Here is a 56,347-nt window from a genome sequence, read left to right as displayed (position 1 = left end):
GTCCGTCCTGACACCCTCGCCGAGGGCGTGCACTCGACCGACCGCCTCGTGCCCCAGGATGACCGGCACCGGAATGGGCAGGCGACCCTGCTGCAGGTGGATGTCCGTTCCACAGATTCCCGCGTGCGTCACGTCGACGACGACCGCGCCGGCGTCGGGATCCACGCGTGGGAACGTCCTCGAGGCCATGGCCTGCCCGAACCCTTCGAGCACCATCGCTGTGGCCGTGCCGGTAGTCGGGCCGGTGGCCGGGCTCGCCGGGTCCGTCTGCGTCGCATTACTCATCGGATTACTTCCTTGCTGCGCAATATCTGGACACGTGACTCGGATACTCCGAGCTCGTGAAGGATTTCGTCGGAATGTTCACCCACCGCGGGCACCCCTCGGCGTACCTGTGCGGGCGTTCGGGACAAAGTGACGGGACTGCCGATCAGGCGGGTCGTCCGCACGCCCTCGACATCGACGTCGACGAGTGTGGCGTTGTGGCGTGTCTGGGGATGATCGAGCGCCTCCTGCAGGGTGAGCAGCGGTGCGCACAGCAGGTCGACCCCGTCGAACAATTCCGCCGCCCCGGTGGTGCTCAGCCGCGCGATCAGTGGACGTAGGACCGCGTTGGCGGCCTCCTTGTTCTCGGCCTGGAGCTGTGGCGACGCGAAGGATGGCTGGACGGACAGATCGTCGATGCCGAGTGCTTTGCACGCCAGCTGCAGGGGGTTCTCGCGGAACAGGCCGAGCACCAGCAGCAAACCGTCTGTCGTCTCGAAGATGCCGCTGTACCAATCCGTCACCCAGTTGGTCTCACGCCGGTCCATCAGCAGCGAGGCACTTTCGAGGGTCTGCAGCGACAGTGCCGTATCGAAGAGGTTGACGCTGACCTTCTGGCCACGGCCGGAACGCTCGCGTTCGAACAGTGCGGCCAAAATCCCTTGCGCCAGAGCCATACCCGATGCATAATCGACCGTCGGTACCGGATGCACGTACGCCGAGATCGACGGGTCGCCGCACGACCTCGCCATCCCGCTGAGCGCCTGCGCGAGCATGTCCTGGCCGGCCTTGTGGGCATACGGCCCGGTTTCCCCGAATCCGGTCGCGGTACCGTAGACAAGCCTGGGGTAACGCTCCTGCAGGTCGTCGTATGTCAACCCGAGCCGTTCGACCGCCGCGGTCCGGTAGCTGTGGATGAGAACATCCGTCTCCGCGAGCAGCTGATGCAGAATGTCCTTTCCCTCAGCAGATTTCAGATTGAGTGCGATGCTGCGCTTGTTGCGGTTGACCGCGGCGAAGTAGGCGCCTGGGCGACCTGCCTCGAGTGAATCGCGATCCAGGCCCCTCAGCATGTCTCCATTGACACCTCGCTCGACCTTGATCACTTCGGCGCCAAGGTCGCCGAGAACCTGTGCCGCAACGGGGGCCTGCATGATCTCGCCGAGATCGAGTACTCGGATGCCGCTCAGCGCTTGCTGTTGAATGTGTTGCACAACGCCCTACTTTCCGTAAACCGATTTGGCGATGAGAAGTCGCTGAATCTGATTGGTGCCCTCATAGATCTGAGTGATCTTGGCGTCGCGCATCATCCGCTCCACCGGATAGTCACGCACATAGCCGTAACCGCCGTGCAGTTGTAGCGCATCGGTGGTCACCGACATGGCATTGTCGCTGCACAGCAGCTTCGCCATGGCCACCTTCGCACGCGCCGCTGGGTCCCCGTCCTGAATGAGATGGACCGCGTCGTAAAGCAGCGAACGAGCCGACTCGATCTTGACGGCCATATCGGCGACCATGCCTCGAAGAAGCTGGAAGCGCGAAATGGGCTGGCCGAACTGGTCGCGGTTCGTCGTGTACGAGACGGCGGCGTCGAAAGCGCCCTGCGCAATTCCGAGGGCCTGCGCCGCGATGAGTGCGCGGCTGCCGTTCAGTTCCGCGGAGATGTACTGGAACCCCTTATTGGGATCATTGACGACACGAACAGCGGGAAGCCGACATCCGTCGAGGACGACATCGGCCGTCGGACTGCCGCGCATTCCCATCTTCTTCTCGGGCGCGCCGAAGCTGACGCCGTCATCGTCCTTGTGCACGATGAAGACACCGAGCGACTTGTCGCCGGTCTTCGCCAGGACCACGTACCAGTCGGCCCACGGCGCATTACTGATAAATCGCTTCTGCCCATTCAGAATCCAGTCGGAACCATCCTGTATTGCGGTCGTCGCGATCGCCGACAGGTCCGATCCCACGCGCGGCTCGGTCATGCACCACGCAGCGCCGGCGGAGCCCGACGCGACACCTGGTACCACCAGTTGCTTCAACTCGTCGGAGCCCTGACTCAGCACTGTGGACGTGCCCGCCCAGTTGACCAGCATCACCAGCGCCGAGCTTGCGCACGATGCTGCGACTTCCTCCACTGCGATGACCTGGGAGAGGAGATCGGCTCCGCTCCCACCGAGGCTCTCGGGATGCGCAAGTCCGGGAAGGTCGTTGCTGCACAGGGCCGCCCACGATTCCGACGGGAATCGCTCCTTGTCATCCACGTCGGCGGCGTGCGGTGCGATCTTGGTCTGCGCGAGTTTGCGGACGCTCGCGCGGAACTCGCGGTGTTCGATACTCATGAATTGCTCCTGGTGTCTGCGGGGAATGTGATGATTCGGGAGTCGACGGTCACAGCGGTGGCCAGCTCAGACCCGTCACGGAGGGTGGGACGCCGTCGGCGGCGGCACGGCCGGCGACATCTTCGGGAAGTCCGGCGCGGCGCAGGACTTCTTCGGTCTTGACGCGGGTGTCGGTGACGCGCCGTTTCGGTCCGCCGGAGAACACGGGGACCACCGGGACCGAATCCAGTGCGAATCCCGGATCCCTGGCCACGATCTGGTCGAACGTGGACAGCTCATGCGGTTCGAGCACCGGTGTCACGCACGCATCCACGTCGGCGAACACCGCGGTCCACTCCACCATCGTCTTCTTCTCGAACTCGGCGGTCAGCGACTTCTCGATGAGGTCCCAGGTGGACTCGTCGAAATGATTCGGTACGGCTCCGAGGTCGAGGGTGGTCCACAATCGCTCGAAAAATGCCACCTCCAGGGCACCCACCGCGACGTATCGACCATCGGAACAGCGATAGCACCGATAGAACGGCATCGACCCGACCAGTACGCCACGTCCGCGGCCGGGCAGCGTCGGCGTCTGCCAATCGACGAAGTTCATTCCCATCATCGACAGGACGCCGTCGACCATGGCGGAATCGATATACCGGCCCTTGCCTGTTCGAGTCCTGTCGTACAACGCGCCCAGAATGCCGAAGGCCGACAGCAACCCACCTCCCGCGAAGTCGGCGACCAGGTTCAAAGGCGGGACCGGCGGTTGATCCGATGGGCCGAAGGTACCGAGGGCACCCCCGATCGCGAGGTAGTTGATGTCGTGACCGGCGCGTTGCGCCATCGGTCCGTCCTGGCCGTAGCCCGTCACGCTGCAGTAGACGAGTCCCGGATTGAGGGCCGACAGTTCCGCGTAGCCGGCGCCCAGCCTGTCCGCAACACCGGGCCGGAATCCCTCCATGAAAATGTCAGCTTCCGAGACGAGCGTTCGCAGCGCCTGGCGGCCGTCCTCGGTCTTGAGATCCAGCGATATGAATTCCTTGCCTCGAGACAGTGCCGGCACCGGAAGCCCGGAACGACCACCACCGATCGCGATCACGTCTGCACCGAGATCCGCGAGCAGCATGCTCGCGTACGGTCCGGGTGCCAGACGTGTCATATCCAGTACCCGAACCCCCGCAAGTGGGCCCGTCGTTGCGGTCATCGTCGTCCTCCAAAGTCATTCGGTACCTCGTGTGATGCCAATCCTGGCCTCGTGACTGCACTCACACCATCTCCATGTGGAGGTATGGCGTCACACTCGTTCTCCCGCACACTGAGGCCCACATCCTCAGCACGGGACGCTCCGAACTTGACAGGAATAGCAATGGAAACCACTGCGATAGAGACCCTTCCAGACACCAACACAGAGGATTACGAGCGGATTCTCTCGGCCGCGGAGACCGCCGCGACGTCACTCGCCCGAACAGACCCGAGCCGGCGGGCACAGATTCTGCGGTCGATGGCCGACGCACTCGACGCAAACGGCGCGGAACTGGTGCCGCTGGCGGCCGCCGACAGTTCGCTTCCCGAGGCGCGCCTTCGCGGCGAGGTCTCGCGGACCACGATGCAGCTTCGAATGTTCGCCGATGTCGTCGAGGAGGGCTCCTGGCTGGAGGCCATCATCGACACAGCAGATCCGGACGCGCTACCCGCTCCGCGCCCCGATCTGCGGCGGATGCTTGTACCCACGGGACCCGCCGCGGTGTTCGGTGCGAGTAACTTTCCGTTCGCGTTCGGGCTCGGCGGTGGAGATACCGCTTCGGCGTTGGCCGCCGGCTGTCCCGTCGTCGCGAAAGCACATCCCGCTCAGCCTCGATTGACCGCCGCCTACGCGCGGGCGATCGACGAGGGACTTCGTGCGGGCGGCGCCCCAGACGGCACGTTCGGGGTAGTGCGGGGCGCCGCCATCGGACGTCTGCTCGTTCAGGATCCGCGCATCACGGCCGTCGGGTTCACCGGTTCGACATCGGGTGGCCGGGCTCTGGCAGATCTGGCAGCCGGTCGGCCGCACCCTATCCCGTTCTACGGCGAGCTCGGCAGTATCAACCCGGTGTTCGTGACACCTGCTGCGGCTGCGGAACGGTCGGGAAAGATCGCGGGCCAATTCCTCGAATCACTACTCCTCGGCGCCGGTCAGTTCTGTACCAAACCGGGGATTCTGTTCGTCCCCGACCAGAGTTCGATCGAATGGCTCGTCCGAACCGCGATCGCAGAAGATTCATTCCGTCTGTTGCACAAAGGAATTCGCAAATCCTTCCTCGATGTGTCCCGGGAGATCCTCGAGCACCCGGACGTTCGGCCGGTGTCATCACCCGAGCAGAGCGATCTGGACGATCTGTCGGTCCGCCCGGTGATCGGCGTGACCGACGCTCGGGCGTTGCATCGAAGCCCAGAAGCCCTGCTCAAAGAGTGCTTCGGTCCGTTCGGATTGATCGTGACTTACACATCGATCGCGGAACTCGACGCGACGATGGCTGTCCTGCCGGGCACGCTGACGGCGACCGTCCACGGCACCGACGATGACCCCGATGCCGCAGCACTGCTCGACGCGCTTGCGCGCTACGCGGGGCGCGTCATCTCGAACGGATGGCCCACCGGTGTCGCCGTCAGTTGGGCCCAACACCACGGTGGCCCCTACCCGGCCACCAACTCCGTTCACACCTCAGTCGGAGCTACCGCGATTCGGCGGTTCCTGCGGCCGGTCGCATACCAATCGGTGCATGAAGCGCACCTGCCTCCCGCACTCGTCGACGCGAACCCGTGGGGTATCCCACGCCGGGTGGACGGCCATCTGTCTTAGGACCCACGGCCCGCGCGTTTTATGGGTGCACCCGCTAGCCCAAAAGAGAGCTTGACCGGCTCGCCGCTGCAATCTGACGTCCCGGCCACGGGGAGGAAGCCCCTTTCGGAATGCGAGGATGCTGCGGCGGGACTGGTCGGGTCCGAGCTCGGTGGGGCGCTGCTGTGGTGATACCTTCCGGCCGCTGGGTCCTCGAGGACCGCGTTGTGGCCTTCGATATCGTCTCCTGCGAAGACCCAATTCTAACGGGTCGATTCGAGGTAAAACAGAGTTAACGCAACTGATCTCGGTGACGACGATCATCGGCGCGCTGCCCGGGGGGCGACCTCACGGGCGGCAGGGTCGACTCGTGTGCAGCCAGGTGGGATGTCAACTCGGCGTCGAGACCGATCGAGCACGGCCTTGACGAGTTCGGGTCGAAGCTGCCCCCGCGTCGGTGAGGGCGACGCCGCGTTCGTGGTCCCGTGCCATCCACCGCCATGTCGATAAGGTCCTCCGGACCTGTCGAGCCGAACGCCACGCCTCGTCGGAGACACGCTGATCGGTGACGGTCGAATCATCATTCATGGGATTACCAGAACAGAGGGGGCGAACTCCTCTCTCATCCTTCGTCGAAGGATGTTGCCGCGACTGCTGTACACAGACAACGGGCACGCCCGTGTACCCGACACCGGCCCGCGCGCCCTGACACGCACGTCATCTCGCGGAGCAGGGCGACGCTGCGGGGCGGCGAACCCGACCCCACGTCACCAGTTGCTCCCACCACCGTTGACGCGGACACTGCGGGTTACCGTGCCTGCGGTCCCGCCGCACAACTGCTCGCCGCTGCATGCTGGGGACAGGTCACCGTCGACACCCAAGTGTCCTGGACGGCTACGGAGGCCGAGCGGTCGGCGGTGATGCGGCGTCTTCGTGGGTTTAGCCTCTCCGTGGTCATGCTCGGCGAGGACACCTGGCCTATCCGGTGCCGAGACGACTCCCGGCCGAGGTGGCCGCATGTCTGCGCACCGTCTCGGCCTGTGGCGTCCGGCCGATCGTGGGTTGAGGTAGGAGTGGGTGCCAGGCACCGTAGGCTCAGATTGGTGCTGTTCCGAGATCGATTCAGCGCTTGCCGCAGCAGCGGTGGAGAACCCGCCTGGTCGGCTCTCGTCCGGCACCGCGCCGCTGCGGCCCAGGTGTTCGCGCGCGTGGTCGAGCTATGGAACGACTACGTCGGTCGGTCTGCCGTGGCATTGTCCGCACTCGTTTGTTCGCGGCAGTTTGTTCGCGGCTTGACCATTGGGGGTGGTCGTTTGGTGATCTGGCGTGGTGCCAGCGCGCGATTCGTCGCCGACTGACCGGGTACGCTCATTTCCCTTGTTCAGAAGCGAGCGCTGTGCGTGAGTCGGCGTCAACCCTGGTGGGGGCGGGCCGCGAGCCGTGGTGGGATGGACCTGTTGCCCACTCGAATCTGGTGGCCACCTTCAACAGCATCAGGTCTGCATCGGTGATGGACTTGACGAGTTCCTTTCGCGTCCCGGCGATCTACTGATCTGCCGGACCGCCGGTCCGGGGTCAGAGCAGTAGGTGGAAGATGTCGAAGGCGACGTTCCATTCGGCGGTCCCGGGGTTCTTGCGGTCCGGCTCGACCGTGACGAAGGTATGCGCCAGCGCCACGCTCAAGCCTCCGGCGATCAGCGGCAGTCGCTGCTCGGTCTCCTCGGAGAGGGCCACGTCCAAGGGCGGCCGGGCCGTCAGTTGATCGAGCAGAGGCTGTAGTTCGATCTCCTCGTCCAGTTTCTCGAACCGGTGGATGCTCTCCTGCAGCCCTTTGGTGATCGGCAGGTCCCACGGTTCGATCACGTCCCGCAGGTTTGCCTTGGCCGAGGCTTTGCCGATGAGGATCACGTCGTAGATCTTGTCGTCGATGAAATCCGTATAGCGCTTGAGGTCGTTTCGGTCGACCTGCAGTCCAGCCGCTGCCCGGAAGAACCGCTGGAATTTCACGGTGCCCATCACTGGCATGTCGTCAGCTCCTTTCGAAGTATTCATGGATTTGGCGTACCGCCATCGCTCCTTCACCGACCGCGGATGCAACTCGTTTCACCGAGCCGCGGCGGACGTCGCCCGCCGCGAATAGGCCGGGCCGGCTGGTTTCGAGCGTCCTGGACAGCCCGGCGCTGATCGGCCGGTTGCCGTCTCCTCGGGCGTGGACCGCGTCCATGCCCGTGAGGACGAAGCCGTGGTCGTCGAGTGCGATCGCGTCGGCCAGCCACCCGGTGTGCGGCGTCGCCCCGATGAAGACGAACAGGGCGTGCACCCGGATCGTGTCCTGGTCGCCCGTGCGATTGTCCTCGACCACGATTTCGTCGAGGTATTTCTCGCCGTGGACCATACGAATCTCGGTGTTCCGGTGCACGGTAACGCGCGGGTGGTGCTCGATCTGGTCGACCAGGTATCGGGACATGCTCTTTCCGAGGTCATCGCCGCGGATGAGCAGGTGGACGTGGGAGACATGGCCGGCGAGGAAGACGGTGGCCTGGCCGGCGGAGTTTCCGCCGCCGACGATGGCCACCGGATCGGTGCCGCACATCCGCGCTTCCTGATAGGTCGCGGCGTAGTACACGCTCGTTCCCTCCAGTGCCTCGATTCCCGGAACTGCCAACTTGCGGTATCGCGCCCCGGTGGCGAGCACGACGGCCCGGCCGCGGACCGCGCCGCCGTCCGCCAGCCGGAGCACATGGTTCCCGGCCTCGGATCCCAAACCGGTCACCTCCGCCGACACCAGGATGCGGGCGCCGAACTTTCCGGCCTGGATCACGGCCCGCTCGGCCAATTCGGAGCCGGAGATCCCTGCCGGGAAGCCCAGGTAGTTCTCGATCCGGGAGGAGGTACTGGCTTGGCCGCCCGCGGCGATCGACTCCAGTGTCACCGTGTTCAACCCGTCCGAGGCACCGTACACGGACGCGGCCAGACCGGCCGGTCCGGCACCCACGACCACGAGGTTGCACACGTCCTGGGCTGCGTCCGCGACCGAGTCCGGGACCGGAAGCCCGACGATGCGGGCGAGTTCCGCATTCGTCGGATTGCGCAGCACCTTGTCGCCGTGCCAGATCACGACGGGAGTGTCCTCGGGGGCGACGTCCAGGCTGCGCAGCAGCTGCTCCGCCCGTTCGTCCCGCTCCAGATCGATCCACCGGTGGGGCAACCGGTTTCGGATGGCGAACTCGCGAAGCCGCAGCGTATCCGGGGAATAGCAGGAGCCGATGATCCGGAACCCCGAGCCGAGCCCGATCAGCAGGTGCCGGCGCACCAGGTAGGCGCGCAGGATCAGATCGCTGAGCACGGGATCGTGGGCAACCAGCCCGCGCACCCGCTCGGCGGGGAGGACGAGCATCTCGCCATCCTCGATCGCTTCGGCGGTGAAGAACGCCACCTGGCCTTCCAGCAGTCCGAGCTCGCCCAGGAAGCGGCCGGGACCGTGCACGCGCAGTATCCGGCGTTCGCCGTCCCCGTCGCCCTCGTCGAGGACCGCGACCTTGCCGGAAAGGATGACGAAGAAGTCGTTGCTGGGCGCGCCCTCTCGGATCAGCACCTCGCCGGCGCGAACCGATCGACGCGTGCCACCGACCTCGAGCGTCGCGACCTGGTCGTCCGTCAGCCGCGGGAAAGCACCTTCCTCGTCCGGAGTCTCGTCGACCGGCTGATTGACGCCGACGGGTGCGGCGTCCTCAGACGAAGTTCTGGTCGACATAACACCACCGCCAATCTTCACCTGGCTCCATCGACTGGACGATCGGATGGCCGATGGCGTGAGCGTGCGCGCTCGCGTGCTTGCCCGGCGAAGAGTCGCAGCAACCGACGTGTCCGCACGTCAGGCACAGCCTCAGATGCACCCACGGGGTGCCGAGGCGAAGACATTCCTCGCAACCCTGCGGGGTCCGGGGCACCACGGCCCGGATCGCGGCCACGTGTGGGTCCGCATGGACATAAGTCATGACTTCGCTTCCTTGCCTGCATTTTCCGAGAGCGCCTGATCGAGCCACGTGCGCAGCTGGGGTACCGGAGCTGCGCCCGCCTGACGAGCGAGGACCTCACCCCGGTCCATCACCAGCAGAGTTGGTACGGCGCGGACGGTGAACCGTTCGGCCGTCTGGGGAGCAGCATCCACGTCGACCTTGACCAGCTTGATCTGACCTGCGCGTTCTCTGGCGAGCTGCTCGAGCGCCGGGCTGACCATGCGGCACGGGCCGCACCATGTCGCCCAGAGATCGACCAGCACAGGCACCGAGGACTTGTCGGCGACCTCCGCGAAGTCGTCGTCCCCTGCCGCGGCGATCCACGGCAGCGGCTCGTGGCAGTTCCCGCAGCGGGGTTTTCCGTCCCCGGCCGCCGGCACCTTGTTGACCTTGCCGCAGTGCGGACACTTCACCTTGTCGGATCCCATGACGACACCTCTCCTCAGGCCGCCGCGACGGCGGGTTCCGCATACGCGACGGCGAGCTCGCCGCCGTCCACCGTGACACTGATGGTGCCACCCGGTTCGATTTCGCCCCGCAACAGCGCACGACCGATCTTGGTCTCTACCTCGTGGGCGATGTACCGTCGCAGCGGCCGCGCACCGTAGACCGGGTCGAAACCGTGTTCGGCGATGAGCCGGCGTGCTTCCGGCGTGATATCCAGGTGTATCTGGCGCTCCGACAACCTGTTCCGAAGATCGGTGAGCTGCAGCTCGACGATGTGCTCGATCTGGGGCAGCGTGAGCGGGGTGAACAACACGATGTCGTCGACCCGGTTGAGGAACTCGGGACGGAAGTGCCCGCGCAGTTCCGCCAGCACCCAGTCCCGGGCGTCCGGCTTGATCTCGCCGTCGGCTGTGACTCCCTCGAGGAGATGCTGGGATCCGATGTTGGAGGTCATGATGATCACGGTGTTCCGGAAATCGACTTGCCGGCCTTGAGAATCGGTGATCCGGCCGTCATCGAGCACCTGTAGCAGGGTGTTGAAGACGTCGGCGTGGGCCTTCTCGATCTCGTCGAAGAGCACCACGGAATACGGCTTGCGGCGCACCGCCTCGGTGAGCTGGCCACCCTCGTCGTACCCGACGTACCCGGGGGGCGCACCGATGAGCCTGCTCACCGTGTGCCGCTCCTGGTACTCGCTCATGTCCAGGCGCACCATGTTGTCTTCGCTGTCGAAGAGGGCACTGGCCAGCGTCTTTGCGAGCTCGGTCTTTCCCACGCCCGTCGGGCCCAGGAAGATGAACGAACCGATCGGCCGGCGCGGATCACGGATACCGGACCTCGCCCGGATCACCGCGTCTGCGACCAGTTGCACCGCCTCGTCCTGACCGACGACCCTCTCGTGCAGAATCTCGTCGAGCTTCAACAGCTTCTCCCGCTCGCCTTCCTGCAGCCGGGCGACCGGGATACCCGTCCATGCGGCCACGATCTCTGCGATCTCGTCTTCGGTGACCACTTCACGCAGCAACGGATTCCGGCCCTGCCTGGTGGCCAGCTGTTCCTCCGCCGCCTCGAGCCTGCGTTCCAGCGCGGTGATCTCGCCGTATCGCAACTCTGCGGCCCGATTGAGGTCGTAGTTGCGCTCCGCCTCCTCGGCCTCGTGGCGCAATCGTTCCAGCTCTCCCCGCAGCTCCTGCACCCGCCTGATCGCCTGCCGCTCCGCCTCCCACTGAGCGTGCCGGGCGTCGGCCTCGGCCCGCAGGTCGGCCAGCTCCTTACGCAGCTCTTCGAGGCGCGCCTTGCTGGCCGCGTCCGTTTCTTTGGACAGCGCGGCCTCTTCGATCTCCAGCCGGGTCACCTTCCGGGTGAGCTCGTCGAGTTCGGCGGGCATCGAATCGATTTCGGTGCGTAGCCGGGCGCACGCCTCGTCTACCAGATCGATCGCCTTGTCCGGAAGGAAGCGGTCGGTGATGTACCGGTGCGAGAGGGTCACGGCGGCCACCAGTGCGCCGTCTTGAATCTTCACGCCGTGAAACACCTCGAGGCGTTCTCGAAGTCCGCGCAGGATCGAGATCGCATCCTCGGCGCTGGGCTCGTCGACGAGAACGGTCTGGAAGCGTCGCTCCAGTGCTGCGTCGGATTCGATGTGCTTGCGATACTCGTCGAGAGTGGTGGCACCGATCATGTGCAGTTCGCCGCGAGCGAGCATCGGCTTGAGCATGTTGCCGGCGTCGAGAGACCCTTCGCCGCCGACTGATCCCGCACCGACCACTGTATGTAACTCGTCGACGAACAACAGGATCCGCCCCTCGGCCGCCTTCACCTCGGACAGCACCGCCTGCAGTCGCTCCTCGAACTCGCCGCGGTACTTCGCACCGGCCACCAGGGAACCCATGTCGAGCGAAAAGATCGTCTTGTCGCGCAGGCCCTCGGGCACGTCGCCGCGGACGATCCGCTGGGCGAGGCCCTCGACGATCGCGGTCTTCCCGACGCCGGGGTCGCCGATCAGCACCGGATTGTTCTTCGTCTTCCGGCTCAGGATCTGCGTTACCCTGCGGATCTCGGTATCCCGGCCGATGACCGGATCGAGTTTGCCTGCCCGCCCTTCGGAGACGAGGTCGCGCCCGTACTTCTCCAGCGCCTCGTACGCCCCTTCCGGGGTGGCCGAGGTGACGCGTTGATTGCCGCGCACTTTCGTCAGCGCCGTGAGGAAGGCGTCTCGTGTGACCCCATGACTGGCGAGGACCCGCCCGGCCGCACTGGCCGACCCCTCCTCGGAGAGGGCCATCACGAGATGCTCCACCGACACGTAGGAATCCTTGAGTCGCTTCGCCTCCCGTTCCGCGGCGTCGAGCAGCTTGGCCAGGCGCTGGGTAATCGTCACCTGACCGGGCGTCGCGCCGGGGCCGCTGACCTTCGGCCTACGCGACAGTTCACGTTCCAGATCGGATCGCAGGGCATCGACGTTCGCGCCGGCCTGCTCGAGCAGTCGGGGTACCAGCCCTTCCTGCTGGTCGACCAACGCGAGCAGCAGGTGCTCTCCGTCGACCTCGGTGTGACCCATTCTGGTCGCTACGTTCTGGGCTTCCTGCAGGGCTTCTCGTGACTTCTCAGTCAGGCTGCCGGTGTCCATGGGGGTGTCCTCCTTCTGCGGGAAGCTGCTTCGAGTTTCTCGATTCGATCCAGCAGATCGAGCACGAGCCCGATTGCCGAGTAGTTCAGGCCCAGACCGGTCCGCAGCCGTTGGATGCGGGCGGCGTGGGCCACTTCGGATGGTTCGAACGACATCTCGCCGCCGGTGTCGCGGTGGGCGTCGAGCAGGCCGAGAGCCACAAGCTTGCGTGCCAGGTCCGGGTGCAGCCCGGTACGTTCGGCGAAGGCATCTGGTGACAGTCCGGTACGGCGAACCAATACGTAGTGGGTGACCGGGGTCGGGGTGCTCATGTCTCTTTCCTCGGATCGAAGTTCGATTCGGTGGCCAACTGCTCGAACAGCTCGCGTTCGCGTGCTGTCGGTTTCGGCGGCACCATCACCTTGATTTCGGCGTAGAGGTTGCCGTTGGCGCCACGCGAATTGGGCATTCCTTCTCCGCGCAGGCGCAGCTTCCTTCCCGTCGACGAGCCTGGAGCCACTTTGACTTTCGCCTCGCCACCCGGGGTGGGAACGACGACGGTCGACCCGAGGACCGCCTCCCATGGCGATATTGGCAGGTCGACGTAGATGTCCCGGCCCTGTACCCGGAACCGGGAATGCGGCTTGATCCGCACCACGAGGTACAGATCCCCGGGCGGCGCGTCACCGTTGCCCCGGCCGCCTTGCCCGGCCAGCCGGATTCGCTGGCCGTCCAGGACACCGGCCGGAATGTCGACGTCGTACTGCCGTCCGTCCAGTCTGAGAGTGCGTTTGCCGCCCCGGTACGCCTCTTCCAGGGTCAGTTCCAGTTCCGCTTCCTGATCGGCGCCGGGAATCGGCCCGTACCCGCCACCGCCGCCGAACATCTGCCCGAAGAGGTCCTCGAAGTCGACGCCGCCTTCGCCACCGACACCGTGACCGAAGTGCACCCTTCTGCCCCCGCCCCCACCGCCGTACCCGCCGCCACCGTACCCACCGGCGCTTGCCCGGACCCGTTCGTCGTAGTCCTCGGGCACACGCCGGAAGTCGGCACCGAATCGGTCGTAGCGTTTCCGGGTGTCCGGGTCGGACAACACCTGGTAGGCCTCGTTGGCCTCCTTGAACTTGTCCTCCGCAGTGGGGTCCTTGTTCACATCGGGGTGGTACTTGCGGGCCAGCTTGCGGTAGGCCTGCTGGATTTCGTCGGCGGCGGCGCCCCGCGGGACCCCGAGCGCTTCGTAGTAGTCACGCGCCATCGGTGCTCACCCCTCGGGGCGGCTGACGACCACCGCGGCGGGACGCAGCTGCCGCCCGTCCTCCCCGTAGCCCGGGCGCAAGACCTCGACCACGGTCCCGGAGGGAAGGTCGGGTTGGGCCACCACACTGACCACTTCGTGGAGCTCCGGGGAGAACGGCACACCGACCTCGTCGTGACGCTCGAAGCCGAACCGCGACAGCACCTGCACCGCCTGCTCCCGGATCGCCTTCACACCCTCGACGACGGTCTGAGGATCGCTTCCCGCATGCGCCAGCGCAAGCTCTAAATTGTCCAGAACCGGCAGCCATGCCGCGGAAACCTTCGCCACCTCCGCGGCGCGTTCACGGTCCAGATCCTTGGCGTACCGCTTGCGCAGGTTGTCCAGATCTGCGAGGGCCCTGCGCCAGCGGTCCTCGAGTTGAGCCAACTCGGCCCCCGTGTCGGTGCGATCAGGCGCCGTCTCGGTCTGATCCCTGTCGGTACCGTCGGTAGCCGGCTCGGTCGTCGAATGATCTGCAGACCTTTCCATCGTGTGCCTCAGCTTCGATCGAATTCGGCGTCGATCACGTCGTCGTCATCCGACGACGCAGCCTCTGCGCCTCCAGCCTGATGTCCGTCGCCGCCGTCCTGGACCGGCGTTAGCCCGTAGAGCAGCTGCTGCAGCTCCGAGGTGAGTGGCTCTACCTCCGCGGGTGAAGCACCGTCTTTCACGGCCTTCCTGGCGTCGGCGATCAGCATCTCGGCCCGCGCCTTGTCGTGCGGTGGCGCACTGTCACCGAGTTCGGCGAGTCGCCGTTCCACTTGATATGCAACCGAATCGAGCGCGTTGCGTGCGTCGACCGCTTTGCGCAGCTCCTCGTCCTCACCCCGGTTCCGTTCGGCCTCTGCCAGCATGCGCTCGACCTCACTGGTGTCCAGGTTGCCCTGCTCACTGATCGTGATGCTCTGCTCCTTGCCGGTGTCCTTGTCGCGGGCGGTGACGTTGAGGATGCCGTTGGCGTCGATATCGAAAGTGACTTCGACTTGGGCCTCGCCACGCGGCGCGGGGCGGATGTCTTCCAGCCGGAACCGGCCGAGCACCCGGTTGTCGGCGGCTCGTTCGCGTTCGCCCTGCAGCACCACGACGTCGACGGCGGACTGATTGTCCTCCGCCGTGGAGAACACTTCGCTGCGCCGGGCCGGGATCGTCGTGTTGCGCTCGATGATCTTGGTCATCACCCCGCCCTGCGTCTCGACGCCGAGGGACAGCGGGGTGACATCGAGCAACAGCACATCGGAGACCTCGCCCTTGAGCACGCCCGCCTGGACTGCGGCACCGAGCGCCACGACCTCGTCCGGGTTGACGCCCATGTGGGGGTCCTTACCGCCGGTGAGCCGGCGAACCAGCGCCTGCACCGCCGGAATACGTGTCGAACCACCGACCAGGATCACCTCGTCGATGTCGTTGGCGGTGACCTTGGCGTCACTCATCGCCTGCTTCACCGGGTCGAGGCAGCGTTCCACCAGATCCGCCGTCAGATCCTCGAACTTCGACCGCATGATCGTGGTGGTGAGGTGCTTGGGACCGTTCGCGTCAGCGGTGACGAAGGGCAAGTTGACCTGGGCCTGTGTCACCGAGGACAACTCGACCTTGGCTTTCTCCGCGGCCTCGAAGAGGCGCTGCAACGCCTGCGCATCCTTGCGCAGATCGATATTCTCCGCACGCTGGAATTCGTCGGCGAGGTAGTCCACCAGGCGTCGGTCGAAGTCGTCGCCGCCGAGGTGGGAGTCGCCGGCCGTGGAACGAACCTCGACCACTCCCTCGCCGACGTCGAGCAGGCTCACATCGAAGGTGCCGCCACCGAGGTCGAAGACCAGTACGGTTTCGTGGGTCTGCTTGTCCATGCCGTACGCCAGTGCCGCAGCGGTCGGCTCGTTGATGATCCGCAAAACCTCGAGGCCTGCGATCCGGCCGGCGTCCTTGGTGGCGTTGCGCTGCGCGTCGTTGAAGTAGGCCGGAACGGTGATGACCGCTTCCTTGACCTTCTCACCGAGGAACTTGCTCGCGTCGTCGACGAGCTTGCGCAGCACGAGGGCACTGATCTCCTCCGGCGCGTACTTCTTTCCCCGCACGTCGAATCGGGCCTCACCGTTGTCACCCGGCACGACGTCGAAGCTGACCGCTTTGGCCTCCTCGGAGATCTCGTCGTAATGGCGTCCGATGAAGCGTTTCGCCGAGTAGATCGTGCCCTTCGGATTCAAGATCGCCTGCCGTCGGGCAAGCTGACCCACTAGGCGTTCACCGCTCTCGGTGAACGCCACCACCGACGGCGTCGTCCGCGCTCCCTCGACATTGGAGATCACCACCGGCTCGCCGCCTTGCCAGCTTGCGATAACCGAGTTGGTGGTGCCTAGGTCTATACCTACAGCGGTCGCCATGACTCATTCCTTTCGATCGGTTCGGCCGGTGAGCAAGCGGACGGCTTCGTCCGCAACCTCGACATCGGCGAGGACTTCGTAGTGACGTGGTTGTAATGACTGGATCGAGGTGAAGTCGCGCCGGCCGCCCTGCAGCGCATACATGAGCAGGCCGAGCAGAGCGCCGACAACAGCACCGAACACCAACCCGTAGAAGGCGAGCGCGAGGCCCGTGAGCAGCGGCTGGACCCAATCGAGTAACCCGAAGATCCAGCCGAACAGCGCACCCGTCAGCGCGCCCGCGGCGGCGCCGCGCAGAGCGGCCCAGCCGTAGTTCAAGCGGCCGACGATCTGCTCGACCAGCTCGATATCGCGACCGACGATGGCCAGTTTGTCTACCGTGAAATGCTGGTCGGAGAGATAGTCGACGGCGCTTTCAGCGTCGGCGTAGTTGTCGAACGTTGCTACCACCTGGCGGGCAGGTCGGTTCGGACGGACCGCGGAGGTCCCGCCACTGGACTCTGACATCACGCCCCCTAGGCGTTAATGACTCGGGATTCGCCGAGCCCGCGCGTACCAGTTCGGCGTTCGGTCGATCAGTCAATCGTTTGAGCTCACGGAGGCCCAACCGCCTGAGAGTTCCTCATCCGCCTCTGGGCGTCACCAAGATTCGCATCATGAGCGTCCACACAACGGGGGACAGTGGCGTCCACACCCCACCCAGGGCATAAATTTCCGCCGGAACCCGCTCGAGGCGGCCGGTACTACGGGCATCAGCCACTACTCCGGGAATCCATGAGTACAACTCCCGATAGCAAATTTTCGCAGCCGAAGGAAGTGAGTGACTAGGGCCCGGCAAGCCGAAAGCAGGAAGCCGATTCCACCCTGACAGTACAGTCGCGGGAGCACTGGGAATAACAGCTGCTTCATCCTCACGTAGAGGATCAGGCCCCCGACGGTGGACTCTAATTACTTGGCGCAGAATCGAACAGCGGCGAAATCCACTTCTCAGCTGTTGGATCAGCCCATTCGGTGGAGTCGCTGAACTCTGATTTCTTTGTACGGCAACCGAATCGGGCCTAAACGGGGGAGCTGGTTTGAAAGTGAAAGTAGTACAACAATATACGACTCGTCGCCGTAGTAGTTGAGAAACGCCACTGTAATCGTCGATGTAGATTTCAATTGGGTATGTGAGGCGGGTCGGGAGTCGCCGACCACGGGAGCAGGCAGGGGTATGTTGATCGGGTGGGCCCGCTCGCGGCAGGTGTATGTAGGAGACCGATTCCTCACGGAGGGCGGTCGCTGATGCGCGTGCCGTCGACCGTACGTTCCTCGGTCTGGGCGCCGCTGGTCGCGATCGTGGTCCTCCTCCTCGCGGGATGCGGCGCCTCGGCTCCCACCACCTCGACGCCCTCAGCGGGGCCTGCCGTAGACCTGCCGGCACTGGTCCGGCAGGTGGAGGCCTCGGTCGTGACCGTGCTCACCGGGTCCGGCGTGGGCAGCGGCATCGTCTACAAGACTGACGGCACCATCGTCACCAACGCCCACGTGGTCGAGGGTGCCCGGGAGGTGAGTGTGGCATTCGCGGACGGGCAACAGGTGTCCGCGAACGTGCGGGCCGTCGATCGCGTGACCGACGTCGCGGTCCTTCAAGCGGACCGCACGGATCTGACTGCGGCGACGTTCGAGACAGCGCTGCCGGAGGTCGGTGCGCTCGCCGTAGTCGTGGGCAGTCCACTGGGGTTCGAGGCCACAGTCACCTCGGGCATCATCTCAGGATTGCACCGTCAGATCCCCGGGTCGGCCTCCACCGGGGCGCCGCTGGTGGACCTGATTCAGACCGACGCCGCGATCTCGCCGGGTAACTCCGGGGGTGCGCTGATCGACGGACAAGGGCGGGTCGTGGGGATGAGTCAGGCCTACATTCCTCCGTCGGAGGGTGCGGTGGCTCTGGGCTTCGCCATCCCCGCGGCGAATGTCGTCGATGTCGCGGACCAGCTGCTGGCCTCGGGAACCGCCCAGCATGCGTACGTCGGCATTCAACCCGGCACGTTGACCCCGCAGATCGCCGAACAACTGGCAGTCGACCGCACCAACGGTGTCGTCGTCCTCGAGGTCGTCCCGCTCGGTCCGGCTGCGACCGCGGGTATCCGGCCCGGCGATGTCATCACCGCGGTCAACGGCCACGACACCGAGTCGGCAGAGGACTTTATCGCGGCGCTCCGTGCCGTCGACCCGGGCGATCGAGTCGAACTGACCGTGCTCCGCGGCAGGGAGACCCAGCAGATCTCGGTCACCGTGACAGACCGCCCCACCAGCTGAATTACGATTCCAAGCGCGACCGAAGCGGGTACGGACGGGATCTGTGTTGCGGCCCGGCACGTTGCGGGCGTTGGCTAGCATCGCCGTCAGCGTGTCCTCGTGACACGAAATCGAGAAACCGCGGCAGGACATTCACCGTCAGGTTCTGCCCGACCACCTTCGACGTCGATGGCCGATCCCTACGGTGCCGGGGTTAGCCGAGATTTCGGAGAGGCCGAGTTCATGCTGCGGAAGCAGCGAATCGAGAGCGGCCAGGGCCCTCTGCCGTGATTCCCCGACGATGTCCGGTCATGGAATCGATGACCGGACAATGATGTACCCGTTCGGCCGAGGTGCACCGACCGCACCAGATCCCGCCGATAGTGGTCGACGGTGCATCCTCGGCCGCTCGTGGTGTCTACCGGAGAGGCAGCGGAGATCCGCGGCGGCGCTGTGATGCATGCGCACCCACTGCCTGGGCAGTTTGGGGGCAGACCGGGCGGGTACGCGAAGGCAGTGGAGGCGAATGAGCACCTGCGGGGAGGGCAATCCGGTGCCGCGGGTGAGCAGGTCTCGGTGCTGTTCATCGCGGATCCGGGCACGCCTGCGGCTCTCGCGGAACGCGTCGCGGAGCACCTGCCGCAACGCATGCGAAGCCGTGACCGCCTCGAGCGCTGGTGGACGACGTGCGTGCGCAGCAAGCCCTACCTCTCAGACGAGCAAGCGGATTTCGCAGACGTGATCGACGCGGTCGATCCGTCCTCCGAAGGGGAGGACGTCGTCGTGTACCTCACCGACCTACCGCGCCGCGAAGACACCCTGCCGGTGGTGGCCGACGTCAGCGCCGACCACCTCTTCGCGCTCATCTCCGTCGCCGCGGTGGGCGGCGTCCACATCGAGCGCCGCATCCGCACCGTCACCGAACTCGCGATCGCCCACATCCTCGGGGAACCGGAACTCATGCCCCCCGGCACGGCGCGACGGTTCCCGTGTGTGCAGATCGAGGACGGCATCCGGTACTTCGCGCCCTCGGGACTGCGGCGACTGCGACTGCTGTCGGGGATGGTGCGGGCGAACCGGCCGTGGCGGCTGGTCACCGGACTGTCGAAGGTGCTCGTCGGCGCGTTCGCCACGGGTGCGATCGCACTGGCCACCGACACGATCTGGTTGTTCGCCGACACGATGGGCCCATGGCGTATGAGTGCGGCGACGATCCTGTCGATCGTGGCGATGATTCTCTGGCTGATCCTCGATCACGAACTGTGGGAGCGGCCGAAGTCGCCGGAGGAGCGCGATCGATCGGCGCTGTACAACACCGCGACCGTCGCCACCCTGGTCATCGGTGTGATCGTCCTCCACGTGGCCCTGTTCTGCCTGCTCCTGTTCACCGCGTGTCTCGCTCTTCCCCCGGAACTGCTGTCCCGCATTCTCGGGCGCGGGGTGAACTTCTCCGACTACCTCACGCTCACCTGGCTGCTGGCGTCCATCGCCACCATCGGTGGGGCGCTCGGGTCGGGTCTCGAGGACGACGCCGCCGTCAAGGAGGCGGCGTACGGGGTCCGGCAGCGCCAGCGCATCGAGGAGACGCGGAGGCGGTCGAACGAGGCGGGATGATCGACGAGGTCTGCAATGACTGTCTGCCGAGCGTCCATCGGGATACGGGCGACCGGGCGCGCTCACCCTGCTTTCGTGCGACGGTCGAAGGATCCTTTTCCGGTGGCGACGTGTGTGACCATTGGGGAGCATGAGTACTCGTGGCGTGGTCCGGGAATGGAACGGCCACTACCTCCTCGGCGAGGGTTGACTCGCCGGAGACCCCGGGCAGTTGCTGGGTGACTGGTCCACGGTTGCCGGTCTTGTGCCGATGGGGACGGAAGAGGCTGTGACGGCGCCCGGGGGGCGTGCGAACGGACGGGCAGCGGTAACAGCGCATCCGGTGGTCGCGAAGTTGATCTTGTTGGAGCGCTGGGGAGCCGACGACGGGAATCGAACCCGCGTATTCAGCTGGGGAAGCTGATGTTCTGCCAATGAACTACATCGGCGCGCACGATATTGGGCGCCCGTAGGCAGGCCCAACACCCTGCGATGGAAGCATTTGTCGCCCACTGACGCGCAAGGATCACGAAGAGGATCCAGCGGATCAACGCCCGCACCGCGGGACGCCGACTCGCCCGCAGCATTGTTACCGGGTTGCCGAATCCTGCTGTCACGCCGCCGAAACGCCGCTTTGAGGAGTGCGCGGACAGCGGGAGAGAGGCACCGGCGGCGACTAGCGGTACGCGCACCTCGCGGTGCGCAACGGCTGTCCGACACGGCAGGGACGCTCATCAAGAGGAGGACACTCGTCGAAATCGCCTGTGTCTACCGGTGGTTGGCCGATGAGCCCGCCGCCAGTACCCCGAAACACATCCATCCGCGTCGGCATTGATTGGGACGGGGCGGCGCTAGTTAGAATCGGGCGATGGACAGGACCGACCGCGCCAGCCGGACGATCGCGGCACCACCGGCGACTGTGTACGGCGCTCTCCTCGACCGGGAGTCCCTCGAGGCCTGGTTGCCGCCGGACGGCATGCGCGGACGGGTCGAGCGGTGGGATCCCCGGCCTGGTGGCGGGTTCCGGATGGTCCTGACCTACCTCGACCCCGCCGACGGCCCCGGAAAGACGTCAGATGCGACGGATGTCGTCAATGTCGGATTCGCCGACCTGTTGCCACCGGAACGCGTGGTGCAGCGGGCGGTGTTCGAAGCCGACGACCCCTCGTACGCGGGCACCATGACGATGACATGGCACCTCGCCGCCGCCGGTGACGGAACCGAGGTGACCGTCACCGCCACGGACGTGCCACCCGGCATAGACCAAGCGGCACACGAGGCCGGGATCGCCTCCTCGCTGGCAAACCTGGCGTCGTACGTCGAAGGGTCCGGCTGACTCGAGTCGGCTGCGACCTGCTTGCCGCCGATCCGGCGCCGCGCCCATGGTGCCGGGTGCCGTGCCAGTCCAGAGTTTGCACTCACGACTTGGGGTGCACGTGATGCACGGCGCATCACGCTGGGCTTGTTTGCACACGATCGTTGTGCGGGCTCGGGTGCCCGCATGGTGGACTCCCGCCCGTGGGTGCACGTCCTGCTGCGATCAATCGAGGATCGTGTCGCTTTGGCCGGGCTTGGCACAGGCATGGCGGATCTGTGCGAGTGCGGATTCCCGCTGTTCGTGGACGGTGTGCCGGGAGCGGGACGCCGGCGATGGGACCGGGGATATGTGAGCAGCTTGCCGCTACTGTCGTGAACGTCTGACTCGGTTCGGGTGTCATCGCGCCTCGGTCTCGCAGATTCACTGGGGGTGACGGGTGGTCAGGATGCGTGACTTTATTTCCGGGATGGTGGTGCAGACCATGCTGAAGGCGGCTTCCCGGACCATTCTCTCGGAGGGTTCGCCGCGTTGGACGGATAGGCTTCCTGCGGCGGGGGCGATGTAGTTGCCCGCGGTGACGGCGAATTGGCGGGCGCGGGCGCGGGCGTCGTAGATGTCTCCGTCGCCGGTGGCCGCGTTGTGAGGGCCCTCGCGGATGGTGGTGTGTGTTTCCCACAGTTGTGGGCAGGGGTGTCCGATGCGGTCGGCTTCGGTGAGGCCAGGCTCGTGCCACGCCGAGGGCGAGGGATCCGTTGATCCGGAGAATCGCCCGGTCCGCGATGCTGAGTCCGCCTTGACGTGCCGTTCGGACGCGGATGGCTGCGGTGTGTGACTGACATGTTTCATGCTCGGTGCGGTGTTGGCCGGCGGTGCAGGCGTTCTGGGGTTGGCGGTCGCACTGTTCGGGGGAGCGGAGCGACGCTGCCTGTGCGCGTTCGACGGCGACACCGAAGCCCGCGACGCTCCCCAGCCTTGATCGAGAGTCGGTCGGGTCTCCACCTGCGTTTACGGGATCGAGCCGGAGCGGTGCGGATTCGGAGGAATCGCCCGGTTGCGGCGGCGGGCAATGTGCAGGACTGCACCGAAGTGCCGCCGGATGCGGCGTTCGGGCCGCTCGGCAACTCGACGACGAATCTCGCTGTACAGCCATTCCCGTTGCCATTTCGCCATGGCGATGTGGCCGGAGAAGGTGTCGAGAAGCTCGAGGTAGCCGTCCACGTCGTAGCTGACTTCCCAGTCGAAGTGACGCACCACGACGCTGTCGAAGAGCCCGTTCTCCTCGATTTCGGCCCGATGATCGGCCAGGTCACCCGGGCGCGCCCACGTCGCGGTATCCGGGAGACCGTCGCCGATCTCCTCGTAGACGGGCTGGATCTTTCGAAAGATCGGGTCCCCACCTTCCGGGAACACGTGTTGTGCACTCCACAACGCCAGATGCCCTCCGGGGCGAATGAGGCTGGCCGCCTTGATGTATCGCGTTGCGGGGTCGATCCAGTGCCAGGAGGTTGCCGCGAATACGAGGTCGTAGGTCATGCCTGGCGCCGGCTCCCAGTGCTCGAAATCGGCGCAGACCACCTCGGCGTTGGGGAACGGCGCCACATTCGCATGCGCGATCGCTGCCAATTCATGCCCGAGTTCGACCGACGTGATGGTGAAGCCCCGCCGCGCGAGTTCGACGGTGGCCTTGCCCGAGCCTCCTCCGATCTCCAGTAGCGAGTCACCTGGGCGCAGTCCGCTCGTGAGGACGAGTTCGTCATAGAGCGCCGACGGATAGCTGGGCCGAGCGGGGTGGTACTTCTCGGCGGCCAACTCGAAGGTGTTCCGAAGCGTACGGCGATCCGATGTCATGGTTCGATCATCTCTGCTCCTCGGCGGATCGATCCAGCACCGGTTTCGTCGGCGTTTCGTGGGCTTGCCTACACCGCTACCAGCGCTTTGATGCGCTAACCATCAGTGACAGCGACCCCGCACAGAGGGGAAAATCAAACAGACCGGTCTCCAGTCTTCTGGCCCTACATCGCCTGAGGAGCGTGACGAGGCAGGTCGACTCCGATCCAGCCATCACCAGAAGGATGATCACCATGCCGGTTGTCGAGCAGTCCGTCGTCATCGCCCGTCCTGCGTCGGAAGTGTGGAGTTTTGTCACCGTCGCGGAGAACTGGCCGTCGTGGGAGGCGTCCACCGTTGAATGCGAGCAGCTCACCGACGGGGAACTCGGGGTGGGCACCCGGTGGCGCGGGGTAACCCGCATTCTGGGTAGGCGCCTCGACTGGGTGACCGAATTCGTCGAGTACGAGCCGTTGAAGGTGGCCACGTCCAAGTCGGTGGAGAGCAAGGTCGGCTTCACCGCGACGACGAGGCTCGTGGAAATCGACGGCGGCACCCTGTTCACCTATCGGACCGACAGCGAAAGTGGCCTCGGAGGAATCTTCGGCAAGCTGGCTGACCCGATAGTCGCGAAGGCGTACTCACGGACGGTGCGGGCGAGCCTGGACAACCTCGCAGACCTGCTCACCATCGACGGCTGACCATGTGGGTCGGCTCTCATTCGGTCGTTCCCCGAGCAGCGATGAGATTCCGTGTCGCGACGAGTCTTACCGTGCATACGATGTGGCCGACCGAAGGAGCGAGCTGTGGAAGATGTCTGGTCGATGGTGCACGCGGAGCGTGCGGCGCTGATCGACGACCTCGGGAGTCTCGACGCGGCGCGGTGGGACGAGCCGTCGCTCTGCGGCGAGTGGACGGTGCACGACGTGGTCGCCCACCTGGTCGACACGGCTCGGACGACGCGCCTCGGTTTCATGGTCGGTCTCGCGCGGGCGCGGTTCGACTTCGACCGCCAGAATGCCCGCGGTGTCGAACGCGAGCGCGGTGCCTCACCGCGGGAGACGTTGGCTCGGCTTCGTCAGGTGGCGTCGCGGACGTCGACGCCTCCGGCACCCCTCGACAGCCGGCTCGTCGAGGAAATCGTCCACGGTGAGGACATCCGTCGGCCCTTGGAACTCACCCGCTCCTACCCGGCGGAGGCCGTCGACAGATCGCTCCGCCTGCAGACGCGCACCCCGGCGTCCTTCGGCGGTGCCAGAGAACTCGTGGCCCGCGTCCGGCTGACCGCAGCGGACACCGACGTGTCGATCGGAGAGGGCCCCGAGGTGAGCGGCACCGCCCTGTCGCTTCTCCTGGCCGTCTCCGGTCGGAGGGTGGCGCTGGACGACCTCGACGGACCGGGAGTCGAGGTCCTCGCGGCGGCGATCTGACGAACCGCGGTCCGGGGCCCGGGCGACGGTCGCGGGTCGTCATCTGAAGGACACGTCGGTTCCCCTCATGGTCGGGGCGCCCACGAGTGTCGTCCAGCTCGGCACGTTTTCCGGCGCCATGCCCCCGGCCTCGCCGTAGACGACGTCCAGCGTGTCCTGCTCCATCTTCGAACCCGCGTAACTTGCGGGCATGATCTGGGATCCGTACCCCGGGACCTGTTCGGGGACGCCGGCGGGCGCCGGGAAGTATTCGATGGTCGACGGGCCGGGATTTCGCGACGGAACCTGGTACGAGCCGTCGTTGAACGATCCGCCCGGGTACTGCGGGAAGTTCCCGCCCGGTGCGGTGACGTTGTCGTAGCAAGCCGGTCCGCGGTCGTCGAGCAGGCGCGGCTCGTCCTGGTTGGGCAGGTAGCGACCTTTTGGGTTGATGAACTGAACAGAACCACGACCGCCGGGATAGGGATCGTCCAGGGCGAGCAGTTCTCGGGCTATCGGTTCGGCCTTCACGAAGTCCGCCAGAGTGCAACCGAAGCTCGGCGAGTAGCGGCCGAGGAGCTGCAGCGCCTCACGCGAATCGGCGGCGATGCTGACGATCGATTCGGCGTTGGTCTGCAGGAGATCCGCGGTGGACGAACTCGTTCCGGTCAGCGACGCCAGCAACGTGGAGATCTCGCCCTGCTTCTCCACCACGGTGTTTCCGGTGGTACGCAGGTTGTCGAGGGCGTCGACCAGGTCGGGTGCCGCCTCGGAATACGTCTGCGAGAAGTTCGCCAGACCGCGCAGATCCTCCTGGATGGCAGGAAGTTCGGTGTTCAGCCCGCCGAAGATCTCCTCGAGACGGTCGAGTGTCAGGCCGAGTTCGGCGCCGCGGCCGCTCAGTCCCTGGGACAGCGCGCCGAGCGTGTTCGCCAGGTCCTGCGGCGGAATCGCCTGCAGCAGCGGCAGCAGACCGTCCAGAACCTGACCGACCTCGACGGCGCTGCCACTCTTGTCCTGACGCAGCGTGTCGCCGGCCTGGATCGGCGGAGCAGTGTCGCCCTCGGGAACGATCAGCGACACATACCGCTCACCGAACAGCGTCTTGGGCAGCAACCGCGCCGTCGCGTTGGACGGAATCAGCGGCGCCTTGTCCGGCTGGATCGCGAGAGCCAGGGTGACCTCGTCCTCCTGGGAGGACGCGGAGCGCACCTCGCCGACGATGAGGCCTCGGACCTTCACGTCTGCATCTGGAGGCAGGGCATTTCCGGCGGTATCGGTGACGAGGTCGACCTTGACGACCCTGGTGAACCGCTTGTCGAACATCCCGACGGAGAGTGCCAGGTACAACGCGAGGACGAGGAAGAACACCAGCCCCAGCACCCGTCGACCCACGACAGATGTCGTGTTGCTCATACGACCACCCTCACGATCACCGCCGGTGGTTGCCGCTGAGACCGTGTCAGCGGCGCCGACCTCCCGATCTATCGTGCCTCGCGAAGGGTGCGTCTCGTGCTGCATCGCGCAGGTACCGGCAAATACTCGACGATTCCCGGATTCGGCTGGGCAGTCCCTACCGCCGAGGCCGATCCCCGCTTTTGCCGCCCATGCGCTCGTAGCGGAGCGATACCCTTGATCGGGGGATTCGGCGGAAGGACACAATGTGGGTCGACAACGACACAAGGCCGCACCGGGCGTAGTCGCCGTGTGATCGCACGGGGCCACACTCCGAGTTACCGATGTACGAGCCGACCGATCTGGTCGAATCAGCCGAACGAACCCGCACAGCGCTTGCCACCGTCGTGGCACGGTTTTCCGAGGCTTGGGGGTCCGGGTCCCCGCCTGACCTGTCCGCGTTCCTACCCCGCGAACCGGCGGAGCGGCGTTCGATACTGATCGAACTGATCAAGATCGACCTCGAATACCGCTGGGTTCGTCACTGCTTCCCCAAACGACTGACCGAATACCGTGCGGAGTTCGCGGAGTTGCAGGAGGGTCCGCTTCCTGCCGACCTGGTCTACGAGGAATTCCACGCCCTGCGCCGAAGTGCGCACGGAGTCGATACGGCAACCATGGCCGCCGAGGCGGCGACCATGGCGGGTGGCCCCGACCTCGACGAGCTCACGAGTGACTACTGCAGCACGATGATTGCCCGTCCATTGGCGCAAGTTGTTCTGGGCAACATCGATGTCGGCGACCGTGTCGACGATTTCGACCTTCTGATGAGGATCGGGTCCGGCGCCTTCGCCCAGGTATATCTGGCTCGGCAACAATCGATGCAACGCCTGGTCGCGGTCAAGATTTCCCATAACCACGGCATCGAGCCGCAGACACTCGCCCAACTGGACCACGAATACATCGTGCGGATCTTCGACCAGCGACTGATCGCCGACGGCGAACTGAAGCTGCTCTACATGCAGTACCTACCGGGGGGAACGCTGCTCGACGTGGTGCACCTACTGCGCTCGACGCCTCCGGAACACCGCAGTGGTCAACTACTGCTCGATGCCGTCGACGGGGTCCTTGCTGCCAAGGGTGAGGTTCGGCCCAGCGAATCCGCCGTTCGCGCACGGGCCTCCGCACTGACGTGGCCGGAGACTGTGGCTTGGCTGGGCCGCCGACTCGCGGACGCGCTTCAGCACGCATCCGAGCGGGGAGTGTTGCATCGAGACATCAAACCCGCGAACGTGCTGCTGAGCGCCGAGGGAATTCCGAAGTTGGCCGATTTCAACGTCAGCGCCAGCAATCGCATCAAGGGCACGAGTCCGCTGGCCTACTTCGGCGGGTCGCTGGCGTACATGTCGCCCGAACAGCTCGAAGCCTGCCATCCGGGCTCGCCGGCGACCGCCGCCGACCTCGACACGCGAAGCGACATCTTCGCGCTCGCTGTCATGCTGTGGGAGTTGCTCACGGGACGCCGTCCCTTCGCGGACGAAACCTCCGCCGCCGAGTCGGAGACGTCGCTGGCCCGCATGCTCGAGCTGCGGCGCAGCCCCGTCGAGGCGAAATTCCTGTCGGAGCTTCCGCCGGATTGCCCGATGGCGTTGCGCCGCGTGCTTCTGAAGTGCCTGTCGCCCGACCGCGACGATCGCTACCCGTCCGGTTCGGAACTGGCCCAGCAGCTCGACCTGTGCCTCGAGGAGCGGTCCCGCGACCTGGTCTATCCGCCCCCGAACAGCTGGCGGGCGCGACTGTCCCGATCGCCCACCCCCATTCTGTGGTCGTCCTCGCTGGTCGGCATCGGCCTGGCCACCATGTACCTCGCCGTGCACCTCCAGGAACTGCTCAACGAGCGCCTGTCCGATGCCACGTACGCGAAGCTCTACACGAGCACGATCGTTTTCAACCTCTGTGCCTGGCCGCTGGCGGTTCTCATCTACGCCTATATGTCGCGTGATCTGCTCGCGGTTCCTCGCGGCTTACGCAAGGGCAGACGCTACGACGAGGCCGTCCTCGCGCGGGTGCGGTCGCGAACACTGGTCTGGGGCGATATGTGTGCCCTGAACACGTTCGTGTTTGCGGTCTGCGCATCCGTGGCGGGGGTGATGTTCCTTCGCTGGTTCACGGACCTTCCGGCCCGGCTGATGGTCCATGCGGCGACGACTGTTCTGGTGGCGGGCACCATCTCCGTTGCGTACACGTTCTTTCTGTCGACGTTCTACGTCGTTCGCTGCGTCTATCCCATCTATCTGCGCCACGGCCTCACGACTGCGCACGACACCGTTGTTCTTCGCGGGCTGCGCCGAAGAACGACGGTCTACCTGGCGGTGACGGCGTCCGTGCCACTGGTCGGGGTGCTGGCCGGATTCAGCACCCTCGAACCCGCGGAGCTTCCTCTCGTGCGCGACTCGGTCCTGGGGTTGTGCGCGGCCTCCGGGCTCGCATTCGTCGCCGTGTATTGGTTGTACCGGAAACTCGATGCCGACGTGCGCGCGCTGGAGCGAGTGGTCTAGCGCAACCGTTCGATCCCGATGTGCGACAGGCCGTCACACGCCACGCACTGTAGGTCTGACCGTGCAGTCGTTCACCCTCCCTGACGGGCGGCTGTCAGGGGTGCGCTTCGGACCGTCCGCGCGCAGACTGGAACCAGGAGGTCAGGAGGTTGTCATGCGACTACTACGGGGCCTGCTCGACGTGGTGCTGGGGATCCTCACGGCCGTACTCGGCACGGTGCTGGGCATTGTCGCGGCGGTGGTATGGATCGTCGGTGGGGTGCTCTGCGTGACGGTCATCCTGCTTCCTCTGGGCTTGCCCGTGGTGAGGCTCGCCCGCCGTCTCTTCGCCCTCGCCAGGAAGCTGATGCACTTTCCCTGACGCGCAGGGTGAAGAAGATGAACGGTGCCTCACGGCTGAGCCGATCGAAGTGCTCGGGGGAGCGATCGCGCACCGCCGCACCGGGTCGCGGCTCCGAAACGCGTTCGACGGTGAATCCTGCTGCGCTGAATGCGTCGAACATGGCGTGCAACGGCCTGTGCCAGAACTTCATCTGGAAGGTCTCGCCGGACTTCACCCATTCCTCGGTGAACTCGTACGTTCCGAGATAGTCGCCCTCCCCGGCAAGCCTGAAGTCGACGAACGGGTGATGGGTCGAGATGACGACGCACCCGCCGGGCACGAGTACCCGGCGAAACTCGGTCAACGGTCTCGACCAATCGTGGACGTAGTGCATGACCAACGAGGCGACGACGACATCGAAGGTCGATGACCGGATGGGCAACTGCTGGTTGAGGTCCGCCCGGATCAACGGCACATCGGGACCGAGGCGCGTCCGGGCGATCGCGAGCAGACCCGTGCTGAGATCGACGCCGGTGACGGCAGCACCGGCGGCGACGAGTGCGCGTGAGAGCGCACCGCTGCCGCAGCCCGCATCCAGTACTTTGCTGCCTGCGACGTCGCCGACCAGCGCCAGCGTCGCGGGTCGCTCGTACAGCGCGTTGTACACGTTGTTCTCGGTATCGGCGTCATACGCCGACGCGTACGCGTCGTAGTCGTTGAAGGTTGCCACGATCTGATCATGTCCGATCGGAGCTTCCGTCGGACCCCCAACCGTCGCGGCACCCGGGTGGGGGCGGACTGAAGCTGATTCGGGTCCGGAACGCGCGGATGTAGTACGTGGGGTCGTTCCGGAAATCGCTGGAACAGTGTTGTATTGAAAACCTGTGCGTTCTACCATTGGGGTATGGCGACGGTCGACTACGACTCGGCGGATCCGGGCGGATCCGGGACCCGCCGTTACCGTTCTCCGCTGCGTCGGATGCAGGCAGCTCAGACGCGGGCGGTCGTGCTGGAGGCCGCCACCCGGCTGTTCGCCGAGCACGGCTGGGTCGGCACAGGCATGAGGGATGTCGCACAGGCCTCGGCGGTCTCCGTCGAAACCGTCTACACGACGTTCGGATCCAAGGCCCACCTGTTGAAGGCGGCGCTGGAGGTCGCCATCGTCGGCGACGACGCACAGGTGCCATTGGCCGACCGGCCCGTCTACACGGCGATCGGTACGGGGCGCACGACCGGCGACCGCATCGAGACGGGTGCGCGCATGATCGCCAGGATCAACGAGCGCATCTACCGCCTGGCCGTGGCGATCCGTCAGGGTGCGACGGCGGATGCCACGCTCGCAGCGGTGGCCGCCGACCTGGAGGGCCAGCGCAGGCGTTCGGTCGCCGACGTCGCACACCTCATCACGGGCCATCACGCCGATGCCGGTCAGGTCGACGAACTGTGGGTCCAGACCGGCGACCAGGTCTACGCCCTGCTCGTGGACGAATGCGGTTGGAGTCGCGACCGTTACGAGTCATGGTTGATCGACCGCATCGAAGAAATCCTCGACCGCCCGGTGTGACATACGGGCGCTTTTGTCTGGAGTAGGTCATGACAACCGACACTCGGCCTCCCGCCGACACTCGTATCATGCGCATCGTCCACAGCGCACTGCGCCGTGATATCGCCCGCGCCGTTCAGGTGCTGCGCACACCACCTCCGCCCGCGCGGACTCAGCGGGTCGCACTCGCCGATCACCTCGTGTGGATGATGCATTTCCTGCACCTGCACCACAGCGGCGAGGACCGTGGGCTGTGGCCGCTGGTCCGCGAGTTGAACCCGGCCGCCGGAGCACTGCTCGACGTGATGGACGCCGACCATGCGCGAATCGGCCCCGAGTTGGAGCGGGTCGCCGCCGCGGCGGTCGAATACCGTGCGCATCCGGCTGCCCGAGAAGACCTTTCGCGTTCCCTCACGGCTCTCGAACAGGTTCTGCTGCTGCATCTGCAGCGCGAAGAGGACGAGATGATGCCGGTCGTCGCCCGCACCCTGACCCGTCGTCAGTGGGACGACGTGGAGCAGCAGGTGTTCATCGCTTCGAAGACCAAGCGGGAGCTGGGGATCGAAGCTCACTGGATCGTCGACGGTGTCGACCGGGAAGACTACGACGTCACCGTCCGCAAGGTCGATCCGGCCACCCGGTTCATGCTGATCCATGCGTTCAAGCGACCATATCGGCGGGCGTGCGCCGCCCGGTGGGGCGCCGACCTCGACGTGAGCCCCCGGCTCCACCAGCCACCCCGCACCGAGGGCTCGGCAGAACTGTGGATCGACGTCCCGGCACGGCAGCTGTACGACGCGGTCGCCGACGTCACCCGAATCAGCGAACGCAGCCCCGAGTGCCGCGGCTGCGCGTGGCTACCGGGACGGCCGCCGGGGACCGTGGGCGCCCGATTCCGGGGGCACAACCGTGCACATCACATGCGCTGGTCCCGGGTCTGCGAGGTGACCGCCGCCGATCCGGGCAGGACGTTCGCATTCCACACGGTGTCGGATCGGCGCAACCCGCTGTACCACGACTCGACCACCTGGTCATACACCTTCCGAGCGGACGGCGACGGGACCCGGGTGACGCACTCGTATCGGATCGACGTCTTGCCGTACCGCCCGCTGCTCTCGCTCTACACACGCCTGCAGCCGCAGCACCGGGACATGCGGCCGCAGATGCGGCAGAATCTGGAGGCGCTGCGGCAGCAGGCGCACGCCGGTGCGCGTACAGGGCCGCCCCTGCCCCGAACGGCGTAATGCCCTGTCACCTTGGAACGCTCGCCATTAGAATCAGCGTCGATGTCAGGTGACCGCAGGAAGCGCTGCATTCGTGGGTAGGGCCCGCACACTCGCTCAGGTGTACCGACACTTCGGTGAGATCGACGCCGAAACGTCGCCGCTGTACGGGCGCGTCGCCGTCGCCCTGAGTGAGTCCGACGAGGCGCTGCGCGCCATCGAGGCGGCGCCCGCGCGCAAGCGACACCCGAAAGTGATCCTCGCCGCGCTGCACGACCTCGCCCTCGCCGGTCGCGCTCCCACGCTTGCCTCGGCCTATGCCGATACGGACGGCGACGCTGCCGCCGGCGCGGCGGTCGACACGCTGCTGCGGATGACCGGCTCGGTCGTGGCTCTCGCCGTGCGCCGGAAGACGCGGCCCGACGAGACCGGACGCAGCACCGTGCTGTATCCGGCCATTGCCGAGGCGGCGCGCCGGGTCGGCGCGAATGCGGTGGGGCTGATCGACGTGGGCTGTTCGGCTGGGCTCAACCTCAATGTCGACCGTGTGGGCATCACGTACAGCAACGGACAGTCGCTTGGCGACCTGTCCTCTCCCGTGCAGCTGTCGGCTTCGATCGTGGGAGACCGGCCCGTCCCGGCGCGGGTGATGCCCGAGGTCGTCGCCAGGATCGGCGTCGACCTCGATCCGGTCGACGTGACCGACGCGGACGAGGCCCGATGGTTGCGCGCCTACCTGTGGCCGGATCAGCCGGAGCGGATCGCGAGGCTCGACGCGGAGATGGCGTTGGCGGCGTCGGCCCCTCCGCTGCTGCTGCACGGCGATGCCGTCGAGGTGATGCCCGACGCCGTCGCCCGGGTGCCCGCGGACGCCTTGCCTGTCGTCACCACGACGTGGGCGCTGTCGCGTTTCCCGGTCGAGAGTCGCCTGCGCTTCCTGGACCGCCTACACGAAGCGGCAGCCGGCCGGCCGGTGGCGTGGGTGTCAGTGGAGGGAGTCGGAGTCGCACCGACGATACCCACGCTCGGCGATCGCCACGCCTCTGGGCACAGCCTCATCGGCCTGTCCGTGTTCGACCGGTCGGCTCGGCCTGCCGAGGCTATCGGCCGCTGCTGGTCGCGGGGCCGCGTGCTGGCGTGGCTGGCAGACTCCTGACGGACCGGGCATCCCGTGAAACCGAATGATGTTGCCGCTGTGCGGGACTGTCGGGTGTGGGTCGTCGTCTCCCGAGGCCGGCGAATTCACTCGCTGTGATCTGCAGGTGGGGTGTCAGTTGCGTCAGTGTTGCGGTGAGTCAGGCTGTGGTCGGCCAGGGTCGGGCGGGTGTCGGAGGATGCGGATTCTCTCGCTTCGCCGCTGTCGCAGCTGCGCGCTTCGCCGGAGACTTGTTGCTCCCAGTACGCATCCGATCGTGCCCGTGATGCCCACGGAACTCCCATGCGATGTCCTCTCTGTGCGGGTGGCCGGAGGAGATCGCTCTTCCTGTCACATATCGCGCGGATGGCGGCTTGTCTCACCACTGCCCGGCCTCACGGGTGTATTTCCTTTGTACGCCTCGGCAGTGAGGTTTGTCGTACCCGGCGGACCGGGTCGGTGACCCGCGCAGCTCGGGTATCGGGCGAGTGGGAAGCGTCTGCCAGCGGGCTCTGGCTCACGTTCGTTGCCTTATCCGGATATGCGGGGTAGACCTGAGGTACGGATCCACGGCAGACCAAGGTCGGACCGGAAGAGAAGATTCCACCTCTCGGTCGTGGCGCCCAGCACGAGTTGTAGGCACCCACGCACAAGTACAGCCCACTAACTGGGCTCAGCGCGGTGGGCTTGCGTCAGGCGGGGGGATGTCTGACGCCGAGGCCACATTTCACCCCGCGCAACCATGCAGCTTGGTAACCCGACGTTCGTGCTCGCGGGCGGCGCCCCCTCATCAGGGACGCCGCCCGACGTGTGTGTGGAACGACCTGTTCGCGCGGGCGATCGGGATGCAGCGGAATCCTGGACGAGGTGATTCGATGGTGGTCGATTCCCGGATAAGGAGAGCACATGCTGGTGGCATTCAGCGTCAGCCCGATGGGCGGGGACTCCGACAGCGTCGGTGCCGCGGTCGCAGCGGCCGTGCGGGTGGTCCGCGAATCCGGACTGTCCAACGAGACCACGTCGATGTTCACCACCGTCGAGGGCGAGTGGGACGAGGTGATGGCCGTCGTGAAGCGTGCAACGGACGTTCTGCTGGAACAGTTTCCGCGGGTCAGTCTGGTTCTCAAAGCGGATATCCGGCCGGGTCGAAGCGATCAGCTGCGAGCGAAGGTCGAGACGGTCGAGCGCTACCTGACCGACTGAGCTCGGTCATCCGCCCTCACCGTGTTCGCCGGCATAGTGGTGGGCGAGTTCCGTGCCGATCCGGGCCAGCTCGGCCCGGACCGATCGCGGTTCGAGTACCTCGACCATCGAACCCCAGCCGGCGAGGTTCCGGGCGATGTCCAACGAGGTCGGTGCGGCGAGACGGACCCGCGCGCGACCGTCGTCGTCCTCACCCTCGGGGTGGCAGTGCCGCCCGAAGTGATCGCGCAGGATCGGCACGAACCTGGCGTCGATGAGCACGGTCGCCCAGGTCGTCGAGCGCCGCTGTTCCACCTCGCCGACCACTTCTTCCCACGCTGCGGCGAGTGTGAAGTCGTCGGGGCGCTCGCCGGGCTGCTCCGTCGATTCGGCGTGGACGATCCGGTCGACCCGGAAGGTCCGCTGCCCCCGTTCGGTCCCGGCCAGGAGATACCAGATGTCGTCCTTGTCGACGAGACCCCACGGGTCGACGAGCCGCTCGGACCGTTGCCGGGCGCTGTTCGTGTAGATCAGGCGGACTTTCCGGCGCCGGATCACGGCGGCCTGCAGCAGGTCGACCATCTCGGGCCTGCGGCGATCGCGTTCGCCCCACCGGGTGGGATCGATCATGGTGGCAGTGGCGGCGGCCTCGGCGTCGGCCCGGAAGGTCTGCGGCAGTGCCCGCACGAGTTTGCGCAGCGCGGCCTTGGCCTCGCCCGAGACGGCGGCCGCGGGGCCGACCAGCAGGAACAGTGCCTGCGCCTCGGTCGCGGACAACCCGCTGAGGTCAGTGCGAGCGCCGCCCACGAGCGACCACCCACCGCCGCGCCCGGACTGCGGGTACACCGGGATCCCCGCAGCGGACAACGCCTCCAGGTCGCGGCGAGCGGTCGCGACGGACACGTCCAGTTCGTCCGCCACCTCGGCGGCGGTCACTCGACCCCGGGCCTGCATCAGCAGGAGGGTGGCGACGAGTCGGTCAGCGCGCATGTCCTCAGCTTCCCGCAGAAAGTGCTCAATTGGTGAGCGCTTTGAGTTGGAGGATGAATGTTGTCACCGACCGAGGAAGGGAATCACCCATGTTGCGAGGACTCACCACCGTCAACTTCTACGCCGACGACCTCACGGCCGCCCAGGCCTGGTACACCGAACTGCTCGGAGTCGAGCCGTATTTCGTGCGCGCGCTGGAGGGGGCACCCGCCTACATCGAGTTCCGGCTCGGCGACTACCAGCACGAACTCGGCATCATCGACAGCAGATTCGCAACGCCCGACCGGTCACGCGGTGCCGAGAACACGATGACCTACTGGCACGTCGACGATCTGGACGCGAGCGTCGAGCGGCTGCTGTCGCTGGGTGCCACCCTGCACGGCAAGCCGGTCGAACACGGGCCCGGATTCGTCACCGCATCCGTGGCCGACCCGTTCGGGAACATCCTCGGCGTGATGTTCAACCAGCACTACCTGGACATTCTGGCTGCGAAGGCAGGCGCGTGATGGACACCCACGACGTGAACACCGTCGTCGCTCGCACGCCCGCGCAGTGGCGTGCCTGGCTTTCGGAGAACTGCCGGTCCGAGACGGAGGTCTGGCTGATCATCCACCACAAGGACAGCGGAACGCCGAGCGTGCGCTACCACGAGGCGATCGAGCAGGCCCTGTGCTTCGGGTGGATCGACGGCCTGCGCCGCAGACGTGACGCCGACAGTTCTCGACTGCGTTTCACGCCGCGCACCCCGCGCAGCACCTGGAGCCGGGTGAACCGGCAGCGCGCGGCGGAGATGATCGAGCAGGGACTGATGACCGAGCACGGTTACGCCGCTATCGATCTGGCCAAGGCCAAGGGGACCTGGGAGAACACGGCGACCGGGGACAGCGCGACCATCCCTGGCGATCTGCAGGAAGCGTTTGCGCGACACGACGCCGCACGCGCGAACTTCGACAGGTTTCCGCCGTCGTCGACACGGTTGATCCTGGAGTGGATAGCGTCAGCCAGGAAGCCGGACACGAGGCAGCGGCGGATCGAGCGGACGGTCACGCTGGCGGCGATGAACCTCCGGGCCAATCATCCGGGGGTCCGGGCCCCGGACGGTGTGCGGTAGCCGTCGCGAGACCGATGTCCCGATCGGAGACAGGGAGAGGGAGAGGGGAGACACGACATGGACTGGCCGCACGAACTCGCCGATCAGCTCGGCTGGCACTGGGAGCAGCAGTTGCGTCCCCGGCTGGAGGGGCTGACCGACGAGGAGTATTTCTGGGAACCCGCGCCGGACGGCTGGAGTGTGCGCCCGCGCGGGCAGTCGCAGGCGCCGGTCCAGGCCGGAAGTGGCGCGTTCACCATCGACTTCGCCTTTCCCGAACCGGACCCGCCACCGGTCACCACCATCGCGTGGCGGCTCGGGCATCTCGTCGTCGGCGTCTTCGGGATGCGGATCGCCAGTCACTTCGGCGGGCCGCCCGTCGACTATCAGACGTTCGAGTACGCCGGCACCGCGGCCGAGGCGCTCGCGCAACTCGACGAGAACTATGCGGCCTGGTCTGCAGGTGTCCGGAGCCTCGGGGTCGAGGGGTTCGCCCGGCCGTGCGGCGCCGGCGAGGGAGCGTTCGCGGACTATCCCATGGCGGCGTTGGTGTTGCACATCAACCGGGAGGTCATCCATCACGGCGCCGAGGTGGCGCTGTTGCGCGATCTCTATCTGCGCCGGCCGATTTCCTGACCGGAATCCGGGCCGGCTCCACGGGTTTCACTCCCTGGGCCGAACGGATCTGCCAAGCTCGGGTATGCCACCGACTCGGCGGATTCTCCTGTTGACGTGCGTCCTCGCTCTCCTGGCCGCGTGCACGTCGAACACCTCGTCCCCCGATTCTTCCTCCGCGGACGCGAGCAGCGGTTCTGCCGTCTCGTCGGCCGATCCGGCGCAGGCCGACGCGGTGATGAAGATCGTGCGCGACATCATGGCGGAGAGTCACCTGAAGGCGGTGATCGTGCGTGTCACCGTCGACGGCAAGGAGATCGTCACCCAGGCTCTCGGCGAGTCGATGACCGGAGTGCCCGCCACCACCGACATGCACTTCCGCAACGGCGCGGTCGCCATCTCCTACGTGTCCACGCTGCTGCTCCAGCTCGTCGACGAGAAGAAGGTGAGTCTCGACGACACGGTGTCGAAGTGGCTGCCCGACATTCCGCACGCCGACCGCGTGACCCTCCGCCAGCTCGCCCAGATGACTTCGGGCTACGTCGACTACGTCATCGGCAACACCGAATTCGACAGCGCCCTCTACGCGGCACCGTTCCGCAACTGGACGCCTGAGGAACTCCTGGCATTCGCCACGTCCGAGCCCCTGCTCTACGAACCTGGGACGAACTGGAACTACGCCCACACCAACTACGTCATCCTCGGGTTGGTCCTCGAGAAGATCACCGGTCAGCCGATGACGGAACTCATGCAGGACGAGGTGCTGGGTCCGCTCGGCCTCGACGACACCACGGATCCGGGGACGGCGGCGATCCCCGAACCCGTCCTGCACGCGTTCTCGTCCGAGCGGCGCGAGGCCCTGCAGATCCCGCCCGGTGCACCGTTCTACGAGGAATCCACGTATTGGAATCCGTCCTGGACCATCACCCACGGCGCCATCCAGATCACGAACATCTACGACCTCCACGACACGGCCGTCGCCATCGGCACGGGTGAACTACTGTCGCCCGAGTCCTACGAGGCCATGGTGTCGACGGACCTGCGCGGCAAGACGACCGCGCTGCCCGGCTGCACCACCTGCTTCCCGCAGTCGGAGGACTACACCTACGGGCTCGGACTACCGATCGTGGGGAACTGGCTCATGCAGAACCCGCTGTTCAGCGGATCGTCGGCGGTCGAGGCCTATCTGCCCTCGCAGAAGATCGCCGTCGCCATCGCCGTCACGTACGAGCCGGCCGCCTTCGACGACACGGGGGCGTACAAGAACGAGGCCGACAGGCTGTTCCGGAAGATCGGCGCACACCTCGCTCCGACCGAAGCGCCGCCGGTGGCGGTCGGCTAGCGTTCACCCGCGAAGCGGGCGAGGCGACGGACGAGAGTCCGCACCACCGGGCCGTAGGTGACCGCGAGTACGGAGTCGAGGGGTCCGGGAGCGGACATCGTCATCGTGATCCGCGAGCCGGCACCGTAGGGTTCGACGACGTGATCGAGCGTCGTCGGTCCCACGCGCCAGGTCCAGGAACGGCCCGGTGTCTTGGCCGAGATCGACGCGGGAACAGGCACGACCCAGAGCAGTCGCGCCGCTCCACGCCGGCCGGCCTGAACCTCGGGGGACCCGAGACCCCACGCTCCGCGGACGTGCGGCGCCCACTCGGGCCAGCGCGAGGGCCGGGAGACGAGCGCCCACGCGACGTCCACCGAGGCGTCGGAATCAGCTGAGAACGAATGCGGCACGGGGGAGGAATACCCGGTTTCGACCCCGGCAGACACCGCAGATGCGGCTCGCGGAGTGGTCGGAGGTGAACACCGGGTGAATTGGCCCGTGTCGAGTTGCATGTAACTCGAGGTACTGGCCACGCTTGGAGGGAACGGCGAGGGAGGGAGCCGATCATGCTCGTTCGTCTGCCCGGGGTGTATCGCCCCCAGCGTGACACCTGGCTGCTCGCCGAGGTGCTGGCGGCCCGAGATCTCGGACCGGGCACCCGCGTGCTCGATCTCTGCTGTGGCACAGGCGTGTTGAGCGTCGAGGCGTGCGCGGCGGGCGCGGGGTGGGTGACGGCGGTCGACGTGTCGCGCCGGGCCGCGATCAGTACCTGGCTCAACGCCAAACTGCGCCGCCGGACGATCCGCGTCGTGCGGGGTGACCTGGTGGACTCCGTCCGGACCCTGCGCTTCGACGTGGTGGTGGCCAACCCGCCCTACGCGCCGGCGACGGACGACGGCAGACCGGGCCGGGTACTCGCGCGGGCATGGGATGCCGGCGTCGACGGGCGCGCCGTGCTCGACCGGATCTGCAGCGAGACCCCGGACCTTCTCGCCCCCGGCGGCACCCTGCTCCTCGTCCAGTCGACGCTCAACGGTGTGGACAAGACCCGGGCGATGCTGGAGGAACGGGGACTGCGGGTGGACGTGGTCGCGTCGGAGGACGTGCCGTTCGGTCCCGCCCTCTCGTCCCGCACGAGGATGCTGGAGGCGCGGGAGATGATCTGGCCGGGCCAGCGCACCGAGCGCATCGCGGTGCTGGCCGCGACCGACCTCCGGTACGGCGAGGCTCCACGCTGACCTGGGCTCTGACTCCGGCGTCCAACTGTTCTCGCCACGGCACAGGTGAGTGGTTCACGTGGTTCGTCGCAACCCGGGACACAACGCCGAGGATCGTGTTGTTCGCGCTGTGGCCGTCCTCAGGAAAAGCGAGCTGATCGGGCTCGCAACCACATCGCCGACGCTGGTGACCGACGGCCACGTGCCGCGTGTAAAGTTTGCCGTTCGACGACGCCCAGCTTTCGAGGACTGCTGAACCACTACATGGCCAAGATCGATCGCAGCCGCACTGCCGCACTGACCCAAGCGCCGACCCTCCACGAGCCGGATGCCGGCGTCCGGCGCACCGTGCTCCCCGGCGGGCTTCGGGTGGTCACCGAATACGTTCCCGGTGTCCGATCCGCATCCGTGGGCGTCTGGGTGGGTGTCGGATCCCGTGACGAGCAGCCCACCGTCGCCGGGGCCGCGCACTTCCTCGAGCACCTCCTGTTCAAGGCCACGCCGTCGCGCAGCGCCCTCGACATCGCGCAGGTGATGGACGGCGTCGGCGGCGAGCTCAACGCGTTCACGTCCAAGGAACACACCTGCTTCTACGCGCACGTGCTCGACGACGACCTGCCCCTCGCCGTCGACCTCGTCAGTGACGTCGTCCTTCGGGGCCGCTGCCGGTCCGCCGACGTCGACGTGGAACGCCAGGTGGTCCTCGAAGAGATCTCGATGCGCGACGACGACCCGGAAGACCTCCTCGGCGACGCGTTCCTGACCGCGCTCTACGGCGACCATCCCGTCGGCAGGCCGGTCATCGGCAGCGTCGAATCCATCGAATCGATGACCCGCACCCAACTCCACTCCTTCCACGTGCGGCGCTACACGCCACCGCGCATGGTGGTGGCCGTCGCCGGCAACGTGGAGCACGAACCGACGGTCGAGCTGGTCCGGCGCGCCTTCGCCGGGCACCTCGACTCGGCGTCCGAACCCGCCCCGCGACGCGCAGGCACCCTGCGCCTGCGGACCGAGCCGACCCTCAGCCTGACCAACAGGGACAGCGAACAGGTCCACCTCTCCCTCGGGGTGCGCGCGTTCGGGCGGCACGAGTCGCACCGCTGGGCGCTGTCGGTGCTCAACGCCGCGGTCGGTGGCGGACTCAGTTCCCGGCTCTTCCAGGAAGTGCGCGAGATCCGCGGCCTGGCGTATTCCGTGTACTCGGGCATCGACACGTTCTCCGACACGGGTGCGTTCTCGATCTACGCCGGGTGCCAGCCGGAGAACCTCGGCGAGGTCACCACAGTGATCCGGGAGGTGCTGTCGAACGTGGCAGCCGACGGCATCACCGACGCCGAGTGCGCCCGCGCCAAGGGATCGCTGCGGGGCGGACTGGTTCTGGGACTGGAGGATTCGGGCTCCCGGATGCACCGCATCGGCCGCAGTGAGCTCAACTACGGCAATCACCGCAGCATCACCGAAACCCTGAGCAAGATCGACGCGGTCACCACCGACGAGGTGCGCGACGTCGCGCGAGTGCTGCTGCAGCGCCCGTTCGGCGCCGCCGTCGTCGGACCGTATCGTCGCAAGCGTGACCTGCCGGCCTCGGTGCGCGGCATCGTCCGGTAACGAGGATTCGCCGAAACCAGAGGAGAAGCCCGAGATGAAGATCCGTGGAGCGGTACTCGAGGAGATCGGGAGAACCCGCCCGTTCGCCGAGTCGGCGCCGATCTCGATCTCCGAACTCGACCTCGACGAGCCCGGCGAGGGCGAGATCCTCGTCCGGATCGAGGCGGCGGGCCTGTGCCATTCCGACCTGTCCGTCGTCGACGGCAACCGGGTGCGCCCGGTCCCGATGCTGCTCGGGCACGAGGCCGCGGGGCGGATCACCCAACTCGGAGCCGGAGTCGACGACGTCACGGTCGGACAGCGCGTCGTGATGACGTTCCTCCCTCGCTGCGGGGAGTGTGAGGGCTGCGCCACCGACGGCCGGATGCCGTGCGTGCCCGGCACCGGTGCCAACAACGACGGAACCCTGCTCGACGGGGGAGTGCGACTGCACCGCGGCGGCGACACCGTGCACCACCACCTCGGGGTGTCCGGATTCGCGACGCACGCGGTCGTCAACCGCCGCTCGGTCGTCCCCGTCGGCGACGACGTCCCCGCCGATGTGGCGGCCGTCCTCGGATGCGCCGTCCTCACCGGCGGCGGTGCCGTCCTCAACGCGGGCGATCCGCAACCCGGCCAGGCCGTGATGGTCGTCGGGCTCGGTGGAGTGGGGATGGCCGCGATCCTGACGGCGGTCTCCAGGGGCGCCGGCGAGGTCATCGGCGTCGATGCCGTTCCCGAGAAGCTGCAGACCGCACGCGAACTCGGCGCAACGGCCGTCTACACCCCGGCGGAGCTCGAGGAAGCCGGTGTCCGGGCACCCATCGTCATCGAGGCGGCCGGCAACGCGCGCGCATTCGAGTCGGCTGTTCGCGCGACCGCTCCCGGTGGCAAGACGATCACCGTCGGTTTGCCGTCGCCCGACGCGCGGTCGTCGATCTCCCCGCTCACTCTGGTGGCCGAGGCCCGCACCATCATCGGCAGCTACCTCGGGTCGGCGGTGCCGTCGCGGGACATCCCGATCTACGAGGACCTGTGGCGCGCCGGGAAGCTCCCCGTGGAGAAGCTCATCTCCTCCCGCATCACGCTCGACGACATCAACCGCGGCATGGACGAACTCGCCGACGGCAAGGCGATCCGGCAGATCATCGTGTTCGACTGACCCGGCGGGCCTGTCGCGGGCAGAATTCTGCCCATGAGGTTTCGCACCACCATCGAGCTGGGCGGCAAGACCGCGACCGGTTTCCGGATCCCCGAGGACGTCGTCGCGGAACTGGGGTCGGGTAAGCGCCCCGCGGTCCGGGTCACGATCGGTGGTCACACCTACCGCACCACGGTCGCGCCGATGGGTGGCGCGTTCATGATTCCGCTCAGCGCCGAGAACAGGGCAGGTGCGGGCGTGGCGGCAGGTGACGAGGTGGACGTCGCCGTCGAACTCGACACCGAACCCAGGGTCGTCACGGTTCCGCCCGACTTCGCCGAGGCGCTCGACCGGCAACCGGACGCGAGAAGGGCGTTCGACGCACTGTCGTACAGCAACCAGCGCCGGCACGTGCTCTCGATCGAGGGTGCCAAGACGGACGAGACCCGGCAACGCCGGATCGGCAAGGCCGTGGACGCGCTGCTGCAGGGCTGAGGCCAACCGGCAGCAATTCCGTCAGGCGGAGTCGCCCGGGCACCCGGTGACGTCGTCGACCGGCAGTGCCGACAGCGCGATCAGCGCGGACACGAATCCCTCGCGGTCGCGCTCCGGCAACCTGGCCAGGAGCCGCTCCTCGCCCCGCCGGATCGCCGCCTGTGCCGAGGCGCGCACGTCGTGCCCGTCCGGGGTCAGCGACAGCAGGCGGGCCCGGCGGTCCGCGGGATCGCGCTGACGGTCGATCAGGCCACTGTCCTGCAGGTCGTCGAGCACGCCGATGATCCTGGTCTTGTCGGCTCCGATTGCTTCCGCGAGCGCGGCCTGGGTTCGCAGCGGGTGCTCGTCGAGTGCCAGGAGCACGACGTATCCCCACATGGTGAGTCCGTGCTCCGCGAGCACGGGGAGTTCCGCCGCCACCAGCGAACGGTTCAGAGCGGTCGTCATCGCCGCGAGGTCGGGACGAGTGCGTTCGTGCTGTCCGTTGGTCGGGTCGAGGCTGGGCATATCGCAGAAAATACACCTTGACCGATCATATGCAGAGGTAGATGATAAGCGAACGCATATAAATTCGAGTCGAGGACGAGGTGTCGACGATGGATGTGGACGAGGTCCGGCGCTGGGATGTCCGCGCCGTGCAATCGAGTGTGGAGTTCGTGTCGCAGGTGACCCGCGACGATCTGCAGCGCGCGACCCCGTGTGCGCAGTGGACTCTCGGGGAACTGCTCGCCCACATGACCGTGCAGCACCTGGGGTTCGCCGCAGCGGCCGCGGGCGGCGGTCCCGACCTGTCGAAGTGGCGGCCGCACGTGGCGGCGGATCCCGTTGCCGCGTACCGCTCGGCGGCCCACACCGTCATCGAGGCCTTCGCCCGGGACGGCATCGGGGAGCAGCAGTTCTGGTTGCCGGAGATCAGCACCGAGTTCCGGTTTCCCGCACCCACGGCCGTCGGGTTCCACTTCCTCGACTACGTCGTCCATTCGTGGGACGTCGCCCGGTCACTCGGGTTCGACTTCGCGCCCGAATCCGGCATGGTGGCCGCGGTTCTCCCGATCGCACGACTCGTCCCGGACGGGGCGGACCGGATGCGCGAGGGGGCCGCGTTCGCTTCCGGCCTGCCGACCGACCCCGACTCCGCCGATTTCGACACCGTGCTGTCGCTGCTCGGCCGATCACCGCACTGGCACCCCGAGTACGAGGCCGGCCGCGTCTGACGGCGAGACGCAGGTCTCCCGCCCCGCCCCTGCGCACCGGTCGGCACCCGGCGATTGCGTAGGCTTTCGGGCGAATCGTTGTGACTGGACGGAGCGTGGAGAAGTGAGCGCAGCAGCACCCATCAGGGTCGGGGTTCTCGGGGCCAAGGGCAAGGTCGGCCGAGCGATCTGCGAGGCGGTGGAGCAGGCACCGGACCTCGAACTCGTCGCGGAGGTCGATCACGGCGACCGACTGGAGACGTTCGTCGAGGCCGGCACGCAGGTCGTCGTCGACTTCACCCACCCCGACGTGGTGATGGACAACCTGAAGTTCCTCGTGTCCAACGGTATTCATGCTGTCGTGGGCACGACGGGATTCGACGACGCCCGGCTCGACACGGTGCGGTCGTGGGTGTCGGAGCGGCCCGAGGTGGGTGTCCTGATCGCCCCGAACTTCGCGATCGGTGCCGTTCTCTCCATGCGCTTCGCCGAGGCGGCGGCACGGTTCTTCGATTCCGTCGAGGTCATCGAGTTGCACCACCCCAACAAGGCGGACGCGCCGTCCGGCACCGCCTACCGCACCGCCGCGCTCATCTCGGCGGCACGCCGCACGGCGGGCGTGGGACCGAGCCCCGACGCCACGACCACCGAACTGGAGGGTGCGCGCGGCGCCGACGTGGACGGCGTGCGGGTGCATTCCGTGCGGCTGGCAGGTCTCGTCGCCCATCAGGAGGTCATCCTCGGCACGCAGGGCGAGACGCTGACCATCCGGCACGATTCGATCGATCGCAATTCCTTCGCCCCCGGCGTCCTGCTCGGGGTACGGGAGATCGGCTCCCGTCCCGGCCTGACCGTCGGTATCGACCCCCTTCTCGACCTGTGAAGGACGGCTCGGCCAAGACCGTCGTCACAATCGGACTGCTGGTCGCGGCGCTGGCGTTCTACTTCGTCCTTCTCGGCCAACGCGGGATCGAGCTGATCCAGGACGGCGGAGCAGCCGCGATCGGCCTGGGTGTCGGCGTCCTGATCCTTCCGTTCCTGGGCGCCTGGATCGTCTACGCCACGCTGCGTGCCGGATTCCAGCATCAGCATCTGTCCCGCCGCATCGCCGACGAGGGGCTCGAACTGGATGTCAGCGATCTGCCGAAGCGCCCCTCGGGCCGCATCGACCGGGATGCCGCCGACGCACTGTTCCAGCAGGTCAAATCCGAATGGGAAGCAGACCCGGACAACTGGCGGAACTCCTACCGCCTCGCCCGCGCCTACGACTACGCCGGCGACCGCGGCAGGGCCCGGGAGACGATGAAACGGGCCGTGGAACTCGAACGCGTCGAACGGGAAGGCGAGCCCGGCCGGTAGGAAACGGGCCCGGTCGTACGCTGACGACTGTGAAGTCACTACTCGTCGTCCACCACACGCCGTCGCCGGTGACCCGTGAGTGCCTCGAAGCCGTGCTGAAAGGCGCGCGCGATCCCGACATCGACGGCGTCGAGGTGAAGTCGATCCCCGCTCTCGGCGCAACCGTGCCCGACGTCCTGGCAGCCGACGGGTTCCTGTTCGGGACGTCCGCCAACTTCGGCTACATGTCCGGTGCGCTGAAGCATTTCTTCGACACCGTCTACTACCCGTGCCTCGACGCGGTCGCCGGCCGCCCCTACGGGCTCTGGGTGCACGGCAACAACGACACCGCCGGGGCCGTGACATCGGTGCAGAAGATCGTGACCGGGTTGGCACTCACGCAGGTAGCCGAGATCCTGGAACTGACCGGATCGCTCGACGCGAGCGCACGGGAGCGGTGCTACGAACTCGGTGCGACGGTCGCGGTGACGCTGGCCGAGGACGCCTGACGGTCGCGGCCGGGAGTTGTGTCGGTGGTTGATGGCAGGCTGCGGGCATGCGTGAGATGACCGCAGCCGCGGCCCGGAGATCGGCGCTCTGGGCGCAGGGGTTCGCCGACCGGAAACCGGCCGGGGCGCCGACGCGCAGGCACGTCCGTTCGGTCCTCGACCGGGTGCGGCTGTTCCAGATCGACTCGGTGTCGGTGGCGGTGCGCGCCCACTACGTCCCGCTGTTCAGCCGTCTCGGTGTCTACGACCGCGGGCTGGTCGATTCGGCGGCGTGGTCGCATTCCGCCCGCGCACCCCGGATGCTGGCGGAGTACTGGGCCCATGAGGCGGCGTTCATCCCCGTCGAGGACTGGCCGCTGATGCGCTGGCGGATGCACCGGTACCGGCACGGTCGCTGGTCCGGTGAATCCCGCGTACTCGACCGCAGTCCCACGCTCGCCGCCGACGTGCTCGACGTGATCGGCGCCGTCGGTGCGTGCAGCGCGAGCGACGTGGAGAAACACCTCGAGGTCGACCGGCCGGACCGCAAGGGGCCGTGGTGGGATCGCAGCGACACCAAAGTGGTGTGCGAGCAACTGTTCGCGTCCGGTGCGCTGGCGGTGGACAAGCGGGTCGCCTTCACCCGTCACTACGACCTGAGTGAACGGGTGCTGCCGAAAGCGATACTCGCCGAGGAAGTCTCGGAGGAGGACGCCGTCCGCGGCCTCGTGCAGCGGTCCGCGCAGGCCCTCGGTGTGGCCACCGAACCCGATCTCCGTGACTACTACCGACTGTCGCCGGCGCAGACCGCCTCGGCCATCGGGGAACTCGTCGAGGACGGGGTGCTGGAACGGGTGGGAGTCCGCGGCTGGGATGCGCCGGCATTCGTTCACCGCGACGTCCGGGTTCCCCGGAAGGTGGAGGGGTCGGCGCTGTTGTGCCCGTTCGATCCGCTGGTCTTCTGCCGTCCCCGGACCGAGCGGATATTCGACTTCCGGTACCGCCTCGAGATCTATACCCCCGCGCACAAACGTGTCCACGGGTACTACGTCTATCCGTTCCTGCTGAACGGTGAACTGGTCGCGAGGGTCGATCTCAAGGCCGACCGTGCGTCGGGAACGCTCGCGGTGCGATCCGCGTTCGTGGAACCCGACCGGAATCCGGGGCGTGTGGTGGAGGCGCTGCTCCCGGAACTGCGAAGAATGGCAACGTGGTTGGGTCTGGACGACATCCGGGTGGACGATCGCGGCAACCTCGGTGCTCTCCTCGCGGCCGCGGCGCCGCGGCCGCGAGGAGAGTGAGGAACTACAGGCTCTCGACGAACTTCGTCAGGCCCTTGCTCGCGGTCTCGAGCGCCGTCTTCTGCGCCTTCTTCACGAGGAACCCGGGCAGCGGGATCTTCGGGTCGACCGTCAACTCGAACGTGACCTTGGTGCCTGCGCCGGACTCGGTGAGGACGTACGAGCCGTCCTGGGCGTTCTGCTGGCCGCTTTCGACGAGATGCCACGACACGGTGTCGTCGCCCTCGAACGTGTAGTCGACGACCTGCTCGTCGCTGATCCCGAGGATGGAGACGCTCATCCGGACTCGATGGGGGCGGCCGTCGTCGTGTGTGCTCTCGATGGTGACCGACTTGTGGGCCGAGGACCACTCGGGCAGGCGATCCACCGCAGCGATCGCGGCCATCACCGTGGCCGGATCGGCCTTGATCTCGAATTCCTTGACGCCGGAAACGGCCATGTTCTTCGCTCCTTCGAGCCCGTGGCGACTCTCACCGTGTGGCTGATGCGACGTAATTACATCACCGCCGCCGACGGGCGTGTGGAGTGAGTACGCCGGTGCTCAGAAATTGTCTCTGCCGCTGCGGCGCATCTGGTCCTTGAGTGCGCCCTGGACCGCCTGCGACACCCAGGAATTGAGCGACACCCCGTTCTGCGAGGCGGCCTCCTCGGCCTTCGACTTGATCTGATCCATCAGGCGCAGAGTGACGCGGCTGATGTCACCGGTGACGTCATCGAAGGCGGCACCGATGTCCTCGGCTGTGGTCGTTCCGTCCCCGTCCGGCCCGGGCGCGGTGGGGGTGCGATGCACGTCGACCGCGACCTCGCTGCCGTTCAGACGCACACCGACGGTGCGATTACCCAGCTCGGACGACACTTCACCCGCGAAATCGGTGAGCGCCGAGAGCAGGAGGAGCCGGGCGGCGGGTTCGGCCGCGGCGGCGAGCGCCGACGCGGTCGCCCGCGTCTGCTCGTCGCCGAGTGCGGCTGCCGCATTCAGGTCGTCTTGCAGCCGGGAGACGTAGTTGCCGAGGTCCATGACGCCAGCATGGCGTCATAAGTGACGTCAGTCAAGCGGTCGTGACTTCAGCTGGGCGATGTCTCCCTCGGACAACTTCAACCCCTCCGACACGTAGGCGTCGAAGCTGCCGTAGGTGGCGACGGCCGTGTCGAACGCGATGTCGAGCCACGCCTGGTCGACGCCGTCCAGTTCGGGATGCTCCGGATCGGCGCCGCGGTAGGTGTTGCTGAGCAGATAGTCCGCTGTCACCGTGTCCCGCGGAACCCCGAGGACGGTGAGCAGCACGGCCGTCGTCCAGCCGGCGCGGTCCTTGCCTGCGCTGCAGTGGTACATCACGGCGCCGTCGGCCGCCGCGATGTCGTGCAGAACCGCCGAGAACGCCTCGTTCGCACCCGGTCCCGTCACGAAGGCGCGGTAGGCGGCGGGCATGTCGACCAGCGTGGTGATCGGTGACTGCCCGAGCACGTCGTACCAGTTCCCGGCTGCTCCGGCCGGAAGCCGGTCCGGCGCGAGCGCCCGAGCCCGAGTGAGCGCTGCGCCGTCACGGGCTGTGCCGGACTACCGGCGACCGACGGTCCCGTCGCGGGCGGTCCGGCGAACGCCGGGGGAGCGGCCCCGAGAACCGCTGTCCCGAGAACTGCGATCACGACGGCGCGGCGTGCGCGGCCGGTCCGGTACTGCACAGGAAGTCTCCCTCGCGAATCTGCGGCGCCACCGAAAGTGTGGGCGAGTCGAGACTGACACGCGCGGGTGAACGCACGGGAACCGGGCCGTTGCCGGAACGGGGCACGCCGAGACCCCGATCACCGCTGCGACTAGGGTCGATGCATTCAGGAGGGACTCCCCACCAGGGAGTTCGGTAGGAGGAACAGCGCAGTGCCGCAGACCGTGCCGCTCAGGGTGCAACTCGTCGCGAAGACGGAGTTCTTTCCGCCGGCGGACATTCCGTGGGAGACCGACGCCGACGGCGGCGAAGCGCTGGCGGAGTTCGCGGGCCGGGCGTGCTACCAGAGCTGGTCCAAACCCAACCCCCGCACCGCGACGAACGCCGGATATCTGCGCCATCTGCTCGAGGTCGGGCACGAGTCGGTCCTCGAACACGGCACGGTCAGCTTCTACATCACCGGCATCTCCCGGTCCTGCACCCACGAGTTGATCCGGCACCGCCACTTCTCCTACTCGCAGCTGTCGCAGCGCTTCGTGCGCGAGAACGACGGCAACGTCGTCGTCCCCCCCGCGATCGCGGGCGACCCGGAACTCGAGGAGCTGTTCGCGAAGGCCACCGACGCGAGCCGGGCGGCGTACGGCGAACTCCTCGAGGCACTCGAAACGAAACTGGCGGACACCTCCAGCGTGCCGCTGCGCAACAAGCAGGCGAGGCAGGCCGCGAGGGCCGTCCTGCCCAACGCCACGGAGACCCGCGTGGTGGTCACCGGCAATTACCGGGCGTGGCGGCACTTCGTCTCGATGCGCGCCACCGAGCACGCCGACGTGGAGATTCGCCGCGTCGCGGTCGAGTGCCTGAGGCAGCTGCAGGCGGCAGCGCCGAATGTCTTCGGCGACTTCGAGGTACTGGTCTGGGGTGACGGCACGGAGGTGGCGCGGAGCACGTTTTCCGCCGACGCGTGACTGGTGTGCAAAAGTACCTGGGTCACCGGGTAGCCTTCTGACCATGACCTACGGTGATTCCGCTTCTCCCGTCGAGCGTCCGTTCGGCACCGTGTCCACAGCGATGGTGACGCCGTTCACCTCGGACGGAAAGCTGGACGTCGACGCCGGTGTCCGCCTCGCGGCGTACCTCGTCGACAACGGGTGCGACTCCCTCGTCCTCGCCGGTACGACCGGTGAGTCGCCGACGACCACCGAGAACGAGAAGCTCGAGCTGCTCCGGGCAGTGATCGACGCGGTGGGCAACCGCGCGAAGATCATCGCCGGCGCGGGCAGCAACGACACCGCGCACAGTGTCGAACTCGCCCGTGACGCCGCCCGCGCGGGCGCGCAGGGCCTCCTCGTCGTCACCCCCTACTACTCGCGTCCGCCGCAGGCCGGATTGTTCGCCCATTTCACCGCCGTCGCCAACGCCACCGACCTTCCGGTCATGCTCTACGACATTCCACCCCGCTCCGTGGTCCCCATCGAGACCGAGACCATCCGGCGCCTCGCCGAGAACCCGCGCATCGTCGCGGTCAAGGACGCCAAGGGCGACCTCAACGCAGGCGCCGAGTTGATCGGCACGACGGACCTCCAGTTCTACTCGGGTGACGATCCACTCAACCTGCCGTGGTTGTCGGTGGGCGCAACGGGATTCGTCAGCGTCATCGGGCACCTCGTGCCCGGCCGGTTGCGCGAACTGCACACGGCGTTTGCGGCCGGAGACATCGCCCGCGCCCGCGCGATCAACCTCAGCCTGATCCCGGTCATCCGCTCGGTGGCGCGTCTCGGCGGCGTCAGCGCGTCGAAGGCGGGTCTGCGCCTGATCGGCCTGGACGTCGGCGAACCCCGGTTGCCGCAGGTGGCACCCACCCACGATCAGCTCGACCTGTTGGCCGCCGATCTGCACGCTGCGGGGGTGCTCGCGTGACCCGACCGCCTCGTCGTCGCAGTGCCAGCCGTCAGGCCGGTCCCCCTTCCCCCACCGCAAGCGAGCCGCCGAAGTCGGCGCCCCCGGCCATCGAGCCGCCGGTTGTCGCCGAGCCGCCGAAGTCGGCGCCCGTCGTCGCCGAGCCGCCGAAGTCGGCGCCCGTCGTCGCCGACCAGCCGTCGGCTCCGAAGTCGGAGCAGGCCAAGTCTGCGCCCGTGAAGACCTCCTCCACGAAGGGCGGCGCCGCCAACAAGTCGTCGTCCCGCTCCGGCAGGCGCGGAGGCGGCAACAAGCGTCAGGACACGCGGCCGGCGTCGGTCGATCCGACAGCCCGGCTCGGTGCCCCGCCGAAGGCTCCGTTCAAGGGTCTGCGGGTGGTGGCGCTCGGCGGCATCGGCGAGATCGGTCGCAACATGACCGTCTTCGAGCACCAGGGCAAGCTGCTCATCGTCGACTGCGGTGTGCTGTTCCCGGAAGACCAGCAGCCGGGTGTCGACCTGATCCTGCCGGACTTCCGGCACATCGAGGACCGGATGGCCGACGTCGAGGCAGTGGTCCTCACGCACGGCCACGAGGACCACATCGGCGCCATCCCGTTCCTGCTGCGCCTGCGGCCGGATCTGCCCGTGGTGGGTTCGCGGTTCACGCTCGCGCTCGTCGCTGCCAAGTGCCGTGAGCACCGCCAGCGCCCCAACCTCGTCGAGGTCGTCGAGGGGCAGCGCACCGATCACGGTCCGTTCGAGTGCGAGTACTTCGCCGTCAACCACTCGATCCCCGACGCCATCGCCGTCGCGATCCGGACCGACGCCGGCGTCGTGCTGCACACCGGTGACATCAAGCTCGACCAGCTCCCGCTCGACGGCAGGCTCACCGACCTCGCCGGCTTCTCCCGTCTCGGCGACGAGGGCGTCGACCTGTTCCTCGTCGACTCCACCAATGCGGAGGTGCCGGGATTCGTCACCCCCGAGCGTGAGATCGGGGGAGTGCTCGACAACGTCATCGGCAAGGCCAAACAGCGCGTGATCGTGGCCTCCTTCGCCAGCCACGTACACCGCATCCAGCAGGTGGTCGACGTCGCCCACCGGTACAACCGGCGGGTCGCGTTCGTGGGCCGGTCGATGGTCCGCAACATGCAGATCGCGCAGGATCTCGGATACCTGACCGTGCCGGACGGCCTGGTGGTCGACATCGACACCGCGGCCAACCTGCCCGACGACCGGCTCGTCCTCATCTCCACCGGGTCGCAGGGTGAACCGCTGTCGGCGTTGTCGCGGATGGCCCGCGGTGAGCACCGGCAGATCAACATCCGGGCCAACGACCTCGTCGTGCTGGCGTCCTCGCTGATCCCGGGCAACGAGAACTCCGTGTTCGCCGTCGTCAACGGACTCGCCAAGCGTGGTGCCACCGTCGTCACCCAGCAGAGCGCGAAGGTGCACGTCTCCGGTCACGCGTCGGCGGGCGAGCTCCTGTACCTGTACAACGCGGTCCGGCCCACCAACGCCATGCCGGTCCACGGCGAATGGCGTCACCTGCGTGCCAACGCCGCTCTCGCGAAGGCCACCGGCGTGCCGGAGGACCGGATCGTGCTCGCCGAGGACGGCGTGGTGGTCGACATGGTCGACGGTCTCGCCGAGATCGTCGGGCAGGTTCCCGTCGGGCACGTCTACGTCGACGGACTGTCCGTCGGCGATGTCGGCGACTCCACGCTGTCGGACCGGCTGGTCCTGGGTGAGGGCGGGTTCATCGCCATCAACGTCGTCATCGACGACCACACCGGTCGTGCGGTCAGCACCCCCGAGGTGTCCGGACGCGGATTCTCCGACGACCCCACGGCCCTCAAGGATGCGGCTCAGCTGGTCGAGGCGGAACTCCTGCGACTGGCCACCGAGGGCATCAACGACGCTCACCGCATCGCCCAGGCGATCCGGCGCGTCGTCGGCAAATGGGTGGCGGACAAGTACCGTCGCCGGCCGATGATCGTCCCGACCGTCATCGCGGTGCCGTCGGCCGAGGGCAAGTAGTTCTCCGGCAGGTAGATTCGGTCGGGTGACCTTCGCCCGAGATGAACGCCTCGCCCTCGTCGACTCGATGGCCGAATTCGGTCCCGACGCCCCGACCCTCTGCGGGACGTGGACCAACCGGGACCTGGCCGCCCACCTGATCGTGCGCGAACGACGCTTCGACGCTGCCCCCGGCATCGTCGTGGGTCGGCTCGCCGGCTACACGGAACACGTCCAGAACGAGACGGCGAAACGTCCGTGGAGCCGCCTGCTGGACGAGGTCCGGTCGGGTCCGCCGATGTGGTCGCCGATGTACTGGGTGGACGCACAGGTGAACCTGGGGGAGATGTTCGTCCATCACGAGGACGTGCGCCGCGCCCACGACGGATGGGAACCGCGGGTCCTGCCCGGCAAGCGCCAGGATGCGCTGTGGGGACTCGCACGCAAGGTCGGAAAGCTCGGCTACCGGCACTCCCCGGTGACGGTGGTGCTCGAGCGGCAGTCCGGAGAGCAGGCCACCGTGCGCAAGGCAGGCGCCGGTCGGGTGATCCTGCGTGGTGAACCGTCGGAACTCGCCCTGCACGCGTTCGGCCGGGACCAGGTACGGATCGAGACCGATGGTGAGACTGCCGACATCGAGGCCGTGACCTCCCTCGACCGCGGGTTCTGAGGGCATTTCGCCGCAGGTCTCCCCGTGTTACGGGTGTTGCGGATGGTCCGGAAGGTGACGCAGCGACTAATCTGAGAGCCATGGCAGGTAAGGCGAGCGCCCGCGGTTCGAGCACGACGTCCACGGCGAGGACGGGCGTGCGAGGCGGCTCGACCACGTCCAAGCCGAAGTCCCGTACGACCCGGACGGTCAGCACTCCGCGTAAGTCCACCTCAAAGAAATCGTCTACATCTGGCCCCCTCAAGTCGGTGGGCAGGGGAATCGGTGCCGGCTGGTCGCTGATGGCCAAGGGCGTCGGGGTCACCACCCGCACCGTGGGCAAGGCAGCCGAGATCGAACAGGGCCACCGACGCGACGGCATCGCGCTCGGGCTGATCGCGATCAGCGTCGTGGTCGCCTGCGGAATCTGGTTCTCCGCGGGCGGTCCGGTGGGCGAGTGGCTCGAGACCGGAGTCCGTGCCGTGTTCGGTGGCGCGTCCGGCGTCCTGCCCCTGATCGGCGTCGCCGTCGCGGTGATCCTGATAAGGACCGAGCCGAAACCCGAGATCCGGCCGAGGCTGGTCCTGGGGTCGCTGCTGGTCGGTCTGCCCGCTCTCGGGCTCTGGCACATCGCGACCGGTTCGCCCACCGACGCCGAGAGCAGGACCCGCGGCGCCGGATTCGTCGGGTACGCGGCGGGAGGTCCGCTGACGGACGGCCTGACCGTATGGCTCGCCGCGCCGCTGCTGCTTATGGCGGCACTGTTCGGTGTGCTGTTGCTGACCGGAACCACGGTCCGGGAGGTGCCCGGCAAGCTGCAGTCGTACTTCGGGACGTCGTTCGGCCGCGACCACTACGCCGACTACGACAGCGAGTACTACGAGGACGGCGAATACGACCCCACGCTGTTCGACGCCGACGGCTACCCGGTCGACGACTACACGACCGGGGGCCGGGGTGTTCCGGCCGACAACTATCCCACTGACGAGTACGACGTCAGCGATACCGCGAAGACGGAGGTGCTCGGGCTGTGGGAGACCGAGCCCGCGACGGATCCCGTGCCGGCGCCTGCGCCGAAACCGGCGCGTGCCAAGGCCAAGCCGGTCGTCGCCCCCAAGCCGGAGCCCGAACCGGAACCGCTGCCCGACGTCGACAAGTTCGTGACCGACCGGGTGGTCGAGGGTGATTACACGCTGCCCCCGACGTCGCTGCTCATCGAGGGCGATCCGCCGAAGAAGCGCAGTTCCGCAAACGACGCGATGATCGAGGCCATCACCGAGGTCCTCGAGCAGTTCAAGATCGATGCGGCCGTCACCGGATTCACCCGCGGCCCGACCGTCACCCGCTACGAGGTGGAGCTCGGACCGGGTGTGAAGGTCGAGAAGATCACTGCGCTCGCCCGCAACATCGCCTACGCCGTCGCCACCGACAACGTGCGCCTGCTCGCGCCGATCCCCGGCAAGTCCGCGGTCGGCATCGAGGTCCCCAACTCCGACCGCGAGATGGTGCGCCTCGCCGACGTGCTCACCGCCCCGAGCACCCGCAAGGACCACCACCCGCTGGTGATCGGTCTCGGCAAGGACATCGAGGGCGACTTCGTCAGCGCCAACCTCGCGAAGATGCCGCACCTGCTCGTGGCCGGTTCCACCGGTTCCGGTAAGTCGAGCTTCGTGAACTCGATGCTGGTGTCGCTGCTGTCCCGTGCGACACCCGACGAAGTGCGGATGATCCTCATCGACCCCAAGATGGTGGAGCTGACGCCCTACGAGGGCATTCCGCACCTCATCACGCCCATCATCACCCAGCCGAAGAAGGCCGCGGCCGCGCTGGCCTGGCTGGTGGAGGAGATGGAACAGCGGTATCAGGACATGCAGGCCAACCGGGTGCGTCACATCGACGACTTCAACTCCAAGGTGAAGTCGGGTGAGATTACCGCGCCGCTCGGCAGCGAACGGGTCTACCGGCCGTATCCGTACATCCTCGCCATCGTCGACGAGCTCGCGGACCTCATGATGACCGCGCCGCGCGACGTCGAGGACGCGATCGTGCGGATCACCCAGAAGGCGCGCGCCGCCGGTATCCACCTCGTGCTGGCCACACAGAGGCCGTCGGTGGACGTCGTGACGGGTCTGATCAAGACCAATGTGCCGTCACGACTCGCCTTCGCGACGTCGTCCCTGACCGACTCCCGGGTCATCCTGGACCAGCCCGGCGCCGAGAAGCTGATCGGTATGGGTGACGGGCTGTTCCTGCCGATGGGCGCAGGCAAGCCGACCCGCCTGCAGGGCGCGTTCATCACCGACGAAGAGATCTCCGCGGTCGTCGATTTCAGCAAGAACCAGGCGGAGCCGGAGTACACCGAGGGCGTCACCGCGGCCAAGGTCGGGGAGAAGAAGGACGTTGATCCCGACATCGGCGACGACATGGACGTGCTGCTGCAGGCGGTGGAACTCGTCGTCTCCAGCCAGTTCGGGTCCACGTCGATGCTGCAGCGCAAGCTGCGTGTCGGTTTCGCCAAGGCCGGCCGCCTGATGGACCTGATGGAGACCAGGGGAGTGGTGGGCCCCAGTGAGGGCTCGAAAGCCCGCGACGTGCTCATCAAGCCCGAGGAACTCGACGGTCTGCTGTGGTCGATCCGGGGCGGCGACCCGAGCGAGGCGCTGCCCGACCAGGAGTAGGGCGGCGCGGTGCGCGTGTCCGAAATGGGCGATTCTCGCGCAGTGTGGTTGAATGGTCACCGAATTGGAGGGGAGTATCCCCACCTCTGTGACAGCATCGTCAACACGATCGGCACCATTGCCGATCCGGGGCTGTCAGTCGCTCGGACACGAGGTTCCGGTGCGGCGGGAGAGACCTCCGGTACCCGCTAGGTCTACCGGAGGTCTGTGTTTATGCATGTGTCACCGCTGGTCTGGGTCATCACCTGTGTGGTGATTCTCGGACTTTTCGTCTTCGACTTCTTCGCGCACGTGCGCACACCGCACGCCCCCACGTTCCGTGAGTCGGCGTTCTGGTCGTCGGTCTACATCGGAATCGCGATCCTGTTCGGCCTGGTCGTGATGTGGTTGTGGGGAAGTCAGTACGGCGGCGAGTATTTCGCCGGTTACGTCACCGAGAAGGCGTTGTCCGTCGACAACCTCTTCGTATTCGTCATCATCATGGGAACCTTCGCGGTGCCGCGGGAATACCAGCAGAAGGTACTGCTGATCGGCATCGTGATGGCGCTCGTGATGCGCGGAATCTTCATCGGCGTCGGTGCCGCGGCGATCAACGCCTACAGCTGGGTGTTCTACCTGTTCGGCGCCTTCCTCATCTACACCGCGTACACGCTGGTACGTGATCACGGGCACGAGAAAGAGGTGGAGGAGGAACGCGACAGCAAGATCGTCGCCGTC

At 66.8% G+C, this 56,347-nt stretch carries 56 protein-coding genes and 1 tRNA gene (2 of these 57 running past the window's edge); 32 read left to right on the top strand and 25 right to left on the bottom strand.

The window, feature by feature from the left end; genetic code table 11:
* The 4 genes in view from JVH1_RS02520 to JVH1_RS02505 are tightly spaced (at most 49 nt apart) and all read right to left on the bottom strand, a layout consistent with a single transcriptional unit that may run on beyond the window.
* Nucleotides 1–285 carry the 5' end (the start) of a zinc-binding dehydrogenase gene (locus JVH1_RS02520; RefSeq protein ID WP_009479946.1) on the bottom strand. Its footprint begins 882 nt before the window's first position, so 285 of the gene's 1,167 nt are visible here — the first part of the coding sequence; its start codon is at nt 283–285; its stop codon lies beyond the left edge, outside the window.
* Nucleotides 282–1,478 carry a CaiB/BaiF CoA-transferase family protein gene (locus tag JVH1_RS02515; protein WP_009479947.1) on the bottom strand — a complete coding sequence of 399 codons (1,197 nt, stop codon included), beginning with the start codon at nt 1,476–1,478 and terminating at the stop codon, nt 282–284. Before JVH1_RS02515 ends, JVH1_RS02520 begins: the two co-directional genes overlap by 4 nt.
* Before the next feature lie 6 nt (nt 1,479–1,484).
* A complete protein-coding gene (locus JVH1_RS02510) occupies nt 1,485–2,603 on the bottom strand; it encodes an acyl-CoA dehydrogenase family protein (protein WP_009479948.1) in 1,119 nt (372 codons plus the stop codon).
* Between the two features lie 49 nt (nt 2,604–2,652).
* On the bottom strand, nt 2,653–3,789 hold the full coding sequence (locus tag JVH1_RS02505; protein ID WP_082324892.1) for a CaiB/BaiF CoA-transferase family protein: 1,137 nt from the start codon (nt 3,787–3,789) through the stop codon (nt 2,653–2,655).
* Between the two features lie 162 nt (nt 3,790–3,951).
* Here JVH1_RS02505 and JVH1_RS02500 point away from each other — a divergent pair, with 162 nt between their 5' ends.
* On the top strand, nt 3,952–5,427 hold the full coding sequence (locus JVH1_RS02500) for an aldehyde dehydrogenase (NADP(+)) (RefSeq protein WP_009479950.1): 1,476 nt from the start codon (nt 3,952–3,954) through the stop codon (nt 5,425–5,427).
* Between the two features lie 1,554 nt (nt 5,428–6,981).
* Here JVH1_RS02500 and JVH1_RS02495 read toward each other — a convergent pair.
* The 10 genes from JVH1_RS02495 to JVH1_RS02450 are packed head-to-tail and all read right to left on the bottom strand — an operon-like array spanning nt 6,982 to nt 16,662.
* Nucleotides 6,982–7,422 (bottom strand): DUF1931 family protein, encoded by a 441-nt coding sequence (locus JVH1_RS02495; RefSeq protein WP_016885041.1) that lies wholly within the window; start codon nt 7,420–7,422, stop codon nt 6,982–6,984.
* Nucleotides 7,423–7,435: 13 nt separating this feature from the next.
* The gene (locus JVH1_RS02490; RefSeq protein ID WP_043782425.1) at nt 7,436–9,160 is read right to left on the bottom strand and encodes an FAD-dependent oxidoreductase; all 1,725 of its coding nucleotides are present in this window, start codon (nt 9,158–9,160) and stop codon (nt 7,436–7,438) included.
* The gene (locus tag JVH1_RS02485) at nt 9,138–9,404 is read right to left on the bottom strand and encodes a ubiquitin carboxyl-terminal hydrolase 14 (protein ID WP_011598522.1); all 267 of its coding nucleotides are present in this window, start codon (nt 9,402–9,404) and stop codon (nt 9,138–9,140) included. Before JVH1_RS02485 ends, JVH1_RS02490 begins: the two co-directional genes overlap by 23 nt.
* Entirely contained in the window at nt 9,401–9,853 is a 453-nt protein-coding gene (gene trxA, locus JVH1_RS02480; protein ID WP_007297768.1) for a thioredoxin, read from the bottom strand. Before trxA ends, JVH1_RS02485 begins: the two co-directional genes overlap by 4 nt.
* Nucleotides 9,854–9,867: 14 nt before the next feature.
* A complete protein-coding gene (gene clpB, locus JVH1_RS02475) occupies nt 9,868–12,501 on the bottom strand; it encodes an ATP-dependent chaperone ClpB (RefSeq protein WP_009479958.1) in 2,634 nt (877 codons plus the stop codon).
* Nucleotides 12,483–12,812 carry a chaperone modulator CbpM gene (locus JVH1_RS02470; protein WP_009479959.1) on the bottom strand — a complete coding sequence of 110 codons (330 nt, stop codon included), beginning with the start codon at nt 12,810–12,812 and terminating at the stop codon, nt 12,483–12,485. Before JVH1_RS02470 ends, clpB begins: the two co-directional genes overlap by 19 nt.
* Nucleotides 12,809–13,735 carry a DnaJ C-terminal domain-containing protein gene (locus JVH1_RS02465; protein ID WP_009479960.1) on the bottom strand — a complete coding sequence of 309 codons (927 nt, stop codon included), beginning with the start codon at nt 13,733–13,735 and terminating at the stop codon, nt 12,809–12,811. Before JVH1_RS02465 ends, JVH1_RS02470 begins: the two co-directional genes overlap by 4 nt.
* Nucleotides 13,736–13,741: 6 nt before the next feature.
* Nucleotides 13,742–14,266 (bottom strand): nucleotide exchange factor GrpE, encoded by a 525-nt coding sequence (locus tag JVH1_RS02460; RefSeq protein ID WP_009479961.1) that lies wholly within the window; start codon nt 14,264–14,266, stop codon nt 13,742–13,744.
* Between the two features lie 8 nt (nt 14,267–14,274).
* The gene (gene dnaK / locus JVH1_RS02455) at nt 14,275–16,155 is read right to left on the bottom strand and encodes a molecular chaperone DnaK (RefSeq protein WP_009479962.1); all 1,881 of its coding nucleotides are present in this window, start codon (nt 16,153–16,155) and stop codon (nt 14,275–14,277) included.
* Between the two features lie 3 nt (nt 16,156–16,158).
* Complete coding sequence (locus JVH1_RS02450; protein ID WP_011598526.1) at nt 16,159–16,662, bottom strand: general stress protein; 504 nt, start codon at nt 16,660–16,662, stop codon at nt 16,159–16,161.
* A gap of 777 nt (nt 16,663–17,439) precedes the next feature.
* Here JVH1_RS02450 and JVH1_RS02445 point away from each other — a divergent pair.
* A complete protein-coding gene (locus tag JVH1_RS02445) occupies nt 17,440–18,456 on the top strand; it encodes a S1C family serine protease (RefSeq protein ID WP_009479964.1) in 1,017 nt (338 codons plus the stop codon).
* A 495-nt stretch (nt 18,457–18,951) separates the two neighbouring features.
* A complete protein-coding gene (locus JVH1_RS02440) occupies nt 18,952–20,049 on the top strand; it encodes a membrane protein (protein WP_009479966.1) in 1,098 nt (365 codons plus the stop codon).
* 357 nt (nt 20,050–20,406) lie between these two features.
* On the opposite strand, the gene JVH1_RS02435 is transcribed toward JVH1_RS02440, so the two are convergent.
* Nucleotides 20,407–20,477, bottom strand: a tRNA-Gly gene (locus JVH1_RS02435).
* A gap of 419 nt (nt 20,478–20,896) precedes the next feature.
* Between JVH1_RS02435 and JVH1_RS02430 the strand changes: the two genes are divergently transcribed.
* Nucleotides 20,897–21,364: an SRPBCC family protein gene (locus JVH1_RS02430; protein ID WP_043782428.1), complete on the top strand. Its 468-nt coding sequence runs from the start codon at nt 20,897–20,899 to the stop codon at nt 21,362–21,364.
* A 402-nt stretch (nt 21,365–21,766) separates the two neighbouring features.
* On the opposite strand, the gene JVH1_RS02425 is transcribed toward JVH1_RS02430, so the two are convergent.
* Nucleotides 21,767–22,192, bottom strand: a complete 426-nt coding sequence (locus tag JVH1_RS02425) for a hypothetical protein (protein WP_009479970.1) — start codon at nt 22,190–22,192, stop codon at nt 21,767–21,769.
* Between JVH1_RS02425 and JVH1_RS02420 the strand changes: the two genes are divergently transcribed.
* Entirely contained in the window at nt 22,191–22,322 is a 132-nt protein-coding gene (locus JVH1_RS02420) for a hypothetical protein (RefSeq protein ID WP_009479971.1), read from the top strand. The two genes, JVH1_RS02425 and JVH1_RS02420, sit on opposite strands and share 2 nt — an antisense overlap.
* Nucleotides 22,323–22,351: 29 nt before the next feature.
* Here JVH1_RS02420 and JVH1_RS02415 read toward each other — a convergent pair whose 3' ends face one another.
* Nucleotides 22,352–23,194: a trans-aconitate 2-methyltransferase gene (locus tag JVH1_RS02415; protein WP_009479972.1), complete on the bottom strand. Its 843-nt coding sequence runs from the start codon at nt 23,192–23,194 to the stop codon at nt 22,352–22,354.
* A gap of 224 nt (nt 23,195–23,418) precedes the next feature.
* Here JVH1_RS02415 and JVH1_RS02410 point away from each other — a divergent pair, with 224 nt between their 5' ends.
* Both JVH1_RS02410 and JVH1_RS02405 read left to right on the top strand, forming a co-directional pair.
* Nucleotides 23,419–23,874 (top strand): SRPBCC family protein, encoded by a 456-nt coding sequence (locus JVH1_RS02410; RefSeq protein WP_051033812.1) that lies wholly within the window; start codon nt 23,419–23,421, stop codon nt 23,872–23,874.
* 105 nt (nt 23,875–23,979) lie between these two features.
* Nucleotides 23,980–24,603 carry a maleylpyruvate isomerase family mycothiol-dependent enzyme gene (locus JVH1_RS02405; protein ID WP_009479974.1) on the top strand — a complete coding sequence of 208 codons (624 nt, stop codon included), beginning with the start codon at nt 23,980–23,982 and terminating at the stop codon, nt 24,601–24,603.
* 39 nt (nt 24,604–24,642) lie between these two features.
* Here the strand turns inward: JVH1_RS02405 and JVH1_RS02400 are convergent, their stop codons facing one another.
* Nucleotides 24,643–25,998, bottom strand: coding sequence for an MCE family protein (locus JVH1_RS02400; RefSeq protein WP_009479975.1), 1,356 nt, complete (start codon nt 25,996–25,998; stop codon nt 24,643–24,645).
* 323 nt (nt 25,999–26,321) lie between these two features.
* On the opposite strand from JVH1_RS02400, the gene JVH1_RS02395 reads away from it, so the two are divergent.
* Together JVH1_RS02395 and JVH1_RS02390 are read left to right on the top strand one after the other, a co-directional pair.
* On the top strand, nt 26,322–28,535 hold the full coding sequence (locus JVH1_RS02395) for a serine/threonine-protein kinase (RefSeq protein WP_009479976.1): 2,214 nt from the start codon (nt 26,322–26,324) through the stop codon (nt 28,533–28,535).
* Between the two features lie 154 nt (nt 28,536–28,689).
* Entirely contained in the window at nt 28,690–28,896 is a 207-nt protein-coding gene (locus JVH1_RS02390; RefSeq protein WP_043782429.1) for a membrane protein, read from the top strand.
* Here the strand turns inward: JVH1_RS02390 and JVH1_RS02385 are convergent.
* On the bottom strand, nt 28,811–29,587 hold the full coding sequence (locus JVH1_RS02385; protein WP_009479977.1) for a class I SAM-dependent methyltransferase: 777 nt from the start codon (nt 29,585–29,587) through the stop codon (nt 28,811–28,813). The two genes, JVH1_RS02390 and JVH1_RS02385, sit on opposite strands and share 86 nt — an antisense overlap.
* Before the next feature lie 174 nt (nt 29,588–29,761).
* Here JVH1_RS02385 and JVH1_RS02380 point away from each other — a divergent pair, with 174 nt between their 5' ends.
* The 4 genes from JVH1_RS02380 to JVH1_RS02365 all read left to right on the top strand — a co-directional run bounded on the left by JVH1_RS02380 (nt 29,762) and on the right by JVH1_RS02365 (nt 33,961).
* Entirely contained in the window at nt 29,762–30,421 is a 660-nt protein-coding gene (locus JVH1_RS02380) for a TetR/AcrR family transcriptional regulator (protein ID WP_009479978.1), read from the top strand.
* A gap of 29 nt (nt 30,422–30,450) precedes the next feature.
* Complete coding sequence (locus tag JVH1_RS02375) at nt 30,451–31,644, top strand: hemerythrin domain-containing protein (protein ID WP_009479979.1); 1,194 nt, start codon at nt 30,451–30,453, stop codon at nt 31,642–31,644.
* A gap of 49 nt (nt 31,645–31,693) precedes the next feature.
* A complete protein-coding gene (locus tag JVH1_RS02370) occupies nt 31,694–32,779 on the top strand; it encodes a DUF2332 domain-containing protein (RefSeq protein WP_237735315.1) in 1,086 nt (361 codons plus the stop codon).
* 885 nt (nt 32,780–33,664) lie between these two features.
* Entirely contained in the window at nt 33,665–33,961 is a 297-nt protein-coding gene (locus JVH1_RS02365; protein ID WP_009479982.1) for an MTH1187 family thiamine-binding protein, read from the top strand.
* A 6-nt stretch (nt 33,962–33,967) separates the two neighbouring features.
* Here JVH1_RS02365 and JVH1_RS02360 read toward each other — a convergent pair whose 3' ends face one another.
* Nucleotides 33,968–34,930, bottom strand: a complete 963-nt coding sequence (locus tag JVH1_RS02360; RefSeq protein WP_009479983.1) for a YafY family protein — start codon at nt 34,928–34,930, stop codon at nt 33,968–33,970.
* Between the two features lie 89 nt (nt 34,931–35,019).
* On the opposite strand from JVH1_RS02360, the gene JVH1_RS02355 reads away from it, so the two are divergent.
* The 4 genes from JVH1_RS02355 (at nt 35,020) to JVH1_RS02340 (ending at nt 37,977) form a co-directional block, all read left to right on the top strand.
* Entirely contained in the window at nt 35,020–35,436 is a 417-nt protein-coding gene (locus JVH1_RS02355; protein WP_009479984.1) for a VOC family protein, read from the top strand.
* Nucleotides 35,436–36,041, top strand: a complete 606-nt coding sequence (locus JVH1_RS02350) for a YdeI family protein (protein ID WP_009479985.1) — start codon at nt 35,436–35,438, stop codon at nt 36,039–36,041. Before JVH1_RS02355 ends, JVH1_RS02350 begins: the two co-directional genes overlap by 1 nt.
* Nucleotides 36,042–36,098: 57 nt before the next feature.
* The gene (locus JVH1_RS02345; protein ID WP_009479986.1) at nt 36,099–36,656 is read left to right on the top strand and encodes a DinB family protein; all 558 of its coding nucleotides are present in this window, start codon (nt 36,099–36,101) and stop codon (nt 36,654–36,656) included.
* A gap of 64 nt (nt 36,657–36,720) precedes the next feature.
* Nucleotides 36,721–37,977 (top strand): serine hydrolase, encoded by a 1,257-nt coding sequence (locus JVH1_RS02340; protein WP_009479987.1) that lies wholly within the window; start codon nt 36,721–36,723, stop codon nt 37,975–37,977.
* Here JVH1_RS02340 and JVH1_RS02335 read toward each other — a convergent pair.
* On the bottom strand, nt 37,974–38,369 hold the full coding sequence (locus JVH1_RS02335) for an SRPBCC family protein (protein ID WP_043782433.1): 396 nt from the start codon (nt 38,367–38,369) through the stop codon (nt 37,974–37,976). The two genes, JVH1_RS02340 and JVH1_RS02335, sit on opposite strands and share 4 nt — an antisense overlap.
* A 156-nt stretch (nt 38,370–38,525) precedes the next feature.
* Between JVH1_RS02335 and JVH1_RS02330 the strand changes: the two genes are divergently transcribed.
* The 4 genes from JVH1_RS02330 to JVH1_RS02315 all read left to right on the top strand — a co-directional run bounded on the left by JVH1_RS02330 (nt 38,526) and on the right by JVH1_RS02315 (nt 42,402).
* Nucleotides 38,526–39,197: a HemK2/MTQ2 family protein methyltransferase gene (locus JVH1_RS02330; protein ID WP_009479989.1), complete on the top strand. Its 672-nt coding sequence runs from the start codon at nt 38,526–38,528 to the stop codon at nt 39,195–39,197.
* A gap of 243 nt (nt 39,198–39,440) precedes the next feature.
* Nucleotides 39,441–40,787 carry a pitrilysin family protein gene (locus tag JVH1_RS02325; RefSeq protein WP_009479991.1) on the top strand — a complete coding sequence of 449 codons (1,347 nt, stop codon included), beginning with the start codon at nt 39,441–39,443 and terminating at the stop codon, nt 40,785–40,787.
* 34 nt (nt 40,788–40,821) lie between these two features.
* Entirely contained in the window at nt 40,822–41,928 is a 1,107-nt protein-coding gene (locus tag JVH1_RS02320; RefSeq protein WP_009479992.1) for a zinc-binding dehydrogenase, read from the top strand.
* 33 nt (nt 41,929–41,961) lie between these two features.
* The gene (locus tag JVH1_RS02315; protein WP_009479993.1) at nt 41,962–42,402 is read left to right on the top strand and encodes a YdeI/OmpD-associated family protein; all 441 of its coding nucleotides are present in this window, start codon (nt 41,962–41,964) and stop codon (nt 42,400–42,402) included.
* A 21-nt stretch (nt 42,403–42,423) separates the two neighbouring features.
* On the opposite strand, the gene JVH1_RS02310 is transcribed toward JVH1_RS02315, so the two are convergent.
* Nucleotides 42,424–42,909: a MarR family winged helix-turn-helix transcriptional regulator gene (locus JVH1_RS02310; protein WP_009479994.1), complete on the bottom strand. Its 486-nt coding sequence runs from the start codon at nt 42,907–42,909 to the stop codon at nt 42,424–42,426.
* A gap of 89 nt (nt 42,910–42,998) precedes the next feature.
* On the opposite strand from JVH1_RS02310, the gene JVH1_RS02305 reads away from it, so the two are divergent.
* The 5 genes from JVH1_RS02305 (at nt 42,999) to JVH1_RS02285 (ending at nt 46,722) form a co-directional block, all read left to right on the top strand.
* On the top strand, nt 42,999–43,616 hold the full coding sequence (locus JVH1_RS02305; protein ID WP_043782462.1) for a TIGR03086 family metal-binding protein: 618 nt from the start codon (nt 42,999–43,001) through the stop codon (nt 43,614–43,616).
* A gap of 103 nt (nt 43,617–43,719) precedes the next feature.
* Nucleotides 43,720–44,478 (top strand): 4-hydroxy-tetrahydrodipicolinate reductase, encoded by a 759-nt coding sequence (gene dapB / locus JVH1_RS02300; protein WP_009479996.1) that lies wholly within the window; start codon nt 43,720–43,722, stop codon nt 44,476–44,478.
* A complete protein-coding gene (locus tag JVH1_RS02295) occupies nt 44,475–44,954 on the top strand; it encodes a hypothetical protein (protein ID WP_009479997.1) in 480 nt (159 codons plus the stop codon). Before dapB ends, JVH1_RS02295 begins: the two co-directional genes overlap by 4 nt.
* A 29-nt stretch (nt 44,955–44,983) precedes the next feature.
* The gene (locus JVH1_RS02290; RefSeq protein ID WP_009479998.1) at nt 44,984–45,442 is read left to right on the top strand and encodes a flavodoxin family protein; all 459 of its coding nucleotides are present in this window, start codon (nt 44,984–44,986) and stop codon (nt 45,440–45,442) included.
* Between the two features lie 47 nt (nt 45,443–45,489).
* On the top strand, nt 45,490–46,722 hold the full coding sequence (locus JVH1_RS02285; protein WP_009479999.1) for a winged helix-turn-helix domain-containing protein: 1,233 nt from the start codon (nt 45,490–45,492) through the stop codon (nt 46,720–46,722).
* 4 nt (nt 46,723–46,726) lie between these two features.
* Here JVH1_RS02285 and JVH1_RS02280 read toward each other — a convergent pair whose 3' ends face one another.
* The 3 genes from JVH1_RS02280 to JVH1_RS02270 all read right to left on the bottom strand — a co-directional run bounded on the left by JVH1_RS02280 (nt 46,727) and on the right by JVH1_RS02270 (nt 48,187).
* Entirely contained in the window at nt 46,727–47,161 is a 435-nt protein-coding gene (locus JVH1_RS02280; RefSeq protein WP_005240727.1) for an SRPBCC family protein, read from the bottom strand.
* 102 nt (nt 47,162–47,263) lie between these two features.
* Nucleotides 47,264–47,740: a toxin-antitoxin system HicB family antitoxin gene (locus tag JVH1_RS02275; protein WP_009480000.1), complete on the bottom strand. Its 477-nt coding sequence runs from the start codon at nt 47,738–47,740 to the stop codon at nt 47,264–47,266.
* A 27-nt stretch (nt 47,741–47,767) separates the two neighbouring features.
* The gene (locus JVH1_RS02270) at nt 47,768–48,187 is read right to left on the bottom strand and encodes a tyrosine-protein phosphatase (protein WP_009480001.1); all 420 of its coding nucleotides are present in this window, start codon (nt 48,185–48,187) and stop codon (nt 47,768–47,770) included.
* Between the two features lie 411 nt (nt 48,188–48,598).
* Between JVH1_RS02270 and thyX the strand changes: the two genes are divergently transcribed.
* From thyX to JVH1_RS02240, 6 genes are all read left to right on the top strand, one after another.
* Complete coding sequence (gene thyX / locus JVH1_RS02265) at nt 48,599–49,351, top strand: FAD-dependent thymidylate synthase (protein WP_009480003.1); 753 nt, start codon at nt 48,599–48,601, stop codon at nt 49,349–49,351.
* Between the two features lie 43 nt (nt 49,352–49,394).
* Entirely contained in the window at nt 49,395–50,303 is a 909-nt protein-coding gene (dapA, locus tag JVH1_RS02260) for a 4-hydroxy-tetrahydrodipicolinate synthase (protein WP_005261164.1), read from the top strand.
* Complete coding sequence (locus JVH1_RS02255; RefSeq protein ID WP_009480004.1) at nt 50,300–52,324, top strand: RNase J family beta-CASP ribonuclease; 2,025 nt, start codon at nt 50,300–50,302, stop codon at nt 52,322–52,324. The genes dapA and JVH1_RS02255 overlap by 4 nt, the downstream gene beginning before the upstream one ends.
* Before the next feature lie 25 nt (nt 52,325–52,349).
* Nucleotides 52,350–52,973, top strand: a complete 624-nt coding sequence (locus JVH1_RS02250) for a TIGR03085 family metal-binding protein (protein ID WP_009480005.1) — start codon at nt 52,350–52,352, stop codon at nt 52,971–52,973.
* 80 nt (nt 52,974–53,053) lie between these two features.
* Complete coding sequence (locus JVH1_RS02245; protein WP_051033813.1) at nt 53,054–55,630, top strand: DNA translocase FtsK; 2,577 nt, start codon at nt 53,054–53,056, stop codon at nt 55,628–55,630.
* Between the two features lie 213 nt (nt 55,631–55,843).
* Nucleotides 55,844–56,347 carry the 5' portion of a TerC family protein gene (locus tag JVH1_RS02240; protein ID WP_009480008.1) on the top strand. It continues 480 nt past the right edge of the window, so 504 of the gene's 984 nt are visible here — the first part of the coding sequence; the start codon lies at nt 55,844–55,846; the stop codon falls past the right edge of the window.

This window comes from Rhodococcus sp. JVH1, assembly GCF_000280725.2.
In the GTDB taxonomy this organism is placed as follows: domain Bacteria; phylum Actinomycetota; class Actinomycetes; order Mycobacteriales; family Mycobacteriaceae; genus Rhodococcus_F; species Rhodococcus_F jostii_A.
The sequence above is the reverse complement of the archived record's forward strand: the minus strand, read 5'-3'. Positions and strand labels throughout refer to the sequence as shown.

Coding starts and splice junctions, on each gene's coding strand:
- JVH1_RS02430 (WP_043782428.1), top strand. CDS start 20,897: ATGGACAGGACCGACCGCGCCAGCCGGACGATCGCGGCACCACCGGCG.
- JVH1_RS02310 (WP_009479994.1), bottom strand. CDS start 42,909: ATGCCCAGCCTCGACCCGACCAACGGACAGCACGAACGCACTCGTCCC.
- JVH1_RS02510 (WP_009479948.1), bottom strand. CDS start 2,603: ATGAGTATCGAACACCGCGAGTTCCGCGCGAGCGTCCGCAAACTCGCG.
- JVH1_RS02330 (WP_009479989.1), top strand. CDS start 38,526: ATGCTCGTTCGTCTGCCCGGGGTGTATCGCCCCCAGCGTGACACCTGG.
- JVH1_RS02490 (WP_043782425.1), bottom strand. CDS start 9,160: ATGTCGACCAGAACTTCGTCTGAGGACGCCGCACCCGTCGGCGTCAAT.
- JVH1_RS02395 (WP_009479976.1), top strand. CDS start 26,322: ATGTACGAGCCGACCGATCTGGTCGAATCAGCCGAACGAACCCGCACA.
- JVH1_RS02340 (WP_009479987.1), top strand. CDS start 36,721: ATGCCACCGACTCGGCGGATTCTCCTGTTGACGTGCGTCCTCGCTCTC.
- JVH1_RS02485 (WP_011598522.1), bottom strand. CDS start 9,404: ATGACTTATGTCCATGCGGACCCACACGTGGCCGCGATCCGGGCCGTG.
- JVH1_RS02325 (WP_009479991.1), top strand. CDS start 39,441: ATGGCCAAGATCGATCGCAGCCGCACTGCCGCACTGACCCAAGCGCCG.
- JVH1_RS02415 (WP_009479972.1), bottom strand. CDS start 23,194: ATGACATCGGATCGCCGTACGCTTCGGAACACCTTCGAGTTGGCCGCC.
- JVH1_RS02420 (WP_009479971.1), top strand. CDS start 22,191: ATGCTCGGTGCGGTGTTGGCCGGCGGTGCAGGCGTTCTGGGGTTGGCG.
- trxA (WP_007297768.1), bottom strand. CDS start 9,853: ATGGGATCCGACAAGGTGAAGTGTCCGCACTGCGGCAAGGTCAACAAG.
- JVH1_RS02380 (WP_009479978.1), top strand. CDS start 29,762: ATGGCGACGGTCGACTACGACTCGGCGGATCCGGGCGGATCCGGGACC.
- JVH1_RS02495 (WP_016885041.1), bottom strand. CDS start 7,422: ATGGGCACCGTGAAATTCCAGCGGTTCTTCCGGGCAGCGGCTGGACTG.
- JVH1_RS02425 (WP_009479970.1), bottom strand. CDS start 22,192: ATGAAACATGTCAGTCACACACCGCAGCCATCCGCGTCCGAACGGCAC.
- JVH1_RS02505 (WP_082324892.1), bottom strand. CDS start 3,789: ATGACCGCAACGACGGGCCCACTTGCGGGGGTTCGGGTACTGGATATG.
- clpB (WP_009479958.1), bottom strand. CDS start 12,501: ATGGACACCGGCAGCCTGACTGAGAAGTCACGAGAAGCCCTGCAGGAA.
- JVH1_RS02345 (WP_009479986.1), top strand. CDS start 36,099: ATGGACTGGCCGCACGAACTCGCCGATCAGCTCGGCTGGCACTGGGAG.
- JVH1_RS02350 (WP_009479985.1), top strand. CDS start 35,436: ATGGACACCCACGACGTGAACACCGTCGTCGCTCGCACGCCCGCGCAG.
- JVH1_RS02500 (WP_009479950.1), top strand. CDS start 3,952: ATGGAAACCACTGCGATAGAGACCCTTCCAGACACCAACACAGAGGAT.
- JVH1_RS02305 (WP_043782462.1), top strand. CDS start 42,999: ATGGATGTGGACGAGGTCCGGCGCTGGGATGTCCGCGCCGTGCAATCG.
- JVH1_RS02390 (WP_043782429.1), top strand. CDS start 28,690: ATGCGACTACTACGGGGCCTGCTCGACGTGGTGCTGGGGATCCTCACG.
- JVH1_RS02465 (WP_009479960.1), bottom strand. CDS start 13,735: ATGGCGCGTGACTACTACGAAGCGCTCGGGGTCCCGCGGGGCGCCGCC.
- JVH1_RS02245 (WP_051033813.1), top strand. CDS start 53,054: ATGGCAGGTAAGGCGAGCGCCCGCGGTTCGAGCACGACGTCCACGGCG.
- JVH1_RS02470 (WP_009479959.1), bottom strand. CDS start 12,812: ATGAGCACCCCGACCCCGGTCACCCACTACGTATTGGTTCGCCGTACC.
- JVH1_RS02320 (WP_009479992.1), top strand. CDS start 40,822: ATGAAGATCCGTGGAGCGGTACTCGAGGAGATCGGGAGAACCCGCCCG.
- JVH1_RS02400 (WP_009479975.1), bottom strand. CDS start 25,998: ATGAGCAACACGACATCTGTCGTGGGTCGACGGGTGCTGGGGCTGGTG.
- JVH1_RS02275 (WP_009480000.1), bottom strand. CDS start 47,740: ATGGACCTCGGCAACTACGTCTCCCGGCTGCAAGACGACCTGAATGCG.
- JVH1_RS02360 (WP_009479983.1), bottom strand. CDS start 34,930: ATGCGCGCTGACCGACTCGTCGCCACCCTCCTGCTGATGCAGGCCCGG.
- JVH1_RS02365 (WP_009479982.1), top strand. CDS start 33,665: ATGCTGGTGGCATTCAGCGTCAGCCCGATGGGCGGGGACTCCGACAGC.
- JVH1_RS02450 (WP_011598526.1), bottom strand. CDS start 16,662: ATGTCAGAGTCCAGTGGCGGGACCTCCGCGGTCCGTCCGAACCGACCT.
- dnaK (WP_009479962.1), bottom strand. CDS start 16,155: ATGGCGACCGCTGTAGGTATAGACCTAGGCACCACCAACTCGGTTATC.
- JVH1_RS02355 (WP_009479984.1), top strand. CDS start 35,020: ATGTTGCGAGGACTCACCACCGTCAACTTCTACGCCGACGACCTCACG.
- JVH1_RS02445 (WP_009479964.1), top strand. CDS start 17,440: ATGCGCGTGCCGTCGACCGTACGTTCCTCGGTCTGGGCGCCGCTGGTC.
- JVH1_RS02280 (WP_005240727.1), bottom strand. CDS start 47,161: ATGGCCGTTTCCGGCGTCAAGGAATTCGAGATCAAGGCCGATCCGGCC.
- dapA (WP_005261164.1), top strand. CDS start 49,395: ATGACCTACGGTGATTCCGCTTCTCCCGTCGAGCGTCCGTTCGGCACC.
- JVH1_RS02410 (WP_051033812.1), top strand. CDS start 23,419: ATGATCACCATGCCGGTTGTCGAGCAGTCCGTCGTCATCGCCCGTCCT.
- JVH1_RS02285 (WP_009479999.1), top strand. CDS start 45,490: ATGCGTGAGATGACCGCAGCCGCGGCCCGGAGATCGGCGCTCTGGGCG.
- JVH1_RS02315 (WP_009479993.1), top strand. CDS start 41,962: ATGAGGTTTCGCACCACCATCGAGCTGGGCGGCAAGACCGCGACCGGT.
- JVH1_RS02460 (WP_009479961.1), bottom strand. CDS start 14,266: ATGGAAAGGTCTGCAGATCATTCGACGACCGAGCCGGCTACCGACGGT.
- JVH1_RS02375 (WP_009479979.1), top strand. CDS start 30,451: ATGACAACCGACACTCGGCCTCCCGCCGACACTCGTATCATGCGCATC.